Raw genomic sequence first — 55,237 nt, 5'->3', positions numbered from 1 at the left:
GGTGTCCGGTGGCTGGGCAGCGTCGCCGACTGCGCGGCTGTGGGTGGTTGTGCCCACCCGTTCCTCCCCCAGTGCCTGAACGGCCTGGGGGGACCCCCAGCGGAACGACTGCCCACAACCACCGGCCGATGGAAAGGAACCCGGAGCTGCCGCCCCCTACTTCTCGGTGACCCCCGCCGAGTCGAACGTGGCCACCTCGTGCATGGCCCTCGCTGTGCTCTGGACCAGGGGCAGGGCGAGGAGGGCGCCGGTGCCCTCGCCGAGGCGGAGGTCGAGGTCGACCAGGGGGCGCAGGCCCAGCTTGTTGAGGGCGGCGACGTGGCCGGGCTCGGCGCTGCGGTGGCCGGCGATGCAGGCCGCGAGCACCTCGGGGGCGATGGCGCGGGCGACGAGCGCCGCGGCACCGGCGCTGACGCCGTCCAGGATCACCGGGGTACGCAGCGAGGCACCGCCCAGGAGCAGGCCGACCATGGCCGCGTGTTCGAAGCCGCCGATCGCCGCGAGGACGCCGATCGGGTCGGCCGGGTCCGGCTGGTGGACTTCGAGCGCGCGGCGGACGACCTCGGTCTTGCGGGCCAGGGTCTCGTCGTTGATGCCGGTGCCACGGCCGGTGACCTCCGCCGGGTCGGCACCCGTGAAGACGGAGATGAGCGCGGCGGACGCCGTCGTGTTGGCGATGCCCATCTCTCCGGTGAGCAGCGCCTTGTTCCCCGCCGCCACCAGGTCGCGGGCGGTCTCGATGCCCACCTCGATGGCCGCCTTGGCCTCCTCCCGGGTCATCGCCGGGCCGGTGGTCATGTCGGACGTGCCGCCGCGGATCTTGCGGGGCAGGAGGCCCGGGGTGGCAGGCAGGTCGGCGACCACGCCCACGTCCACGACGCAGACCTCGGCGCCCACCTGGTTGGCGAAGGCGTTGCAGACCGCTCCCCCGCCGAGGAAGTTGGCCACCATCTGGGCGGTGACCTCCTGCGGCCAGGGGGTGACGCCCTGGGCGTGCACACCGTGGTCACCGGCGAAGATGGCGACGGCCGCGGGCTCCGGGATCGGCGGCGGGCACTGCCGGGACAGGCCCGACAGCTGCGCGGAGATGATCTCCAGCATGCCGAGCGCGCCGGCCGGCTTGGTCATGCGCTTCTGGCGCTCCCAGGCCTCGCCGAGCGCCTTGGCGTCGAGCGGGCGGATCTGTGCGACGGTCTCGGCAAGCAGGTCGTGGGGTTCCTCTCCGGGCAGGGCGCGGCGGCCGTACGTCTCCTCGTGCACCACCCAGGACAGCGGGCGGCGCTTGGACCAGCCGGCCTGCATCAGCTCGGGCTCGTCCGGGAACTCGTCGACGTACCCGACACACAGGTAGGCGACGACCTCCAGGTGTTCGGGCAGGCCGAGCGCGCGGACCATCTCCCGCTCGTCGAAGAAGCTGACCCAGCCGACGCCGAGGCCTTCGGCGCGCGCGGCGAGCCAGAGGTTCTCGACCGCGAGCGCGGAGGAGTACGGCGCCATCTGCGGCTGGGTGTGGCGGCCGAGGGTGTGGCGGCCGCCGCGGGTCGGGTCCGCGGTGACGACGATGTTGACCGGGGTGTCGAGGATGGCCTCGATCTTCAGTTCCTTGAACTGCTTGGCCCGGCCCTTGGGCAGCGACTTGGCGTACGCGTCACGCTGGCGCATGGCCAGTTCGTGCATGGTGCGCCGGGTGTCGGCGGACCGGATGACGACGAAGTCCCAGGGCTGCGAGTGGCCCACGGAGGGCGCGGTGTGGGCCGCCTCCAGGACGCGCAGCAGCACCTCGTGCGGGATCGGGTCGCTGCGGAAGCCGTTGCGGATGTCGCGCCGTTCGCGCATCACCTTCAGGACGGCCTCGCGCTCGGCGTCGTCGTAGGCCGGAGCGGCCGGTCCGGTGGACTGTCCTGCCTCTTCCACTGCGGCCGTGCTCTCTTCCTGGTCGGCGGCCCTGGTCTCCAGGTCCTCCGCGTGCTGTACGACATCGGGGGCGTGCTCGTCGTCCGGTGCGGCCGGTCCGGCGGCGGGCTCGGCCTCGCGCGGTGCGGGGACCGTGGCGACGGGCTCCTGCTGTTCCTGGGCGGGCAGGACGAGGGGGTGCGGCGGGGTCGGCGCCAGGTGCGGGGTGGTCGGCACCTGGCCCTCGACGGGCACGAACTGCCCGAGCGGCTGCTCGGGGTGCGGCTGCAGCGGGAACCCGGACGGGAGCGGGTCGGCGGCGGCAGCGGGCACCGGCTGCCCGGGAACGCCCTCCGGCGCGGCGGGCTCCGCCTCGGCGGCGGCCGGTGCGGGGGCTGGCTCGGCGGGCTGGAGCTGCGGGCCGGCGAGTACGGCGGAGCCGTCGGCCGGGGTCGGCGTCGCCGCGGCCGGGTCGACGGCGTCCTGTGCCTGAGGCTGCGGCTGCTGCGGGGCGGTCACGGCATCGCCGTCCTGCGGGACGGGACCCGCAAGCTGCGGGCCCTGGGCCTGCAGAAGGGCGGGCTCGGGCGCCTCGGTGGCCGCGAAGGTGCCGTCACCGGCGAGCGGGGGCTGTACGGCGTCCTGCGCCGGGGCGACGGGCTCGGGGGTCTGTGCCGGTTCGGGCACCTGCGCCGACTCCGGCGTCGGCACCGGCTCGGCAGCGGGCACGGACTCGGGCGTCGGCACCAGCTCGGCAGCGGGCGCCTGCGCCGGTTCGACCGGGGCCGGGACCTCGGCGGCGGGGCCGGGGACCGAGGCGGGCTGGGCCTCGACGGTGCCGGAGGCCTGCGGGTCGGGCTGGACCGGAACGGTCTCGGCGACTTCGGCGACGCCCTGAGCCACGACGACGACGGCGTCGGCCTCCTCGGCAACAGCCTCCACCGGAGCGGCCTCGGCAGCCTCGACCGTCACATCCGCACCCGAGGGAACCTCGGGCTGCACGGCTTCGGCGATCTCGGCACCCTCAACGGGCTGCACGGCCTCGGCCTGCTGTACGGCCTCGGCCTGCTGGACAGGCTCGGTCACGTGCACGGGCTCGGACACCTGAACGGCCTCCGCGACCTCCGCCCCATCCGCGACCGGCGCCTGGACCGATACGGCCTCGCCCTGCGTCACCAGAACCGGAGCACCCTGCTCCACCACGTCCACCGTGTCCGCCACGTCCGCCGCAGCAGCCACCTGGCCGGTCTCCGCGCCCGCCGTGGCCTCAGCGGCCTGGACCGGTTCACCGACCTCGGGCATCACCGGTACGACCCCGTCGCCAGCAGCATCAACCGCGGCGGCACTCACCGTGTCCACCGGAGCCTGGACCTGGACCCCCTCGGGGCCCTGCCCCAGGTCGCCCTGGGGGACGTACACCCCGTCGTGACCGTGCACAGGCTGCACCCCGTCATGGCCGTGCACGGCCTGCGCCTGGACCTCCTCGCCCGGAGCCTGCGCGGCCGCCTGGGTGGCCAGGCGGGTCATCGTGGCCTGGGCGGGGTCGGGCGTCGCCTCGGCGACGGCCTGCGGGACCGCGGCCGGACTAACCGTTTCGGCAGCCGGGGCCTCCATGCCGACCTGGGCCACGGCGACCGGTGCGGCACCCCAGGGGGCCGCGTTCTGCGGAGCCATGTCGCGCAGCGGCTGGACGTCGAGGTACTCGGGTCCGGCCGTGGCCGGGCCCGGCTGCCGTACCGGCGCTCCGGCGGGCCCGCGGTCGGCGAGGGAGCGGACCGGGCTGGCGGAGGCGTCGGGGATCGGCGGACCGAGGTGCAGCGGGCGGCGCGGCGGCTGGGGTGCCGCCGCCGGGTCGTGCTGAGCCGAGAGGATGGGCGACGGCGGCACGGAAGGCGGCGCCGGATTCGGCAGGCGGACGCCGCTGAGGTCGACGGAACCGCTGTCCCGGCCGGCCGTCTCGTGCGGGCCCGGCTGGTGGACGGCCTCGACGACCGGTTCCGGGGCGGGCGGCGGCACTTCGTTGCCCCACGCCCCCTGGGCACCCGGCAGCAGCAGGTCTTCGTCCTCGGCGGGTTCCTCGGAGAGGTAGGTGTACGCGCCGTGCGCGGGGACGCCCGGCTGCTCCACCATGCCTACGCTCTCCGGCTGCCCCTCGGCCGGGACCTGGCCGGTGTCGGTCATGCGTACCCCTCGCCCATCGGTTAGTGCTTCTACGACCAGCTCACCCGGAACGGCGCACCGACCGCCCCGTAGTGAAGAACGAGCGTGCGTGCCCAGCGGCACGAACGACCCGCCCAAAAAGGCGACAAAGCCATTCAGTGGCATTGTCCCGGCCGTTCAGCCGTCGCGACAGCATGATCCGCGACAGCCCGCTGTGGACTGCGCCACGTTGCGCGTCCTCGGGTTCTGCCGTACCACACCCACCCCAAAACGGGCGCGTTTTCCGGACATTGGCGAACGAAGTTCCGGGCCACCGGTGCGGTACAACGATCGGCCAGCCTACCGCGCGCAGTACGACAACAGGATCACGGGGCGCGATCGGGCAGGGCCCGCCCGTCGCCCGACCACCACCCCTCAACGAGGCGCTTCGCGCCGCAGCAATGTCCCTGTGAGCAGGAACGCTACGTTCCGCTCGGTCTCCGTCCAGGCCCTGGTGTCGAGTTCGACGGACTGGAGCAGGGCGCACTCGACCCGGTATCCGTGTTCGGTCAGGCCGCGGCCGACGAGTTCGGCCTCGTCGCGGGTGGCCGCGTGGGTCACGATGCGCTGCGGGCGCCGGTCGGCGACCGCGGAGACGACGGCCGCTCCCCCGCCGCCGACCCGTACGACGTCCGGTTCGGGCAGGTTTTCCAGGACATGCGGGGCGGTGCCCTGCACCACCTGGAGCTGGACGCCGAAGCGGCGGGCGGCCGCCTCGGTCCGGGCGCAGGCGTCGGGCAGCCGGTCGACGGCGATGACGGCGGCTCCGGCGCGTGCCGCCTCGGTGGCGAAGGCGCCGCTGCCGCATCCGATGTCCCAGACGAGGTCGCCGACCCGGGGGCCGAGCCGGGCGAGTTGGGCGGCCCGGAGCAGCTGGGTCTCCCCTTCGCCGAGGCCGCCGCCGTACGCACCATGCTCGTCGTGTGCGCCGTACGCGCCGTACTCGTGGTCCGGCTGCACCCAGCCGCGCGGGCCGGTGCCCGGGTCGCGCCCGGCGATCCAGCCGCCGCCCTCGGCGGCCCCGGCCGGGCCCCCGATGACGATGACGACGTTCGGGTCGCGCCAGGCGTGGTCGGGGGCGTTGTCGGAGGTGACGACGGAGACCTGCTCGCGTTCGGTGCCCAGCTCCTCGCAGATGACGAAGGTCCGGTGGATCCCGTCCATGAGCAGACCCAGCTCGGCGGGGCCGGCGCCCGGTGAGGTGAGGACGGCGACCTTGGTGTGGGCGCGGCAGACGTTCACGGCCCGGCGCAGGGTGCGCGGGTGGGCGACGACCACTTGGGCGTCGTCCCAGGGCATGCCGGCGCGGGCGAAGGCGGCGGCCACGGCGGAGACGGCGGGGACGACCTCGACCTCCAGGCCGAACTCCGGTGCGCGCAGGGTCCGTACGACGCCGAAGAAGCCGGGGTCGCCGTCGGCGAGCACGACCGCGGTGCCGCGGTGGGCGGCGATGCGGCGGGCGGCCAGCGCGAGGCTGCCGAGGCGGATGCGCTCGGCGGTGGGCGGGACCTCGGGGAGCGCCAGGTGGTGGGCCGCGCCTGCGACGAGCGTGGCGGCGCCGAGGGCGGCGCGTGCCGTGTCGGTCAGCGGCGAACCGTCCCAGCCGATCACCGTGACGCGGTCGGCCATCGTCGTCAGTCTCCAGGTTTTCGCAGCTCGTCAGGGGTACGGGGCCCGTGGGCGGGCTCCGTGAGAGTACCCGGTGAAGGTAGCGGACGCGCGGTGCGGCGGGGCCGGGCGCGGATCCGGTCGTGCCTCGCCGGGCTCAGTTCCAGTCGGAGTAGGAGGTGAAACCGCCGGTGTCGGCGAACTGCCCGTCGGCACCCTCCAGGTCCTCCGGGAGGAGGCTCCACACGATGAAGTCGGTGCGTACGTCGGTCCAGGACCCGTCCTCGGTCCGGACGTGGACTATGCAGGCGTTGCGCAGCACGCCCTCGCTGATGCAGCCGATCTTCTGGGCCACCTGCTGGGAGGCGGTGTTGTCGGCGGCGGTGCGGAGCTCGATGCGCTCGAACTTCTGGTCGCCGAGAAGCCATTGGGCGGTGGCGAGGGCGGCCTCGGAGGCGTAGCCCTCGCCGCGGGCCCAGGGGGCGATGATGTACGACAGCTCGGTGGAGCGGATGTGCCAGTTGGTCTTGGCCAGCTGGACGATGCCGACCAGGCGCTGGGTGAGGAACTCGGTGACGGCGAGGTCCAGGCCGCGGCCCGCGGTGCGCTCGGTGGGCGCGTAGTCGGTGATCCAGTGCCGGGCAGCGTCCGCGGTGAACGGCTGGGGGACGTCGGTCCAGGCGGCGACCTGCTCGTCGTTCATCATCTCGGCCAGGGCGGGCACGTCGTCCTCGTCGAGGGGACGCAGCACCAACCGCTCCGTGCTGATGGAGATGTTGGGGAAGGTGCTAGTCATGCGCCACTCCGTAACCTTCGGAAAACCTTCGGGGCCTGCTGAACTGCCCAGCATGCAGCATGAAACCACTGAACGACACGACAGGGCCCACCCCCAGTGAGGGAGTGGACCCCGTGCGTGGCGATACGCGGTATACGCCCCGTCAGAAAGAGGGGATGACCGAGCCCTGGTACTTGTCCTCGATGAACTTCTTGACCTCGGGCGAGGTGAGGAGCTTGGCGAGCTTCTTCACCCGCGGGTCCTTCTCGTTGCCCTTCTTCACGGCGAGGAAGTTGCCGTAGGGGCTGTTCTTCGCGGACTCCAGGACGAGGGCCTCCTTGGCGGGCTTGATGCCGGCGGAGATGGCGAAGTTGCCGTTGATCACGGCCGCGTCCACGTCGTCCAGGGAGCGCGCGGTCTGGGGCGCCTCGACCTCCTTGAACTTGAGGTTCTTGGGGTTCTTCGCGATGTCCTGCGGGGTCGCCTCGGTACCGGCGCCGTCCTTGAGCGTGATGAGCCCGTTGGCGGCGAGCAGCTTGAGGGCACGCGCCTCGTTCACGGCGTCGTTCGGGACGGCGATGGTCGCACCGCTCTTGAGGGCGTCGGCGCTCTTCACCTTGTGGGAGTAGAGGCCGAGCGGCTCCAGGTGCACCGTGACGACGGGCACGATGTGGGTGCCGCGCTTCTTGTTGAAGTCGTCCAGGTACGGCTGGTTCTGGAAGTAGTTGGCACCGACCGAACCGTCCTCGGTCGCCGTGTTCGGCGTGATGTAGTCGGAGAACTCCTTGACCTCGAGGTCGAGGCCCGCCTTCTTCGCCAGGTTCTTCTTGACGAAGTTCAGGATCTCGGCGTGCGGGGTCGGGCTCGCGGCGACGACCAGCGGTCCGCTGTAGTCGGAGGAGCCGGCGGAGGCCTTTTCCGAGCCGCAGGCGGTGAGCCCGAAGGTGAGGGCTCCGGCGGCGAGGACGGCGGTGGTGAACTTGGCGGTGTTACGCACGAAAAGTGCCTTTCCTTAAGGGTGGTGCGACCCCGTGATGGGTGTACGGGGGGTCTTTGGGGTGGGGTGCTCAGGCGCCGGGGTGCTCAGGCGACCTTGGCGATGTCGGCGGCCTCGGGCTCCTCGGCCTTCAGCAGGCGCAGCTTGGGAGCGGGGCCGGAGCGGGCGCCGCGGTGGTGCAGGGAGCGGGCCGCGTAGTCGCCGGCGAACTGGATGAGGGAGATGACGACGGCGAGGATCGCGACGGTGATCCACATCAGCTCGGTCTCGAAGCGCTGGTAGCCGTAGCGGACGGCGAGGTCGCCGAGGCCGCCGCCGCCGACCGTGCCGGCCATGGCGGAGTAGCCGATCAGGGCGATGATCGTGGTGGTCGTGCTGGCGATCAGCGAGGGCAGCGCCTCGGGGACCAGGACCTTGCGAACGATGGTCCAGGAGTTGCCGCCCATGGCCTGCACGGCCTCGACGAGACCGTTGTCCACTTCGCGGACGGCCGTCTCGACCAGGCGGGCGAAGAACGGGATACCGCCGATGGCGAGCGGCACGATGGCGGCGGTGGTGCCGATCGTCGTCCCGGTGAGCCAGCGGGTGAAGCTCATCAGCGCGACCATCAGGATGATGAACGGCATCGACCGGCCGACGTTCACGACCTGCCCGATCACCTTGTTGGCGACGACGTTCTGCAGCAGGCCGCCCCGGTCGGTGAGGACGAGGAGGATGCCGAGGGGAAGGCCGGCGGCGACGGCGATCAGGGTGGACCAGGCCACCATGGAGAACGTCTCGCTACACGCCTGGGACAGCAGCGGCTGCATCTCGGACCAGGTCACTTGGCACCTTCCTTCACCAGCACGGGCTCCTGGGCCGTGTGGTCGACGACGTCGATCTGCAGGCCCTGCTCGCGCAGGAAGCCGATGGGCACCACGTTCTCCTCGTAGCGGCCGGGCAGTTCGATGCGCATGCGGCCGATCTGGAGACCGCCGACGGTGTCCATGGCGGCGCCGAGGATCGAGATGTCGATGTTGTAGGTGCGCGAGAGCTGGGAGATGACCGGCTGGGTGGCGGCCTCGCCGTGGAAGGTGACGTCGAGGACGGTCCGGTCGGCGCCGGTGGCCTCGCCGCCCACCGGGAACAGGGCGGAGGCCAGCTCGGAGCCGGGGGTGGCCAGCAGCTCGCTGACCGTGCCGGACTCCACGATCCTGCCCTGCTCCATGAGGGCGGCGGAGTCGCAGACGGACTTCACGACGTCCATCTCGTGCGTGATGAGCAGGACGGTCAGGCCCAGCTGCCGGTTCAGGTCGCGCAGCAGCTGGAGGATGGAGCGGGTGGTCTCCGGGTCGAGGGCGCTGGTGGCCTCGTCGGAGAGCAGCACCTTGGGGTCGCCGGCGAGGGCGCGGGCGATGCCGACGCGCTGCTTCTGACCGCCGGAGAGCTGGGCGGGGTAGGCCTTGGCCTTGTCGGCGAGGCCGACCAGGTCGAGGAGTTCGAGCGCCTTGCGGGAGCGCTCCTTGCCCGACTTGCCGAGGATCTCCAGCGGCAGCTCGATGTTGTCCTGCACGGTCCGCGAGGAGAGCAGGTTGAAGTGCTGGAAGACCATGCCGATCCGGCTGCGCGCCCGGCGCAGTTCCTTGCCGGCGCGGGGGCCGTGTCCGGCGAGCGCGGTGAGGTCCTGCCCGTCGACACTGACCGTCCCGGAGGTCGGACGCTCGAGCAGGTTGACGCAGCGGATGAGCGAGGACTTTCCGGCGCCGGACTGGCCGATGACGCCGTAGACCTCGCCTTCGCGGACGTGGAGATCGACGCCGTCGAGGGCGGTGACCTCGCGGCCGTGGGAGCGGTGAGCCCGGTAAATTTTCGTCAGGCCCGAAGTGGTGATCACTGGGGTTTCCGTCACTGTCGAGTGCGCGGGCGTGGGTGTGCCCGGGCACGGGTGCATTCGTTGCATTCGTTCAGGGACGCGGCACAGTTCTCGCTGAGGCGGTGAACCGGGGAGAACGTCGTGTGCGCGGGGCGGCAGTCACGCGGGCCGGGGATCCGGCGCGGGACAGGCCACGGCTCTCGCTTCGGGGCGCGAGGCTCAGATGGTGCGGGGGCCCTCTAGAAGGCGCACATTCGGCACATCATGCGACACATACAACGAGCACCGGGCGTCAGGGTCGCCTCGGTCGCAAGGGTGCGGCAGCTCGTCGTGGTCATGCGATCAGTAAACCAGACCTACGGTGCTGACAGGCCGCCGCTGTCCGGATGCTGGACAGCGGCGGACAGTTCTCAGTCGCGAACGGAGATCTCCACTCCCCCGTCGGTGACCAGTGCGGACAGGGCCGACAGGTCCTTCACCACCAGGTCGGCGTCCAGCTCCTCGGCCCGGTGGGTTGTGGCCAACGCCACGGTGGTCATGCCGGCCGCGCGGCCCGCCTGGAGTCCGGCGGGGGCGTCCTCGAAGACGACACAGCGGGCCGGGTCCACGCCGAGCTGCCGGGCGGCGAGCAGGTAGGGCTCGGGGTCGGGCTTGCCGCGGGTGATGTCGTCGGAGGCGATCAGCGTCTTGGGCAGGATGCCGACGGCGTCGAGGCGGGCCTCGGCGAGCCGCCGGGTGGCGGAGGTGACGACGGCCCAGCGGTCGGCGGGGAGCGAGTCGAGGAAGTCCCGCGTCCCGGGCAGCAGGTGCACGCCCCCGTCGGGTACGTCCTCCACCTCCAGCTGTTCGACCCGGGCGACGGCCTCCGGCACGAGGTGGGCGGGCAGCAGATCGGCGACTATCTCGGCGGCCGGCCGTCCGTGCAGCTCCACCCGCCCGAACTCCTCGGCCGTGATCCCGTACTCGCGCGCCCAGCGCGTCCAGCAGCGCTCGACGGAGTCGAGGGAGGAGACGAGGGTGCCGTCGTTGTCGAACAGGAGGGCGTGCGCGTGGATCGTCATGACCCAGACCCTACGGTGGTCTAGACCCCATGGTGTACGACGGGGTCGGCGGCGGCGGGCCGTTTACGCCGTAATAAGGTCACCGCATGCTCAATGCCCTGACGCTGGTGACCGGGGTCGCCGCGCTGCTGCTCGCCGCCTGGTGCGGCTGGGCCGCGTACCGGGACCAGCCGACCAAGGACTGGCACTTCATCGGCATGGCCGTGGTGTCGCTGCTGGCCGTGGTCCAGCTGGTGGTCGGGATCGTCCAGCTGGCCCGGGGCGAGAAGCCGGACCAGGGCACGACCATCTTCGTGGCGTATCTGCTGGGCGCGTTCGCGTGCGTGCCGGCGGCGGGCTTCATGTCCCTGGCCGAGCGGACGCGCTGGGGCTCGGTGACGGTGGCGGCGGGCGGCGTGGTGCTGGCCGTGCTCGAGGTACGGCTCTACGACATCTGGGGAGGCTGAGATGACGGCGGTGGAGGAGAAGCCGACCCGGCTGATCAGCGGGCCGGGGATGCTGCTCGTCTGGTTCTACGGCGTGATGGTGGTCGGGGCGGTGTCGCGCTCGGCGTACCAGATCGCGACGGACTTTCAGCGGGCGCCGCTCGCCTATTCGTTGTCGGCGGTGGCCGGTCTTGTGTACGGGTTCATCACGTACACGTTGATCCGGGGCGGCGAAACGGCCCGCAGGGCGGCGCTGGTGTGCTGCGCCGCCGAACTCGCGGGCGTGCTGATCGTGGGTACCTGGACCCTGGTGGACCGCTCGGCCTTCCCCGACGCGACCGTGTGGTCGGACTACGGGATGGGCTACATCTTCATTCCGGTGCTGCTGCCGCTCTCGGCCATGTACTGGCTGAGGAAGGCGCGGAACACCGTCACGCCGTAGTCGCGTACGTCCCGGCCGGCTTCTCCAGGACGATCATCTCCACGCCGTCCGCGCCCTTGGACCTGCCCACCGTCTCGTAGCCGGAGCGGCGGTACAGGCGGAGGTTGCCCTCGCTGCGGTGGCCGGTGTGGAGGCGGAACCTGGTGGCGCCCCGCTCCTCCACCAGTGCCGCTTCGGCCGCGCGCAGCAGCCTCGCGCCGATGCCGTGGCCCTGGAGGCGCGGGTGGACGCAGAGCTTGCCGATGGCGGCGGCACCGTCCTCGGTGACCTTGCCGCGCACCGCGCCGACCACCTCGTCACCGAGACGGGCGACGAACACACAGTCGGCGGCGACCTCCTCGCGGACCGAGTCGAGACTCTGGACGAGCGGGTCGATGCGGTAGTTGCCGTACAGCGCCGCCTCACTCTGGAAGCACAGGTACTGGAGCTTGAAGATCTGCTCCGTGTCCTGCTCGGTCGCCACCGAGATGGTCACGCTCATGCCCATGTGCGCACGCCTCCCGCTCACCTGATCGCCTGTGGTCCCTCACTCCTATCCCCGCACTTCGCGGGCCGCAACCTCCGGCGCGAGCAAACGACGCAGACATCCCAGACATCTGGAACGTTCCGGTCCGAGACTGCCCTGTGAGATACCCAACTCCCCCGCGATCTCCCGGTATGTCAGGTCCCTCGGAGAGAGCAGCGCCTCGATCAGGCTGGGGCAGCGTCCAGGCAGACGGCGGACCGCGTCGCGCAGGGCGCGGTACCGGGCGGCCGTGAGCACCAGGTGCTCGGGGTCGGAGCGGGTGTCGTCGGCCGGCTCGGCGCTGTACGGCTGTTCGAGCCGGGTGGTGCGACGGCTGCGGCGGGCCTCGGCGCGGACGGCCTTGCGCAGCCAGCCCTGCGGGTCGTGCGGCGGCCCGGTGGTCTCCAGACGCTCCAGGAGACGGAGCCAGACGGCCTGCTCCAGATCGCCCGGCTCGCTTCCGGCGGCATATGCCTCGGCGGAGGCCTCGGCGGTGAGCAGCGGGCGCAGGGTGGTTACCAGCTCGTGCGTCATATGCGGAACGACGCGCCGCCCCGGCGGCAGGTTTCCGGGGCGGCGCGGAGTCACCCCTAAAGGGGTGCGGTACGACCTTGGTGTTGACGCGGGCGGCGCGGCTCAGCCGGCCAGGAAGTCGGCGCGGGCCAGCACACTGGTGTCGGCGTTGTCCGTGAAGACGCCGTCGATGCCGGTCGCGAAGTACGTCTTGAAGGCGCCGAAGACGTCACCGTAGGCGTCCGCCGCGCTGCCCTTGCGGTACTCCGCCGGGAGGAACGGGTTCTCGTTGCGCATGGTGTAGGGGTGCAGGATCAGACCCACCTTGTGCGCGTCGGGGACGAGCGTGGTCGGCTGGGCCAAGGTCCCGTCGGCGTTCTTCGGGATGATCAGGTCCAGCGTCGGGCCGATGCCCTGCGCGTAGCCGGCGATCTCCCTGAGGCCCTTGGGCGTGATCAGGTCGGCCACCGTGCGCGGGTCGCCCGCCTCGACGAAGTCGTAGGGGCGGCTGCTCGCCGAGGAGAGCAGGACGACGAGCGGGTTGTCCACCAGCTGGTTCAGCTTCTGGATGCTGCTGGGCTCGAAGGACTGCAGGATGACCGGCGAGTTCCGGTTGTCCTTGCCGTACTTGCGCAGCAGCTTCGCCACCCGCTCCTCCAGGCCCAGGCCCAGCTTGCGGAAGTAGGTGGGGTGCTTGGTCTCGGGGTAGATCCAGACCTGCTTGCCGCGCTTGCGGGTCTGCTCGTCCTGCCACTTCAGGACCTCTTCGAACGTGGGGATCTCCCAGCGTCCGTTGTAGAGGGTGTTGTGCGGGCGGTTGGCCGGGATGCGCTCGACCGCGCGCAGCGTCTTCAGCTCGGCGAGGGTGAAGTCCTCGGTGAACCAGCCAGTGGTGGGGACGCCGTCGAGGACCTTGGTGGTCTTGCGGTCGGCGAACTCGGGATGCGAGGCGACGTCCGTGGTACCGCCGATCTCGGGCTCGTGCCGGCAGACGAGGTGTCCGTCCTTGGTGGGCACGAGGTCGCCCGCCTCGACGACGTCGGCGCCGAGGTCGAGGGCCAGGTTGTACGAGCCGAACGTGTGCTCGGGGCGGTAGCCGCTGGCACCCCGGTGGCCGATGATCGTCGGCACCGGCAGGCTCTTCAGCCCGTGCCCGCCGTACCCGGCCGTCCGGGTGTCGGCCGCCCTGGCGGTTCCGGACAGTCCGAGGACCGCTCCGCCCGCACCGAGCACCGCTGCGCCGAGAAGCGCCCGCCGTCCCGTTCCCTGCGTCTGCCCGTTCGTCTGGTCGCTGTCCATGAGCGCCCCTCCTGCCGTCCTGCCGCTTCAGTGCGCGCCGATCGTAGGGGCGTACACGTGACCGACGGGAGACCTCGGTTCGAACACACGGGTGACGCCGTCTGTCGTGTGGGAGGCGGGACATGACGGACCGTCGGCGTCGGCCGCACGCGTACGGCGCGACCTCCGTCACACTGTCGCCGTACGTCACTGACGGACACCGGGACGTCACCGCAGGTAAACCAGTGTCAACATTGCGTAAGACCTCGGTGAACCGGCCACACCCGATGTGCGCATCCCCCGGAGCCGCGAGTAATGTCCTCACCTGCACAGACACATATCGCTTCCCTCGACATCGGAGGACCCGTTGTCCCGCTTCGCGCTCATCAAGGCAGTGCTCGGACCGATCATGCGCCTGATGTTCCGCCCACAGGTGGAGGGCGCGGAGCACATCCCCGGGGACGGGCCGGTCATCCTGGCCGGCAACCACCTGACCTTCATCGACTCGCTGGTGCTGCCGCTGGTCACCAAGCGGCAGGTGTACTTCATCGGCAAGGACGAGTACGTCACCGGCAAGAGCTTCAAGGGCCGGCTGATGGCCTGGTTCTTCACCGGCGTCGGCATGATCCCGGTGGACCGGGACGGGGCCAACGGAGGCGTTGCCGCGCTGATGACCGGACGGCGGATCCTCGAAGAGGGCAAGGTGTTCGGCATCTACCCCGAGGGCACGCGGTCGCCCGACGGGCGGCTGTACCGGGGGCGCACCGGTATCGCGCGACTGACGCTGATGACCGGTGCGCCGGTGGTTCCGTTCGCGATGATCGGCACGGACAAGTTGCAGCCGGGGGGTAACGGAATTCCGCGGCCCGGGAAGGTCACCGTTCGCTTCGGTGAGGCGATGGAGTTCTCTCGGTACGAGGGGATGGACCGGGATCGGTATGTGCTGCGGGCTGTGACCGATTCTGTGATGGCTGAGGTTATGCGGCTTTCTGGTCAGGAGTACGTGGATATGTACGCGACCAAGGCCAAGGCGGCGTAGCGCCGCTGGCGGTTCGGCAGGTTTTCGAGTGCGGGTGCGTGGGGGCTGATCGCGCAGTTCCCCGCGCCCCTGAGGTACTCGCCTTAACCGGCGCTTTCCAGTTTCTGCCCCTTCAGCAAAAACCATGCTGCCGCTGCCGTTGACAGCAGGACCGCTGCTCCTGCGCCGGAGGCCAGCTGCAGGCCGTGGACGAAGGATTCGCGGGCCGCTGTGAGCAGGGTCTCCGCCGTGTGCGGGGGCATGTTCGTCGAGGCCTGTACCGCCGCTCCCAGTGACTCGTGGGCCGCTGCCGGGGTTCCGGTCGGGCCCGTGAAGTCGCGGTAGACGCCGGTGACGATCGAGCCGAGCAGGGCGATGCCGAGGGCCGCGCCCAGTTCGTAGGCCGTCTCGGAGACCGCGGAGGCGGCGCCCGCCTGGTCCTTGGGCACGCTGGAGAGGATCACGTCGGCCGTCACCGTGAAGGAGAAGCCGGCGCCGATGCCGACGACCAGGAGCGCGGCCCCGAGGACCGGGTAGCCCGTCGACCGGCCCACCGTCGTGAGGACGGCGAGGGCGACGCCCACGGCGGCCAGACCGACCGAGACCACGGACCGTACCGAGAAGCGGCGGGCCGCGCGGCCCGCGACCAGGCCGGCCGCCACCGCGCCGACAGCGGCGGGCAGTTCGGCCAGACCCGCCTCGAAGGGGCTCCTGCCCTGGACGAGTTGCAGGTACTGGGAGAGGAAGAACACCAGGCCGGACATGCCCAGCACGGTCAGCAGGTCGGCGAGGACCGCTCCGCTGAAGCCGGGGCGCCGGAACAGGCGCATGTCCAGCAGCGGGGTCGGCATGGTGAGCTGGCGGTGCACGAAGCCGTAGAGGGCCGTCGCGCCCAGCAGGGCCGCGGCGAGCGTGGGCCAGGTGAAGCCGTGGGTGGCGGCCTCCTTGACCGCGTAGACCAGGGCGATCATGCCGACGAGCGACAGGACGACGCTGATCAGGTCCCAGGGGCCGGGGTTCGGGTTGCGGGACTCGGGCAGGGTGCGGATGCCGACGAGGACCAGGACCGCCATCACCGGCAGGTTGATGAGGAAGACCGAGCCCCACCAGAAGTGTTCGAGCAGGAACCCGCCGGCGATGGGGCCGACCGCCGTGCCGGCGGAGGCCGTGGCGCCCCAGATGCCGACGGCGAGGCTGCGCTCGCGCGCGTCGTGGAAGAGGTTGCGGATCAGGGCGAGGGTGGCGGGCATCAGGGTCGCGCCGGCGACGCCGAGCAGGGCCCGCGCCAGGATCATGAGTTCGGGGGTCGTCGCGTAGGCGTTCAGGACGGATATCGCGCCGAACGCCGTGGCGCCGACCAGCAGGATCCGCTTGCGGCCGATGCGGTCGCCGAGGCTGCCCATGGAGACCAGCAGACCGGCGATGACGAAGGAGTAGACGTCGCCGATCCACAGGAGCTGGGTGCCGGAGGGGTTGAGGTCTTCGCTGATGTAGGGGGTCGCGAGGCCGAGGACGGTGGCGTCGACGGCCACCAGCAGCACGGCCAGGACGAGGACGGAGAGCGCGAGCCAGCGGCCCGGGCGCTTCTCCACCTCCGCCGAGCGAGCCGGCTGCAGGGTGCTGGTCATGATTCCTCTCTCCGTAGTGCGCCGCCGAGCAGCAGCTCGGCGATCATGTGGGTGAAGTCCTTGGGGGCGACCCGGCCGTCGTGCATGGCCCAGGCACACGAGGCGATGAGGCCGTACAGCGCCTCGGTGAGCCAGACCGGGGTGAGATCGATGCGGAACTCGCCGCTCTGCTGACCGCGCACGAACACCGCGCCGATCCGCGTGTCGAGCCGCAGCCAGCCGGGGTCCCCGTCGGCTTCCCAGAGCTGGTTCTCTCCGTACAGGAAGGCGAGCAGCCCCGCTGCGGGCTGGATCTCGCGGACCATCCTGCGGACGGCTTCGCTCGCGGACCCCTCGTCCAGCCGGGCGCGGTCCAGCGCCGCCTCGCACTCCGCGATGCCGAGCGCCTCCAGCGCCCGTACGAGCGCGTCGCGCCCGGCGAAGTGACGGTGCAGCGTGGCCCGGCTGATCCCGGCGGCCTTGGCGACCTCGTCCATGGTCGCCGTGGACTTGCGGGTCAGCAGGGCGGCTGCGCTGCGCAGCACGTGGTCACGATCCAGGGCCATGAGACAAGAGTAGCCCATGTGAGACAATCTTGTCTCACATTAGGCATGCGTGACTCATAGGCGCTGGTCAGAGCAGGTGATCGGTCAGTGCCAGGGCAGCGATCCGCGCCGCTCCCAGTAGGTGTCCGGGTCTTCCACCAGCGTGGCGAGGCGGGTGAGCTGGTCCACGTCCAGGTCCACGACCGGGGCGTGGAGGTTGGAGGCGAGCTGGGTGACGGTCGCGGCGCCGGAGAGGACGACACCCACCCAGGGCCGGCGCAGGATCAGCGCGAGGGCGACGGCGTCGCAGCCGAGGTCGGTCTCCTCGGCCACGGCCTTCAGCACGTCCGGGGCGTGCGGTGCGGCGAGCCGGCCGTTGGCCATGCCCTCCTTGATGATCACGGTCAGTCCGGCGTCGTGCGCCTCGGCGAGCGCGGGCCCGGCCGAGGTCTCGAGGGCGTTGTACGTCGACTGGACGGTACGGAAGAGGGGCTCGCCCTCGACCCGCACGGCGAGGGCGGCGCGGATCGCGTCGGCCTGGGCGGGACCGCTGGTGGAGAAGCCGACGCTCAGGCCCTCGGCCGCGGCCTCGGCGAGTCTGGCGTGGAGTTCCTTGTCGGTGAGGGCCGGGCTGTCCGGGGTCACCGAGTGGATCTGGTAGAGGTCGAGCCGGTCGCCGAGCAGCGCGTCGGTCTCGGCGCGCTGGCGTTCGTACGTCGCCAGGCTGTGGTCCTTCACCTCGTGCTGCTCGGCGTCGGTGGACCAGCCCGCGGTGTAGGTGTAGCCCCACTTGCTGCCGACGACCACGTCGTCGATGTCCGGGCGGGCGTTCAGCCAGTCGGCGAGGAACTCCTCGGAGCGGCCGTAGGAGCGGGCGACGTCGAAGTAGCGCACGCCCTGGGCGTAGGCGGCGTCGAGCAGGTCATGGGTGCGGTCGCGCAGGGCGTCCACGGTGCGCTCGGCCGGGAGGTCGTCCTCCCGGCCGAGGTTGATGTAGCCCGGACGGCCGACGGCGGCCAGGCCGAGTCCGATGTGCGCGGTGGGTGTGGTCGCGGCGGCCAGGCGGCTGAACGGCATGCGAACTCCCTGCACGATCGGCGGAGGCTGATTCCGCACCAATCTACCCAGCCCGGTGCGGTTCAGCCCGTGCTGACGCAGCGCGGCACGAAGGCGGGGTCGGCCGGCCCCTTCCGCCCCAGGGCGTTGAGCACCCACTGCTCCACCAGTGGGGACTTGGGCGCCTGGTCGTGTTCGGTGATGTCGAGCGGGCAGCGGTCCTGGAGCAGCACGTTGGTCACCTGGGCGGCCGGGCCGTCGAGGAAAGCGCTGGTGTACGGCAGCACGACCTCGTCGTAGCGGGTGGCGATCGCCGTGTAGTCCGGGCCGACCGGGGTCTCGGGGTCCGAGTTGAGCTTCTTCAGGAAGTCCGAGCCCGCGGTCTGGTCGACGCAGGACGGGCACACGGTGGCGCCGGCCGCGAGGGCGAGCGGGTTCGAGGTGCCGTGGTTGGAGGGCACGATGCCGACGAGGTCGTCGACCTTGGTCGCGCCGCCGAGGAACTTCACGTAGTAGCGGGGCATCATGCCGCCCTGGCTGTGGCCGACGATGTCGACCTTCTTGGCGCCGGTCGCGCCGAGCACGGCGTTCACGAAGTCGCGCAGTTCGGCCGCGGAGTCCGGGATCGGGGCGGTCTCCAGATCGCCGTACTCGAAGGAGAAGACGCAGTAGCCGGCTTGCGCGAGCGCGGGCGAGAGGGTCAGCCAGTTCTCGTACGAGGTCTTGAAGGTGCCGTTGACCAGGACCACCGGCTGCGGGTGAGCGGAGTCCGGCTTGCAGGACCAGTCGTTGGCGCCGGGTGGCGGGGTGTCGGCTGCGCTCGCGGGGGCCGTGAGGCCGAGAGCGCAGAGCGCGGCCACCGCGGTGACGGCGAGGAGGCGGGCTGTCCGTCGTGTACGTCTCGCGCGCATGACGTCCCTTTCATGCTCGACTGTGATCGACCGGCGTTCGGCAATGCCGAACCGGTAACCGGAATAGTTACCTCCGGGTAGGCGAGCGTCAAGGTTTTGGACAGTGGCCGAATCCCATCTGTTATCGAGCGGTCCGGGCAGCACGAAGGGCCCGGACGGGGTGTCCGGGCCCTTCGTGCTCTGCTGCGGGTGCTCAGCCCTGCTTGGCCGTCGCCCACTCGTGCTGGGCCGCCACGTCCGCCTTGACCTCGGTGAGCTGGACGGCGACCGCGCTGGGTGCCGTACCGCCGCGGCCGTCGCGGGAGGCGAGGGCACCGGGGACGTTGAGGACCGTGCGGACCTCGGGGGTCAGGTGGGCGGAGATCTTCGCGAACTGCTCGTCGGTCAGCTCGTCCAGCTCCTTGCCGTCGGCCTCCGCGACCTTCACGCACTCCCCCGCGACCTCGTGGGCCACGCGGAACGGCACGCCCTGCTTGACCAGCCACTCGGCGATGTCGGTGGCGAGCGAGAAGCCGGCCGGGGCCAGCTCCTCCATGCGCTCGCGGTGCACCGTGAGCGTCGCCATCATGCCGGTGAAGGCCGGGAGCAGGACCTCCAGCTGGTCGATGGAGTCGAAGACCGGCTCCTTGTCCTCCTGCAGGTCGCGGTTGTACGCCAGCGGGAGGGCCTTGAGGGTGGCCATGAGGCCGGTCAGGTTGCCGATCAGGCGGCCCGACTTGCCGCGCGCCAGCTCGGCGATGTCCGGGTTCTTCTTCTGCGGCATGATCGACGAGCCCGTGGAGAAGGCGTCGTGCAGGGTCACGAAGGAGAACTCCTTCGTGTTCCAGATGATGATCTCCTCGGAGATCCGGGAGAGGTTGACGCCGATCATCGCGGTGATGAAGGCGAACTCGGCGACGAAGTCACGGGAGGCCGTGCCGTCGATGGAGTTGCCGACGCTGCCGTGCTCGAAGCCGAGGTCCTTGGCGACCGCCTCCGGGTCCAGGCCGAGGGAGGAGCCCGCGAGGGCGCCGGAGCCGTACGGCGACACGGCCGTCCGCTCGTCCCACTGGCGCAGCCGTTCGGCGTCCCGGGACAGGGACTGGACGTGCGCCAGGACATGGTGGGCGAAGAGCACCGGCTGGGCGTGCTGGAGGTGGGTGCGGCCGGGCATGGCCACGTCCGGGTGGGCCTCGGCGAGGCCGATCAGCGCGTCCTGGAGGTCGGCGATCAGGCCGCCGACGATACGGGCGTGGTCCCGCAGGTACATCCGGAAGAGGGTCGCCACCTGGTCGTTCCTCGACCGGCCGGCGCGCAGCTTGCCGCCGAGGTCCGGGCCGAGGCGCTCCAGCAGGCCCCGCTCCAGGGCGGTGTGGACGTCCTCGTCGGCGATGGTGCCGACGAAGGAGCCGTCGGCCACGTCCGCTTCCAGTTGGTCGAGTCCGGCGATCATGCGGGTCAGCTCGTCCTCGGAGAGCAGCCCCGCCTTGTGCAGCACGCGCGCGTGGGCGCGTGAACCGGCGATGTCGTAGGGCGCGAGCCGCCAGTCGAAGTGGACGGACGCGGACAGCTTCGCCAGGGCCTCGGCGGGACCGTCGGCGAAACGGCCGCCCCAGAGCCGTACGTCACCGCTGTTGCTGCTCACTTGCGCTGCTCCTAGAGAAGTGTGGGTTTACGAACCGTAGCTACGCGAGGTCTACGTCAGGCTCCGCCTGCAAGATCACGGCGCGCGGCGATCTTCGACGACAGGCTGTAGATGTCGATGAAGCCCTTGGCCGCGGCCTGGTCGAAGGTGTCGCCGGTGTCGTAGGTGGCGAGGTTGAAGTCGTACAGGGACGAGTCCGAGCGCCGGCCGGTGACGACCGCGCGGCCGCCGTGCAGGGTCATCCGGATGTCGCCGGAGACGTGCTGGTTGGCCTCGTTGATGAAGCCCTCCAGGGCGCGCTTGAGCGGGGAGAACCACTGGCCGTCGTAGACCAGCTCGCCCCAGCGCTGCTCGACCTGCCGCTTGTAGCGGGCCAGCTCGCGCTCGACGGTGACGCTCTCCAGCTCCTGGTGGGCGGTGATCAGGGCGATCGCGCCCGGAGCCTCGTAGACCTCACGGGACTTGATGCCGACCAGCCGGTCCTCGACCATGTCGATCCGGCCGATGCCCTGGGCGCCGGCGCGCTCGTTGAGCTGCTGGATGGCCTGCAGGACGGTGACGGGCTTGCCGTCGATGGCGACCGGGACGCCCTCCTTGAAGGTGATGATCACCTCGTCGGCCTCGCGCGCCACGGCCGGGTTCTGCGTGTACTCGTAGATGTCCTCGATCGGGGCGTTCCAGATGTCCTCCAGGAAGCCCGTCTCGACCGCGCGCCCGAAGACGTTCTGGTCGATGGAGTACGGGGACTTCTTGGTGGTGGCGATCGGGAGCTGCTTCTCCTCGCAGAAGGCGATGGCCTTGTCCCGGGTCATCGCGTAGTCGCGGACCGGGGCGATGCACTTCAGGTCGGGGGCGAGGGCGACGATGCCGGCCTCGAAGCGGACCTGGTCGTTGCCCTTGCCGGTGCAGCCGTGGGCGACCGTGGTGGCGCCGTGCTTCTGGGCGGCGGCGACCAGGTGCTTGACGATCGTCGGCCGGGAGAGTGCGGAGACCAGCGGGTAGCGGTCCATGTAGAGGGCGTTGGCCTTGATCGCCGGGAGGCAGTACTCGTCGGCGAACTCGTCCTTGGCGTCGGCGACCTCGGCCTCGACGGCACCGCAGGCGAGGGCGCGCTTGCGGATGACGTCCAGGTCCTCGCCGCCCTGGCCGACGTCCACCGCGACGGCGATGACCTCGGCGCCCGTTTCCTCGGCGATCCAGCCGATGGCGACGGAGGTGTCCAGACCGCCCGAATAGGCGAGTACGACGCGCTCGGTCACGGGTTTCTCCTCACACTGCACTTGCTGACATGCATGAGTATGCAGACCTATGCATGATTCGTCAATTCTCGGAACCCTTGAACAACTGAAACCGCTTTCTCGTACTTCCCACCGAACGCTGGCGCCGCGTTGATCACAACCCACTCCTGACCCAAGTGAGGCAGTCGCATGTCCAGGGCACTTCCGAAGTACAACAAGCGTCGCGTGGCGATCATCGGCGGCGCTGCCGCAGTGGTGCTCTCCGGCGCGGTGATCGCCGGTTCGGCCCTCGCCGGGACGCCCGCCAAGAGCAACGGCGCCACCGACGCCCGCACCCTCGCCAGTCCCGGCACGATCACCTGCCCCGACGTGAAGTCGAAGCTGCCCGCGATTCCGGCCTCCGCCCAGGCCGAGGTCGACCGCAACCTGGCCCTCCTCCAGACCCAGATCCAGGAGGCCAACACGCGGCTGAAGAACACCGTGGGACAGGGCGGGCCCAACTTCGTCAACAACGCGATCCTCGGCCCGCTCAAGGACAAGCGCGTCTCCACCATCGACCGCATCGCCATCTCCATCGGCCGCAAGGGGACCAAGCCGACGGGGCTGGACGCGCTGGCGCCGTGCACCCTGAACGCGGGCGGGGGCGCGAACACGGGCGGGGCCGGCGGCACGAACGCGGGCGGCGGCCAGGCGCCCGCCACCGCCACCCCGAGCACCGCGGCGAACCAGCAGTCGGGCGGTGGGGCCGCCGCGGGTGGCAGCGCGGCGGTGGGCACGATCTCCTGCCCGGACGTGGCCTCCAAGCTGCCGGCCGTCCCGGCCTCCGCGAAGGCCGAGGTCGACCGCAACCTGGCCCTCCTCCAGACCCAGATCCAGGAGGCCAACACGCGGCTGAAGAACACCGTGGGACAGGGCGGGCCCAACTTCGTCAACAACGCGATCCTCGGCCCGCTGAAGGACAAGCGCGTCTCCACCATCGACCGCATCGCCATCTCCATCGGCCGCACCTCGGCCAAGCCGACCGGCCTGGACTCGCTGGCCGCCTGCACGCTCACCAAGTGAGGTGACAGGCAGCCGTGGCCGCCCCGTGGGACAGCGCCGGCCGGGGCGGCCGCGGTGGATCCGGCCGAGCAGATCCAACAGAGCGGATCCGGTAATTCCTTAGACGGGCGAACGACTTTCCTCAATAATCGTTAGACATGGGAAAGACCTATGAGCGCATAGACGGCAGGCTCCGGACGTTCATCGAGGAGCAGCCAATCTTCTTCACCGCGACCGCGCCGCTCGCCGGCGACGGCACGGTCAACCTCTCCCCCAAGGGCCTCAAGGGCTCGTTCGTGGTGCTGGACGAACTCACCCTGGCCTACCTGGACTTCGCCGGGTCCAACGCGGAGACCATCGCGCATCTGCGGGAGAACGGCCGGATCACCCTCATGTGGTGCGCCTTCCAGGGCCCGCCGAACATCGTGCGGGTGCACGGCCGGGGCGAGGCGGTCTTCCGGGACGACCCGCGCTTCCGGGACCTGCTCGCCCGCTTCCCGGACATCGACCCGAACCTGCACGGCCTGCGCGCGGTCATCGTCGTCCACGCCGAACTGGTGCGGGACAGCTGTGGATACGCCGTCCCCCACATGGCCTACGAGGAGGACCGCGACCTGCACGCCAAGCGGTTCGCCCGCGAGAACGACGAGTCGCTGAGCGCCTACTTCACCAAGAAGGAGCACATCGCGACGAGCCTGGACGGCCTACCCGGGCTGCCGTTGCCGCTCCCGCCCTCTACCGTCTGAGCCATGCGCCCAGGTGTCGTCGTCGCCCTCGTGTCCGCGTCCCTCTGCCTGCTCGGCTTCACGCCCGGGCCGGGGCCGGTGCCGTTGCCCGCGCGGATGGCGGACACCGGGGGCGGCACCCAGCTGATCACCGCCCGGGCACCGGGCACCGGCTCGACCTCCGGCACGGTCACCTGGTGGGACCTGCGGGACGGGCAGTGGGTGCAGGCCGGGTCCGCTCCGGCGCGGTTCGGGGCGAAGGGCCTGGTGGAAGGGCAGTCACGGAAGCAGGGGACGAACACCACGCCGACCGGTCTGTACCGCCTTCCGTTCGCCTTCGGGATCAAGGGGGCGCCGAGCGGGACGCGGGTCGCGTACCGGGCGGTGAAGGCGAGTTCCTGGTGGTGCGAGGACGTCGGCTCCACCGCGTACAACCGCTGGGTGGATCCGCTGCCGGCCGACTGCCGCGCCTCGGAGTCCGAGCGGCTGAACGACTACGGGACGCAGTACGCGTACGGGCTGGTCATCGGGTTCAACTACGACCGGCCGGTGCGCGGACGCGGTGCCGGGATCTTCCTGCACGTCAACGGGAAGGCGGCCACGGCCGGCTGTGTCTCCGTCCCCGAGGACGCGATGCGGCGGATCCTGAAGTGGGCTGACCCCGGCAGGAAACCGCACATCGCGATCGGCACCGTGGACGGCGCCACGGCCATCACCCGTTACTGACCTCGCCCGACGGCAGCCGTACGGTGAACGTCGTCGCCCCCGGCCCGCTCTCCAGCCCGACGCTCCCGCCGTGCGCCTCGACGACCGCCGCCACGATGGACAGGCCGAGGCCGGCTCCGCCGCCGGAGGCGTCCTGGCGGCGGCGGTGTTCCGCGCGGGTGAAGCGCTCGAAGACGCCCGGCTGGACGTCCTCGGGGACGCCGGGGCCGTCGTCGTGGACCGAGAGGCGGGCCGAGCCGTCCTCGGTCTCCAGGGTCACCGTCACCTTCGTGCCCACGGGTGTGTGCAGACGCGCGTTGGCCAACAGGTTGGCCAGCACCTGTTGCAGACGGTGGGTGTCGCCCGTGACCGTGACCGGTTCCTCCGGGAGGTCCAGGGTCCAGCGGTGCTCGGGGCCCGCGGCCCGGGCGTCCGTCACCGCGTCCAGGACCAGGTGGGTCAGGTCGACGGGGCGGCGCTCCAGCGGGCGGCCCGCGTCGAGGCGGGCCAGCAGGAGCAGGTCGTCGACCATGTCGCCCATGCGGGAGGACTCGGCGGCGATGCGCTCCAGGGCGCGGGTCACCTCCGGTGGGACCGGACCCGGGTGCAGGAGGGCCAGCTCGGCGTGGCCGCGGACCGAGGCGACCGGGGTGCGCAGTTCATGGCTGGCGTCGGCGGCGAAGCGGCGCAGCCGCTCCTCGCTGGCGTGGCGCTTGGTCAGGGCGTCCTCGACGTGGCCCAGCATGCGGTTGAAGGCGGCCGACACCCGGCCGACCTCGCTGCGGGAGTCGGGTTCCGGGGCCCGGGGCGGCAGGGCCACCTCGCCGCTGGCGAGCGGGAGTTCGCTGACCCGGGTGGCGGTCGCCGCCACCCTGCTCAGCGGGCGCAGCGACCAGCGGACCCAGCCGGCCCCGGCCACGCCGGTCGCCACCAGGGCCAGGCCGAAGACGATGCCGGCCACCAGTTCCAGGCGGTGGACGGCGGCCTGGACCGGCTCCAGCGGCAGGCCGACGATCAGGACGTCCTTGTCCCGGCCCGGGGTGGCGACGACCCGGTAGTCGTCCAGGGCGGAGAGGTCGACGGTGTGGGGCCTGCCGTCGGCAGGGACGGCGGCCAGCCGCTTCCGGTCCCTGGCGGTCAGGTCCACGCTCAGGTCCGCGGACGGGTCGCCGGAGCGGATGAGGCCCATGTTGGTGACCTCGCCGTTCAGCAGCCGGGCGCCGAAGGTGCCGGTGGCCAGGCGGCGGGTGTCGCCGTGCTCGTCGCCGTCGTGATCGTCGGGCATGCGGCCGTGGTGCTCCAGGCTCTCCGGGAACCGGGTGCCGACCTGGGTGAGCTGTTCGTCGAGGCGCTGGGTGAGGAAGCCGTTCAGTTCGACGACCGCGGCCAGTCCCACGGCGGCGCAGCTCACCGCGAGCAGCACCACCAGCCCGACGGTGAGACGGGCGCGCAGGGTGCGCGGGCGGGGCAGGCGTCGTACGGACCTCACCGGGCCACCGGCTTCAGGACGTAGCCCGCGCCACGGACCGTGTGGATCATGGGCTCGCGGCCCGCGTCCACCTTCTTGCGCAGGTAGGAGATGTACAGCTCGACGACGTGGGCCCGGCCGCCGAAGTCGTAGGACCAGACCCGGTCGAGGATCTGCGCCTTGCTCAGCACCCGGCGCGGGTTGCGCATCAGGAAGCGGAGGAGTTCGAACTCGGTCGGCGAGAGTTCGATCAGCTCGCCGCTGCGGGTCACCTCGCGGGCCTCCTCGTCCATGACCAGGTCGCCCACGGTCAGCCGGGGCCCCTCCTCCAGCTGGCGGGCCATGCCCGCGCGGCGCAGCAGTCCGCGCAGCCGGGCGACCACCTCCTCCAGGCTGAAGGGCTTGGTGACGTAGTCGTCGCCGCCCGCCGTGATGCCGGCGATGCGGTCCTCGACCGCGTCCCGTGCGGTGAGGAAGAGCACACAGACGTCCGGCTTCACCTCGTGCAGGCGGCGCAGCACGGCGAAGCCGTCGGTGTCCGGGAGCATCACGTCCAGGACGACGGCGTCGGGCAGCAGCTCGCGCGCGGCGGTGACCGCGGCGGCGCCGTCGCCGGCCGCGCGCACCTCCCAGCCCTCGTAGCGCAGGGCGCCGGTGAGCACCTCGGCGAGGTCGGGGTCGTCGTCGACGACGAGGACGCGCAGCGGAGTGCCGTCGGGTCGGGTGAGGGCCGGGCGGCCGGAGCGGGTGGTGTTCATCGCGTCTACCAGCATCGCTCGTGCGCGGGGCGGCCGGCCGCCCGGGCGGCTCTGAGTTTCCTCTGAGTCGGCTGGGTACGGCGCCGCTCAGAGCAGTCTCAGAGGTTCGGACCGCACAGTGGCCTGGCACGACGGACGAAGGGACGACCATTCATGACCACCGTGGACGCGGGGCGGGCGGCCCCGCCCCGGCCCCTGACCGCGCGGCGCTCCCCCGCGGGGCCCGTGCTGGCCGTGCTGTGGGCGGGAGCGGCCGCCGTGGTCGCGCTCTGGTGGGCGGACACGGGAGCCGTGGTCGGTGCGGCGGGCTGGCTGACCGGGGCCGGGCGGATCGCCGGGCTGCTGTGCGGGTACGCCTGCGCGGTGCTGGTCGGTCTGATGGCGCGGGTGCCGCTGCTGGAGGTGCGGATCGGCTCCGACCGGGTGGCGCGCTGGCACGCGATGGCCGGCCGGTACACCGTCTGCCTGCTCGTCGCGCACATCGCGCTGATCCTGGGTGGGTACGCCGCCCAGGACCGGGCCTCGCTGTGGCACGAGGCCGTCACCGTCGTGCTGGACTACCCGGAGATGCTCAAGGCCACCGCCGGCACGGTGATCCTCTTCGCGGTCGGCGTCACCTCGGTACGGGCCGCGCGCCGCCGCACGAGCTACGAGTTCTGGTACTACGTCCACCTCCTCACCTACGCGGCCGTCTTCCTCGCCTTCGGGCACCAGCTGGCGCTGGGCGAGGAGTTCAACGGCAAGCCGGTGGCCACCGCCGTCTGGTACGCGCTGTACCTCGGGGTGACGGCCCTGGTGCTGTGGTTCCGGGTGCTCGCCCCGGTCCGGCTCAACCGGCGGCACCGGCTGCGGGTGGAGTCGGTGCAGAAGGAGGCACCAGGCGTGTACTCGGTCGTCGTGCGCGGGCGGCACCTGGACGAGCTGGGCGCGCGGCCGGGACAGTTCTTCCGCTGGCGGTTCCTCGGCGAGGGCATGGGCTGGACGTCGACGCCGTACTCCCTGTCGGCGCCGCCGCGCCCGGACCTGCTGCGGATCACGGTCAAGGCGCTGGGCGACCACAGCGCGGCCGTGGCGCTGCTGCGGCCGGGCACCCGGGTGTGGGCGGAGGGCCCGTACGGCTCCCTGACCGCGGAGCGGGCCACCGGGCAGCGGTCCCTGCTGATCGCGGCCGGTGTCGGCGTCACCCCGCTGCGGGCGCTGTTCGAGACGCTGCCCGGCGAGGTCACCCTGCTCTACCGGGCGCGCAGTGCCGAGGACCTGGCGCTGGGCGGCGAGCTGGAGGCGATAGCCCGCTGGCGCGGCGCGCAGGTGCTGTACGCGCTCAACGGGCCGCGCGGGGAGCGGCCGAGCATCACGGCCGAGTCGCTGCGGGCGACCTTCCCGGGGCTCACCGACCACGACGTCTACATCTGCGGTCCGCACGGCTTCGCCCAGGACGTGTACGGCGCGCTGCGGGCGGCCGGGGTCCCGGACCGTCGTATCCACCACGAGTCGTTCGAGCTGTGAGGCCTTCTGTGCACGCGTTGAAGAAGAACCGCCCGCTCCGCCGCATCGTGCTGGCGAGTGCGGCCACCGTCTCCGGGATGGTGCTGCTGCTGTCGCTGAAGCCGCACACGAGCCCCACGCTGGCGACGGCCAGCACCAAGTCACCCACGACGTCGAGCAGTTCGAGCCCGACGGCCGGTTCCAGCTCGGGGACCAAGTCCATCACCGGCGACACCGTCCAGACCCGGTGGGGCCCGGTCCAGGTGCGGGTGACCATCAAGAGCGGCACGCTCACGGACGTCACGGCCGTCAGCTACCCGCAGGACAACCCGCGCGACCAGGAGATCAACAGCTACGCCCTGCCCCAGCTGCGGCGTGAGGCCCTGGCCGCCCAGAGCGCGCAGATCGACACGGTCTCGGGGGCCACCTACACCAGTGACGGTTACCGCCAGTCACTCCAGTCCGCCCTCGACTCGGCAGGCCTCTGAACACTCAGCGCATGCGGCACGTATCTGTGGGCCAAGGGTCAAGTCCCCACGGAGGAACCGTGACCACCACGCTCGCAGGCGGACGTGCCGCCCGCCGCCAGACGATGCGCCGCATCCGCCCGCGCCGCTCCCCGGCCGTACCGCTGCTGCTCGCGGTCGGGGCGGGCGCGGTGGGCGTGCTGTGGCTCTGGTGGCACAACACCCCGTCCATCGCCGACGACAACGGCAAGATCCTCAATGCCGGCCGGATCACCGGCCTGCTGGCCGGCTACCTGATGGCGCTGGTCGTGCTCCAGATGGCGCGCGTACCGGCGCTGGAGAGGCGCGTCGGCTCCGACCGGGTGGCCCGCTGGCACGCGATGAGCGGCCGCTACACGCTCTCCCTGATCGTCGCGCACGTCTTCCTCACCATGTGGGGGTACGCGCTCCAGGCGGGCAAGTCGCTCGGCGACATCGTCCAGCAGACCATCGACTCCATCAACCAGCTGCCGGACATGGGCAAGGCCGCCATCGGCACGGGTCTGTTCGTGGTCATCGGCCTGACGTCGATCGGCCCGGTCCGCCGCCGGCTGCCGTACGACACCTGGTACCACGTCCACCTGCTCACGTACGCGGCCGTGTTCCTGACGTTCTGGCACCAGATCACCTCCGGCAACGACTTCGCGGTCGAGCCGACCGCCAAGACCTTCTGGTACGGGCTCTACGGCACCGTCACCGCGCTCGTGGTCTGGTACCGGATCCTCACCCCGCTCCGGCTGAACCTCCGTCACCGTATGCACGTGGCAGCCGTGATCGAGGAGACGCCGGGCATCGTGTCCGTGCTGATCGGCGGCCGCAAGCTGCACCGGATGGGCGCGGAGGCGGGCCAGTTCTTCCGCTGGCGGTTCCTCGCCCCCGGGATGCGGTTCAGCTCGCACCCGTACTCGCTGTCGGCTGCGCCCCGCCCCGACATGCTGCGGATCACGGTGAAGGCGATCGGCGACCACAGCGCCCGGCTGCGCGAACTCACGCCCGGCACCCGGGTGTGGGCGGAGGGCCCGTACGGCGCGCTCACCGCCCAGCGGCGCAGCAAGGGCAAGGTGCTGCTGGTCGCGGGCGGGGTCGGCATCACGCCGATGCGGGCGCTGTTCGAGACGCTGCCCGGCGCGTCCGGTGACATCACCCTGCTCTACCGGGCCAACACCACCCAGGACCTGGCCCTGTGGGGCGAGCTGGCCGCGATCGCCAAGGAGCGCGGCGCCCGGCTGATGTACGCGGTCAACAGCCCCGAGGGCGAGCGGCCGGACATCTCGGCGGAGAACCTCCAGCGGAAGATCCCGGACATCGATCACCACGATGTCTTCATGTGCGGCCCGCCCGGGTTCGCGCAGTCGGTGTACGAGGCACTGCGCGGCGCGGGAGTCCCCGCACGGCGTATCCACCACGAGTCGTTCGAGATGTGAGCGGGAGCTGCAAGCGATGAGGAAGAGCCACCCCATTCGGCGCGTCGTGCTGGCCACCGCCGCCACCGTGTCCGGTGTCGTGCTGCTGCTGTCGCTGAAACCCGCCTCGGACCCGGCGGCCGCGTCGGCCGCGGGCGCGGCACCGCAGCAGACGGCGGCGGCGCAGGAGGCGCCGCAGGGCGGTCAGCAGGGCGGAGCGCAGGATGCCGGGGCGTCCGCCGGCACGGTGACCGGAGACGCGGCGCAGACCCAGTACGGGGCCGTGCAGGTACGGCTGACCGTCGCGAACGGCAAGATCACCAAGGCGGAGGCGGTCCAGGCGCCCAAGGGCGGACTCAGCGACCAGAAGACCGCGCTCGCCGTGCCCAAGCTCAACCAGGAGGCCGTGGCGGCGCAGAGTGCGCAGATCGACGCGGTGTCCGGGGCGACGTACACGAGCACGGGGTACAAGAAGTCACTGCAGTCGGCGCTGGACAAGATGAAGGCGTCGTCCGGGTCGTCTTCAGGGTCGTCTCCCGGCTCGTCCTCCGGCTCCTCCTCCGGATCGGGCGCGGCCCAGGCCCGTACCGTCACCGGCAAGGCGGTCCAGACCCAGTACGGCACGGTCCAGGTCCGGATCACGGTCAGCGACGGGAAGATCACCAAGGCGGACGCGGTCCAGGCGCCCAAGGGCGGACTCAGCGACCAGAAGACCGCGCTCGCCGTGCCCAAGCTCAACCAGGAGGCCGTGGCGGCCGGGACCGCGAACATCGACGCCGTCTCCGGGGCCACCTACACCAGCACCGGCTACAAGCAGTCGCTGCAGTCGGCGCTGGACCAGGCCGGTGGCTGACACGGTGGCCGAGTCGGCTGAAGCTCCCGCCGCGGTGCGTCATGCGGAGGAGGTCATGGGGACCGTCTTCTCCTTCGACGTCCGCGGCGGGGAACCCCGTGCGGTACTGCAGGCCTTGGCGGAGGCGGTCGCGGGCCTGCACCGCGTCGACGCGCTCTTCTCCACCTACCGCGAGGACAGCGAGGTCTCGCAGCTGGCCCGCGGCGAGCTGACCGTGGCGCAGTGCGCTCCCGAGGTGGCCGAGGTGCTGGAGCTTGCGGCCGAGGCGGAGCGGGTGAGCGACGGGTGGTTCAGCACCCGGTACCGCGGGTCGCTGGATCCGACCGGGATCGTGAAGGGCTGGTCGGCGGAGCGGGCGGCGCGGCTGCTGGCGGCGGTGGACGGGGTGTGCGGGGTCAGCGTGAACGGGGGCGGTGACGTCCAGCTGCTGGGCGCGCCGGAGCCGCAGCGGCCATGGCGGGTCGGGGTGTCGGATCCGCTGCGCCCCGGTGGGCTGGCGGCGGTGATCTCGGCGGCCGGAGTGGACGAGCTGTCGGTGGCGACCTCCGGTACGGCGGAGCGGGGCGACCACATCGTGGATCCGCGTACCGGCAGGTCAGCGGTGACGGACCTGGTGGCGGTGACCGTGGTGGGGCCCCGGCTGACGTGGGTGGACTGCTGGGCCACGGCGGCGTTCGCGATGGGGTCGAGGGCCGGGCTCGCGTGGCTGGAGTCGCTGCCGGACGTGGAGGCGTTGCTGATCACGGCGGGTGACGAGGTGCGGTGCACCGGAGGGCTGGCGGCGCGGCTCGGCTGAACTTCGGCCCCGAGAGTAAGGAATTTTTGACGTTTCTACCAAGTTGCCCCTATTACGCCATCCAACTTCCGCGTTGGGACGTATCCCCTGTGGGGCAAGTTTCAGGAGGAACGCATATGGCCATCTTCAGCAGTCTGATGCCTGCGAAGCGCCACGACCACGGCGGTGACTCGTCGGGCCACGGTTCTTCGGGGCACGGCGACCGTCACGACCACGGCGACCATGGCGACCACGGTGGCCGTCACGGCGACCACGGTGACCACGGCGACCACGGTGACCACGGCGGTCACGGCGGTCACGGCGGCTACTGATCACACTCGGAGGCTGAGCGGACCGGATTCGGAAGGACCCGGTCCGTTTCGCCGATCTCCGAGGAACGCATGCCATGGCGCGTGTTCTGGGACGGTTGCTCTCGGTGGGCGAGACGTCCGACGCCGTGGTGCCGGCCGCGCCCCCGGTGCCCCTGCGCGAGGTGTTCCGGCGGTTCTGGCCGTACACCCGCGGTGGCCGGCGCTGGCTCGTGCCCATCCTGCTCTTCAGCCTGATCGGCCCCGTCGTCGACGCCGGGGAGATCTGGCTGTTCAAGATCGTGGTGGACGATGTGCTCGTCCCCCGCGATCTGCGACCGCTCCTGTGGATCGCGCCCACCTACCTGGGGCTCATCGTCGGTTCCGGCGTGCTGGGCTTCGCCGACGACCTGACATCCACCTGGGTCGGCGAAGGCTTCCTGCTCAGGCTTCGCTCCGATGTGTTCCGGCACGTCCAAGGGCTGTCGCTCGGATTCTTCGAACGGCGGCGGCTCGGGGACGTGCTGTCGCGTGTCACGGGCGATGTCGACGCGGTCGAGACGTTCCTGCTCTCCGGGGTGGCGGACGCCGTCTACTACGTGATCAGCCTGGGCGTGTACCTCGGCCTGCTGCTCTACCTCCAGTGGGATCTCACCCTCCTCGCCCTCGTCATCGTGCCGCTGTTCTGGGGCACGGCCCGGCACTTCTCCAAGCTGATCAAGGCGGCCTCGCGGGAGCGCAGGCGCCGTAGCGGCTCGCTCAGCGCGATCGCCGAGGAGTCGCTGGGCAACGTCGCGCTGGTGCAGGCGTACAACCGGCAGGGGTGGGAGGAGCAGCGGTTCGAGCGGGAGAACATCGGCAAGTTCCGGGCGGCGATGGCCTCGGCGCGGATCCGTGGCGTCTACGGACCGATCGTCGACGTCATCGAGGTGTCCGGCGGCCTCGCGGTCATGGGTCTGGGCACCTGGAAGCTGGCCCAGGGCCAGCTCACGCTGGGCGGGCTGCTGGTCTTCCTGGCGCTGATCGGCAAGCTCTACAGCCCGGTCCGCAGCCTGTCCCGCCTCGGCACCACCTTCTACGCTGCGTCCGCCTCGGCGGAACGGATCATCGAGCTGCTGGACCAGCGGCCGCAGGTGACCGAGGCCCCCGGTGCCCGGCGGATCGGCAGGGCACGCGGTGACGTGGAGTTCGACGGCGTCTGGTTCCGCTATCCCGATACCGCGTCCTGGGCGCTGTCGGACGTGTCCTTCCATGTGGCACCCGGCGAGACGCTGGCGCTGGTCGGGGCCAGCGGGGCCGGCAAGTCGACCGTCGCGAAGCTGCAGTTGCGCTTCTACGACCCGGACCGGGGAGCGGTCCGCCTCGACGGGACCGATCTGCGCACCCTGCGCCTGTCCGACGTACGGGAGAACGTCGCGGTGGTGCTGCAGGAGACGCTCGTCTTCCACGGCACCGTGCGGGAGAACATCGCCTACGGCCGGCCGGAGGCGACCGAGGCGGACATCGTCGCGGCGGCCCGCGCCGCGGACGCGCACGAGTTCATCGAGGCGCTGCCGGAGGGTTACGACACGCTGGTCGGCCAGCGCGGCCGGACGCTCTCCGGCGGACAGTGCCAGCGCCTGGCCATCGCCCGCGCGATGATCAGAAACGCGCCCGTGCTTCTGCTGGACGAGCCGACCACCGGGCTCGACGTCCGGTCCGGCCGGCGGATCATGGACCCGCTGCGCCGGCTCATGGCCGGGCGGACGACCGTCGTCATCTCCCACAACCTGCTGACCGTCCGCGACGCCACGCACATCGCGGTGCTGGACGGCGGCCGGGTGGTCGAGCACGGCACCCACGACGACCTGCTGCGGCGCGGCGGGACCTACGCCCGGCTGCACCGGCTGCACGCCATGACCGGGGCCGCGCCGCACGGGAGGGTCCTGTCGTGAGCGACTCCGCCCCGCCCTCCCTCGCACCGGGTGCGAGACCGGCCCCGGGCTATGAGGTCCTGGCGCATCTGACGCGCACCGGCTGGCTCGACGTCTACGACGCCTGGAGCGAGGAGCGGGCCTGCCGTTGTGTGATCAAGCTGGTGCGTCCCGACCGCCTGGACGAGGACCCGCTGCGCGAGCGGCTGCTGCGGGAGGGCCGGTGGCTGCGCGAGTTCACCCATCCCCACCTGGTGCGCGCCTACGAGACCTTCGAGTCGCCCGAGCCGCTCGTCGTCCTGGAGACCCTGACCGGTGAGACGCTGTCCCACCTGATCGGCCGGCTGCCGCGGCGGCCGACCGCGGCCGACGTGGCGCTCCTCGGGGTGCAGTTGTGTTCCGCGGTCCACTACCTGCACGGACAGGGCCTGCTGCACCTGGACCTCAAGCCGTCCAACGTGGTGGTGGACTGCGGTCATGCGAAGGTGCTGGACCTGAGCGTCGCCCGGCCGCCCGGTGACGCACCCGCGGGCTTGGGCACGTTCTGCTATCTCGCTCCGGAGCAGGCCCGCGGCGGGCCGCTCACGGCCGCGGCCGACGTGTGGGGGATCGGCATCACGCTGTACGAGGTCGCCTGCGGTGACGTGCCGTTCGACTGCGGAGGGACCGTGGACGAGCCCTACGAGTCCTGCGACTCCTACGACGGGGAGCGGGCGGATCGCTATCCGCAGCTGGAGCGGAGCGCCCCTTCGATCACGGCCCGGCGGCGTCTGCCGACCGCCCTCGCCGCCGCCGTCGACGGCTGTCTGCGCGCCGACCCGGCGTCCCGGCCCACCGTCGCCGAGCTGGCCGCCGCCCTCGACGCGACGTCACCCGGCCCACGGGCTCTCATCACCCACCCCTGAGGCCGCCTGGGCCGGGTTCAATCCACATCGGGGGTCTGGACCTGACCGACCTGCAGGTCGGCCGTGGCGAGGACGGTGCCGTCGGAGGAGGTCAGGCGGGCGCCCGAGATCGCCGAGGGGTCGACGGGGGTCGACGCGGCCCAGTTGCCGTGCCCGTTGCGCAGGGCGAAGTCGCCGACGTGGGTGGTGGTGCCGTCCGGATGCTCCAGGAGACAGGCCACCTTGCCGGTGTACGAGGCGTGGGAACCGGTGAGAGCGACGGACATGGCGACCCAGCCGGGGGGCCCGGGGTGGGCGTAGACCTCGCCGGCCGGCTGCTCGGCCCCGAGGGGCGAGGTCAGGTCGCCGACCAGCACGGGCTCGCTCTCGACCGCGGGGACCGGCGTGGCCGTGATCGCCTCGACGGCGGTGCTGATCCCCCAGCCGGCGAATCCGCAGGCGATGGCGAGGGCGGCCACGGCGGACGCCATACGCAGCCGGACCCGGCGGGCGCGGCCACGGACACCCTTGTGCTCGGGTGCCGACGGGTGCGCGTGCGGGCGGCCCTCGGGCGCGGTCGCGGCGCGGGTCAGTGCGCGCGACACCCGGGTCTCGAACCCGGTCGGCGGCTCGGCCGGCGGCAGCAGGCCGATCAGCCGGTCGCCGACGAGGGTCATGTGCTCGACGTACTCCCGGCAGTCCGCGCACTGCTCCAGATGCTCGACCGCTTCGGCCCGCTGACGCCCGGACAGCACGCCGAGTGCCAGCTCGGCGCCGTTCTCCCGGAGCCTCTCGCAGGTCACGTCACTGGCCATGGTCGCCTCGCTTCGGAGACGTGAGCGTGTTCCGCAGCTTTGCCATCGCGGTTCTGATCCGCGTCTTGGCGGTCCCCAGCGGGATCTTCTCCCAGTCGGCGATCTGCTGGGCCGTCATTCCGTAGATGCCCGCCATCACCAGGGCACGTCCCTGTTCCCGTGGCAGTTCCGCCACGGCGGCCCGCAGCCGGGCCGAGGCCTCGTCGGCCAGCGCCCACTGCTCGGGCGTCTCGCTGACGACGTCGAGGAGCACGTCGAGATCCTCCGGCGCCATCGGCTCGCTCCGCCGGGAACGAAGGGCGTCCACAGCGAGGTTGTGCGCGATCGTCGTCAGCCAGGTCGCCACCGAGCCACGGCGCGGGTCGTAGATCTGGGCATGACGCCACGCGCGCTCGAACGTCTGCTGGGCGATGTCCTCGGCGAGCTGTGGGTCCCCGGTGACGGCGATGGCGACACCGAAGACCGTGTGCTGGAACCTCCGTACAAAGGTGGCGGCGAGTTCCGGATCACCGGTGGCCAGCCCGGACAGCAGAGCCTCGTCCGGGAGCCGGCCCACCGGGAACCGAATCCCCTGCATACCTCCATATACGGTCCGCCCCCGCCAGGAGATTGCCCGTCCTTCGCGGCGGAAGATCACATTCCCATTGTCCGCCCGTCCCCCGGGCGGCGCCCGTCAGTGACCGTTCTGGGCCAGCCGCAGCAGATGGTCCGCCAGCGCCTGCCCGCCGGTGGGATCCCGGCTGATCAGCAGCAGCGTGTCGTCGCCCGCGATGGTGCCGAGGATGTCGTGCAGTTCGGCCTGGTCGATGGCCGAGGCGAGGAACTGGGCGGCCCCCGGAGGGGTGCGCAGAACCACGAGGTTGGCGGAGGCCTCGGCAGAGATCAGCAGCTCCTGGGACAGGCGCCGCATCCGCTCCTCCTTCGCCGACTCCCCCAGCGGAGCGCGCGGCGTGCGGAAGCCGCCCTCGCTCGGCACCGCGTAGATCAGGTCGCCGTCGTTGTTGCGGATCTTGACGGCGTTCAGCTCGTCGAGGTCCCGCGACAGCGTCGCCTGGGTCACGCTCAGCCCGTCGTCGGCGAGCAGCTTCGCCAGCTGGCTCTGCGACCGCACCGGCTGCCGGTTGAGGATGTCCACGATCCGGCGGTGCCGTGCGGTGCGGGTCTGCGGCACGGCCGGCCCGGCACCCGCCGCCTGCTCGTGGTCCTGCGCCTGGCTCATCGTCGTCTCATTCTCCGGATCGTCCGTCCCCATCCGCTGGGTCCGCTGTGCCGAGGATGCCGGGCAGCGCCTCGAGGAAGGCGCCTGTCTCGGCGTCGCTCAGGTTCAGCGGCGGCATCAGCCGTACGACGTCGGGAGCGGGCGCGTTCACCAGGAACCCGGCCTCCTGGGCCGCCTGCTGCACCTGCGCTGCGAACGGCCCGGTGAGCACGATACCCAGCAGGAGGCCCGCACCCCGGACATAATCGATCAACGGGTGGCCGAGCGCCTCGATTCCCTCGCGCAGGGCGCCGCTCTGCCGCTTCACGTTCTCCAGCAGCCCCTCGTCCGCGATGGTGTCGAGGACGGCGAGCCCCGCGGCGCAGGCGACCGGGTTGCCGCCGAAGGTCGTACCGTGCTGGCCGGGCTGGAGCAGTTCGGCGGCCCGCCCGAAGGCCACGGTGGCGCCGAGCGGCAGCCCGCCGCCGAGCCCCTTGGCGAGCGTGACGACGTCGGGCAGGACGCCCTCGTGGGCCTGGTACTCGAACCAGTTCCCGGTCCGGCCGATGCCGGTCTGCACCTCGTCCAGGACGAGCAGCGCCCCGGTGGCCGCGGTGATCGCCCGGGCCGCCTTCAGGTACCCGGAGGGGGGCACCACGACCCCGTTCTCGCCCTGGATCGGCTCGATGATGACGAGCGCCGTCTCCTCCGTGACCGCCGCGGCCAGCGCCTGGGCGTCGCCGTACGGCACGTGGGTGACCTCGCCGGGCAGCGGCAGGAACGGCGCCTGCTTGCCGGGCTGGCCGGTGAGCGCGAGGGCGCCCATGGTCCGGCCGTGGAAGCCGCCGGTGGTCGCCACCATGTGGGTGCGCCCGGTCAGCCGGCCGATCTTGAACGCGCCCTCGTTGGCCTCGGCACCCGAGTTGCAGAAGAAGACCTTGCCGTCCCGGCCGAAGACCTGCAGGAGGCGTTCGGCGAGGGCGACCGGCGGCTCGGCGATGAACAGGTTGGAGACATGGCCGAGGGAGGCGATCTGCTTGCTGACGGCCTCGACGACCGCGGGGTGGGCGTGGCCGAGCGCGTTGACCGCGATACCGCCGACGAAGTCCAGGTACTGCCTGCCGTCGGCGTCCCACAGCTTGGTGCCCGCACCGCGCACGAGGGGCAGTCGCGGGGTGCCGTAGTTGTTCATCAGCGCGCCCTGCCAGCGCGCGGTCAGCTCGGCGTTGGTCGCGGTGCCCGTCATGACTGTTCCCCCTCGGCTTCGTCGGGCACGACCATCGTGCCGATGCCCTCGTCGGTGAAGATCTCCAGCAGGATCGAGTGCTGGACCCGGCCGTCGATGACGCGGGCGGTGGTGACGCCGTTGCGCACGGCGTGCAGGCAGCCCTCCATCTTCGGCACCATGCCGGAGGACAGCTCCGGCAGCAGTTTCTCCAGCTGGGTCGCGGTGAGGCGGCTGATCACCTCGTCGCTGTTCGGCCAGTCCTCGTAGAGGCCCTCGACGTCGGTGAGGACCATGAGGGTCTCGGCCCCCAGTGCCGCAGCGAGTGCCGCAGCCGCCGTATCAGCATTGACGTTGTAGACATGTCCGTCGTCCTGGGATCGGGCGATCGACGACACGACCGGGATGCGGCCGTCGGCCAGCAGGGCCTCGATCGCGCCCGTGTCGATCGCGGTGATCTCGCCGACCCGCCCGATGTCGACCAGTTCGCCGTCGATCTCGGGCTGGTGCCTGGTGGCGGTGATGGTGTGGGCGTCCTCGCCGGTCAGGCCCACGGCGAGCGGGCCGTGCTGGTTGAGCAGCCCGACCAGCTCGCGCTGCACCTGTCCGGCCAGCACCATCCGTACGACGTCCATGGCGTCCTCGGTGGTGACCCTGAGGCCCGCCCTGAACTCGCTGACGATGCCGTGCCGGTCGAGGGCGGCGCTGATCTGGGGGCCGCCGCCGTGCACCACGACCGGCTTGAGGCCGGCGTGCCGCAGGAAGACGACGTCCTGGGCGAAGGCCGACTTCAGCTCCTCGTTCACCATGGCGTTGCCGCCGAACTTGATGACGACGATCTTGCCGTGGTGCCGGGTCAGCCAGGGCAGCGCCTCGATGAGGATCTGGGCTTTCGGCAGGGCCGTGTGCTTACGAGTGCTCATGACGAGTAGGCGCTGTTCTCGTGGACGTAGTCGGCGGTGAGGTCGTTGGTCCAGATGGTGGCGGTCTCGGCACCGGCCGCGAGGTCGGCGACGATGTGCACCTCGCGGTAGCGCATGTCGACCAGCTCGCGGTCCTCGCCGACCGAACCGTTCTTGCACACCCAGACGCCGTTGATGGCGACGTTGAGCTGGTCGGGTTCGAAGGCGGCGCTCGTGGTGCCGATCGCGGAGAGCACGCGGCCCCAGTTGGGGTCCTCGCCGTGGATCGCGCACTTGAGGAGGTTGTTGCGGGCGATGGAGCGGCCCACCTCGACGGCGTCGTCCTCGGTCGCGGCGTTGATCACCTCGACCTTGATGTCCTTGCTGGCGCCCTCGGCGTCACCGATGAGCTGCCGGCCGAGGTCGTCGCAGACCTGGCGTACGGCCTCGGCGAACGCGTCGTACTCCGGGGTGATGCCGGAGGCACCGGAGGCGAGCAGGAGCACCGTGTCGTTGGTGGACATGCAGCCGTCGGAGTCGACGCGGTCGAAGGTGGTGCGCGTCGCGGCGCGCAGCGCCCGGTCCAGCACCTCGTCGTCGAGGTCGGCGTCGGTGGTGAGCACGACCAGCATGGTGGCCAGGCCCGGTGCGAGCATGCCCGCGCCCTTGGCCATGCCGCCGACGGTCCAGCCGTTCCGGGTCGCCACGGACGTCTTGTGGACGGTGTCGGTGGTCTTGATGGCGATGGCGGCCTTCTCGCCGCCGTGCTCGCTCAGGGACCCGGCCGCCGTCTCCACTCCCTTGAGGACCTTGTCCATGGGCAGCAGCACGCCGATGAGTCCGGTGGAGCAGACGGCGACCTCGATGGCGCCCCGGCCGAGCACCTCGGCGACCTTCTCGGCGGTGGCGTGCGTGTCCTGGAAGCCCTTGGGGCCCGTACAGGCGTTGGCGCCGCCGGAGTTGAGGACCACGGCCGAGACCTGGCCGCCCCCCAGGACCTGCTCGGACCAGAGCACCGGCGCGGCCTTCACACGGTTGGAGGTGAAGACGCCCGCGGCGGCACGGCGCGGCCCGTCGTTGACCACGAGGGCCAGGTCGGGGTTGCCGTTCTCCTTGATCCCGGCGGCGATGCCCGCCGCCTGGAATCCCTTGGCTGCCGTGACACTCACGGTGCGACTCCGATCGTGGAAAGTCCCGTGGTCTCGTCGAGACCCAGGGCGATGTTCATGCTCTGTACGGCACCGCCCGCGGTGCCCTTGGTCAGGTTGTCGATGGCGCTGATCGCGATGATGCGGCCCACCGCCGCGTCGTACGCGACCTGCACCTGAACGGCGTTGGAACCGTAGACGGACGCCGTCGCGGGCCACTGTCCCTCGGGGAGCAGGTGGACGAACGGCTCGTCGGCGTAGGCCTTCTCGTAGGCGGCGCGCACGGACTCGCCGGTGACCCCGTCCCGGGCGGACGCGCTGCAGGTGGCGAGGATGCCGCGGGGCATCGGCGCGAGGGTCGGCGTGAAGGAGACGGAGATCCGCTCCCCGGCCACCCCGCTGAGGTTCTGGATCATCTCGGGGGTGTGCCGGTGGCCGCCGCCGACGCCGTACGGCGACATGGAGCCCATGACCTCGCTGCCGAGCAGGTGGGGCTTGGGCGCCTTACCCGCGCCGGAGGTGCCGGACGCGGCGACGATCACCGCCTCGGGCTCGGCGAGGCCGGCCGCGTAGGCCGGGAACAGGGCGAGGGAGACGGCGGTCGGGTAGCAACCGGGCACCGCGATGCGCTTGGACCCCTCCAGCGCGGCGCGGGCGCCCGGAAGTTCGGGGAGGCCGTAGGGCCAGGTGCCGGCGTGCGGGGAGCCGTAGAACGTCTCCCAGTCGGCCGGGTCCTTGAGCCGGAAGTCGGCGCCCATGTCGACCACAAGGACGTCCGGGCCGAGCTGCTCGGCGACGGCGGCGGACTGCCCGTGGGGCAGCGCCAGGAAGACGACGTCGTGCCCGGCGAGGGCCTCGGCCGTGGTCTCCGTCAGCACCCGGTCGGCCAGCGGCAGCAGATGCGGCTGGAGTGCGCCGAGCCGCTGGCCGGCGTTGGAGTTGCCGGTCAGGGCACCGATCTCGACCTCGGGGTGCGCGAGGAGCAGGCGCAGGACCTCTCCGCCCGCGTACCCGCTCGCTCCGGCCACCGCCGCACGTACCGCCATGTCCATCCTCCTCTGGATGGCATGACTATACGTATCGCTGCACTTTTATGCAATCGGCTCGGCCTCGGGGCGGCGGGACAGCATGATCCGGCGGGAGACGAGGAAGGTCACCGGGATCGCCGCCGCGGAGGCGAGGAGGGGGGCGAAGCGGCTGCCGGCGTGCAGGACGTCGACGATCACGTACACACCCGCGGTGGTGATCAGGAAATTGGTGGCGTTCGTCAGCGGGAACAGCAGGAATTTCCGCCAGGTCGGCCGCGTCCGGTAGGTGAAGCGGGCGTTCAGGAAAAAGGATCCGATCATGCTGATCAGGAATGCCAGAATATGCGCGGCCAGATAGGGCAGCCAGGTGAGGAACAACAGGTAAAGAACGTAGTAGGTGGCCGTGTTGACGACACCGACCGCGGCGAAGGTGAGGATCTGTCGCGAGATCAAGGGATGAGGTCTTTCGTCCGTTCCACGTTGGTCGCCTTCACCAGGAAGTGCGGGCGTCCCTTCACCTCGTAGTAGATGCGGCCGGTGTACTCCCCGATGACTCCCAGCATGACCATCTGTACGCCGGCGAGGGCGGTGACGGCGGTGATGATGGTCACATAGCCGGGCGTCTGGACCCCGTTGACGAGCGCGGCGCCCACGATCCAGGCGGTGTACACCCCGGCACACAGCAGCAGGCCCATGCCGAGCCAGAGGGCGGCGCGCAGCGGCCGGTTGTTGAAGGACAGCAGGCCGTCGAGGCCGTAGTTGAGCAGGCTGCGGAAGGACCAGGAGCTGGTGCCGGCCTCGCGGGTCGCGTTCTCGTACTCGAAGGTGGTGCTCGGGAAACCGACCCAGGCGAACAGGCCCTTGGAGAAGCGGTTGTACTCGGTGAGGTTCAGGACCGCGTCCACCACGCGGCGGGACAGCAGGCGGAAGTCGCCCACGCCGTCGACGAGTTCGACGTCGACCAGCCGGTTGATGAGCCGGTAGTACAGGCGGGCGGTGAGGGTGCGGGTGAGGCGGTCGCCGGTGCGGCTGCGCTTGGCGATGACCTGGTCGTAGCCCTGGCCTCGCAGCTCCACCATCCGTTTGATCAGCTCGGGAGGGTGCTGGAGGTCGGCGTCCATGACGACGACCGCGTCGCCCGAGGCGTGCCTGAGGCCCGCGAGCAGGGCCGCCTCCTTGCCGAAGTTGCGGCTGAAGGAGACGTAGCGCACCCGCGAGTCGCAGTCGGCGAGGTGCCTGAGCACGGCGAGCGTGCGGTCACGGCTGCCGTCGTCGACGTACACGAACTCCATGTCGTGGCCGAGCGGCAGCAGCTCGTCCGCGATCTTCTGGACCTCCTGGTGGAAGCGTTCGAGGACGTCTTCCTCGTTGTAGCAGGGCGCGACGATCGATATCAGCATGGCGGTCCCCCCTGGGGCGCGGTCAGCGGGCGGTGGTCACGCGCTCGCGCGCTGGTGTGGTCGTGGACGGTGCCGGGACGCGTCTGCGGCGCACGGCGGTGAGGGCGCCGAGCAGGGCGAGCGTGAGCAGCGAGGCGCCCCCGACGGCCGTGCCCAGCCGCAGGCCGGGCGGGTGGAAGGTGCAGGTCAGCGAGGTGGAGTCGCCGTCGAGGGGGACGGCGATCAGCCCGTGGTACTCCCCCGCGGGCCGTTCCCGGCCGCCGCCCGTGGCGCACCGCCAGCCCGCGATCCGGGGCGCGGCGACGACGGCGATCCCCCTGCTGCCCGGAGGCAGTTGGGCCCGCAGAGTGCCGTCGGAGACGGTCACCTCGGTGGCGGCGGTCGCCTTCAGGCGGGCGGCCGCGGTGCGCAGGCGCGCGGTGTCCAGGCAGCCGATCGCACCGCCCGGGATACGGCCGGGGCGGTCCGGGGTCAGCTCGATGCGCAGCCGCCCGGACGCCGGGGCCGGGCCGAGCGGCGCCATCGCGGCGCGGTTGCGCGGGTACTCGAAGCGGAAGCGGGCCTCGGTGCCGGCGCCGTGCTGCCGTGCCGTGCCCGAGTAGTGCGGGGCCCACAGGTACACCTGGGTCCCGGCCGGGCAGCGGGCCGTGATCGTCGGCCTCGTCACGGCGTTCCCGGACCCGACCCGGCCTCCCCGGGCCGGCTTTCCGGTGTCGCCGTGCACGGCGATGCGGGGCACGGTGTAGACGCGGCTGCCGAGCAGCAGTTCCTGGTTGCGGTACGGCGACGGCCCGAAGGGGGCCCGGTCGGGAGCGGTCCGCACGGTCACCAGCGGCGGCACGTCCTGCCGGGTCACGGTCACCGGGCCGGCGTCCTGCGCCACGTGCTTCTGGTGCGGGTCGGGCGGCGAGTGGACCCGGGCGCCGACCGAGAAGATGACGTCGGTGACGGCGTTGTCCAGGCTCTGCACGCTGCGGCCGCGCGAGGTCCAGCCGTCACCGAGCGCGGTGAGCGTACGGCTGAGGACGTCGGAGGTCAGGCTGCTGTAGTACTGGGCACCCTGGCCGCCCACCAGCAGCGGGTCGTTGCCGACGGTCTGCTCGCGTCCGGGGTCGGTACGGTACCGGGGCCAGCCGTCGGCCCCCGCGATGGCCTCCGCCTGCCGCTGCTGCCGCTGCCCCCAGGGCGCGTAGTCGTCCAGGTGCCCGAGGCGCAGCCGGGTGGCCACGGCGGAGGTGGCGGCCGTCTCGCCGAGCTGCGCACCGAGCAGGAGTACGACGGCGAGGCCGGCCAGCCGGGAGCGCTGCCCGGCGTCGGCGCGGCCGAGCAGGGCCAGTCCGCCGAGCGCGCCGGCGGTGGCGAGCAGCAGCACCGGCCAGGCGAAGGGCCGTACCAGGTCGCTGCGGCTCGCGACGAGGGTGATCAGGGCGAGCAGCCCGGCCGCCGCAGCGAGCGCGCGCCGGTCGGGCGGGCCGTACGACAGCGCGTGCCAGGCGGCGATCACCAGCAGCCCGCACAGCACGAACGCCTGGCGGTAGGGGCTGCCCTGCGGGGTGGCGAAGGCGTGCCAGACCAGGTGGGTCGGCGCCCACTGCATCGACAGGGTCACCGCCAGCACGAGGAGCGTCCAGCCGGTGCGCACCCGGGCGGGGACCGCGCGGTGGAACGGCAGGGCGAGGGCGAGCAGCAGGGCCGTGACGCCCACGTAGACGGCCGGGGAGCCGAAGCCGTACGTGGCGGGCAGCAGCCGGGCCAGCACGTCCTCGCTCGCCACCGGGGCGAACTGGCGGACGCGGCCGGGGTAGGCGTGCTGGGTGCCGAAGTAGATGACGGTCACCAGCGGGGCGGCGAGGCCCACGCCGAGGACGACGGTGAGCGCGGCGCGGCCGGCCGCCGCGAGCGCCCGCCGGCGGGGCAGGTCGGCCAGCACCAGGCGCAGCAGCAGGACCAGGCCCGCTCCCAGAGTGGCCATGTAGGCGGTGTAGAAGTTGGCGGTCCAGGCGAGGGCCACGACCAGGACGCCGAGCCGGCGGCGGCGCCCCGCAAGCGCCCATTCGCCGACCAGGCAGAGCAGGGGCAGGGCGATGAGCCCGTCGAGCCACATCGGGTTGTAGGAGGCGTCGGCGACGCTCCAGCCGCACAGTGCGTACGAGGTGCCGAGCAGGCCCGCCGCCCACCAGCGCCCCGGCCGCAGGGTGAGCAGCAGGCAGGCCATGGCGGCCGCGGCCGAGGCGGTCTTCAGGACGGTGACGACGTACACCGCGAGGTCGATCTCGTCCCGCGGGAAGACGGCCACGAGCAGGGCGAACGGGCTGCCGAGGTAGGTGCCGAGGTCGGGCAGGAAGCTGGAGCCGTAACCCGACTGCCAGTTGACGAGGAGACCGCCGTCCGCCCTGCCGTGCAGCAGGTCCCACAGGTGCGCGTGGAAGGGCACGTACTGGTTGCCCAGGTCGTTGACGCTGCGGGTGCGGGGGCCGAAGGGGTAGCTGCGGGCGAGGGCGTCGGCGGCGCAGAACGCCGTGATCGTGACGGCCGCGGCGAGCAGGGCGGCGGCACGCCTCGGTCGGAATTGCATTTTCGGCGCTCCCCCACGGAATGTATGCCTCGTCGATTCGCCGTCTTAGACGGGGCACGTTTCCCGTTGGTTGTGTGCTCACCGAAAAGTGAGGCGACTTCTTCCGAATACGGAAAACACCGCGTGAATTTCATGACGCCAAGGAAAACAAAGGATTTCCGATGGGTGTTCTGCAAGTGAATCGAGCAGCGCTTGACTTGGAGCGCACTCCAGGTTCTACCGTCCTCGTCATGACCAGCGGACACATGAACGAGAGCACCACCCGTGACGAGCGTTTCGCACACGGCCTGGAGGTGCTGAAGAAGGTCGACGGCGAGGCCGGGCAGCGGGTCGTCGACTCGCTCGCCGACATCAACCCGGAGCTGGGGCACCAGATCGTCGCGTGGGCCTTCGGGGAGGTCTACGACCGGCCCGGGCTCGCCCCGCGCGACCGGCAGCTGGTCACCCTGGGCATGCTCACCGCGCTCGGCGGCTGCGAGGCCCAGCTGGACGTGCACGTGAACGCGGCGCTCAACGTGGGCCTCACGCCCGAGCAGATCACCGAGGCGCTGCTGCACTCCGCGGTCTACTGCGGCATGCCGAAGGCGCTGAACGCCACCTTCGTGGCGAAGAAGGTGTTCGCCGAGCGCGGGCTGCTGCCGCTCGGACAGCAGCCCGCACCGGCCGCGGCTACTTCTGCTTGATCCTGAGGAAGGTGATGGAGTTCGCCGGGAAGGTGTAGGTGAACTTCCCCGCCGCTCCGGTGAACGTGGAGGTCTCGGGGGCGACCGCCGTGGACGTCTCGCTGTTCACCGCGTCGGGGGCGGCGGCGAGCGTGGTCACCTTCGCCGTGCGGGCGACCTTGGCGCCGCCCAGGTCGATCGCCGTACGGGCCGCCGAGGCCTGGGCGTTGACGACCTTGACGATCAGCTCACCGGTCTTCGCGTCCCGGGTGACGACCTGGCGGAACGGCTCGGCCGGCCTGTCGTCGGTGAAGCTGCCCCACTGCTGCCCGTCGAGGTACAGGGTGACCTGGCGGCCGCGCACCTTGACGTCGATGTCGTAGGCCCGGCCGGTCTCGACCGAGCCCGCCTTGGAGATCAGGGTGGACTTGCCGCCGTCCACGGCCTGCTCGACCGCGCTCTGGGTGTTGTTCCAGCCGCCCAGGTTCCACCAGTAGTAGTTGCCGGTGTCCTTGACGCCGAAGGCGACGAGGAAGCCCTCCTTGCCGGACTTCTTGGTGGCCTTCACGTGCAGGTCGTAGTCGTGCCAGGACGGGTCGCCCGCCTGGACCATGGTGTTCTCGGCGGTGTCGGACGTCTCGACGTACTGCCCGTCCTGGACGCTCCAGCTGCCGGCGCCGGTGTGGGTCCACTTCGAGGCGTCACCGGAGAAGTCGTCGCTGAGCAGGGTGCTCCCGTCGGCGGCGGTGACCTTCACGTCGTCATAGGCGGCGCTGGTGTTCCAGGTGGACAGGCCGACGGCGCCGGTGATGGGGCCGCTGACGTCCGGGGTGGTGGTGGCGGTGGACGGCACCACCCGGCTGCCCACGTTGGTCATGAACAGCTTCTGGACCTCGTAGTTGGCCGAGCCCCAGGAGGCGTGGTTGTTGAACCACACCAGGTCCGGCCGCCACTGGACGTAGTCCTCGTTGGCGAACAGCGGGGCGTAGGAGGCGAGCTTGACGACGTCCGCGTTGCGCTCCAGGCCGGTCATGTAGGCCGCCTCGGCGAGGCCGTTCTTGAAGGCGTTGCCCTGGGAGGCGTACTCGCCGAGGAAGACCTTCGGGCCGCTGCGGTCGTAGGAGTCGTAGCGGTCGTTGTTCTGCAGGAACCACTGCGGGCTGTTGTAGTAGTGCTCGTCGACCAGGTCGACCTTGGCGTCCTTGTTGAGCTTCCAGGCCGTGTCGAAGGTCGCGCCGGAGTCGTCCGGGCCGGAGTTGGAGATCACCCGCATGTACGGGTACTTCGCCTGGATGGCCTCGCGGAACTGCGTGAAGCGGGCGAAGAACTCGTTCGGCAGGTTCTCCTCGTTGCCGACCTCGATGTGGGTGAGGTGGAAGGGCTTCGGGTGGCCCATCTCGGCGCGCTTCCCGCCCCATTCGCTCGTCACCGGGCCGTTGGCGAACTCGATGAGGTCGAGGGTGTCCTGGATGTGCCGCTTGAGCAGCGCGTCGTCGGCCACGGCCTTGTTCTGGCCGCAGCCGGTCACCAGGGCCGGGACGACGGGCAGGGGCATCGCGCCGATGTCCTCGGCGAAGCGGAAGTACTCGTAGTAGCCGAGGCCGTACGACTGGTTGTAGCCCCAGAAGTTCGAGTTCGTCGCCCGCTGCTCGACCGGGCCGACGGTGTCCTTCCACTGGTAGGAGCGCTTGCGCTGCCAGCCGGAGGCCTCGCTGTAGTCCTGCATGGAGCCGGTGTTGACCAGGCAGCCGCCGGGGAAGCGGACGAAGCCCGGCTTCAGGGCGGCGACCTTCTCGGCGAGGTCCTTGCGCAGGCCGTTCGGCTCGTGCTTGTAGGTGTCGCGCGGGAAGAGGGAGACCATGTCGAGCGCGGCGGCGGCCGAGGAGGCGACGGTGAGGCGGCCGGTGCTGCTGGTGCGGGTCGCGGTGAAGGTGGCCCGGTACTGGGCCCAGCCGCTCTTCCTGACGGCGATCGTGTGCGCGGTGGCCAGGGTGCCGCCGGCGTCCTGGAGGTTCACGGTGAGCGTGGTGCCGGCCTCGGCGCGGGCCCACACCGAGAAGTCGTACTTCTTGCCGTCCTCCAGCGCGATGCCGGTGTTGTAGCCGGCGTTGGTGACCGACGAACCGGCGCCCAGGGAGAGGTAGTTCCGGTTGCGGTCGTTCAGCCGGCCGGCGTCGTCGACGACCTGCGCGGTGCCGGAGACCGTCCAGGCGGTCAGCGGCGTGTACGACCTGTTGTCGTCGGTGGAGTACTCGAAGGACCGGTTCTGCACGAGTTCGGCGTACAGACCGCCGTCGGCGGCGCGGTTGATGTCCTCGAAGAAGACGCCGTACATCGTCTTGTCGATCGTGGCGCCCTGGGCAGTGGGGTCGACGGTGATCGAGTAGTCGGTGACGTCGGCGGCGTGGGCGGGGGCCGGGACGGCGGTGGCGGCGAGCAGGAAAGCGCTTGCCGTGAGGCCGAGTCTCAGCCTGGTGCGGGTGGTGCGTGACATGGATACTCCGCGGCTCTTTGATTGTTCGAAATATCAGACAGTGGTCAGCACTTCGAACGGCAAGATAGGGAAGGGGTATGAGCACGTCAATGGGGCGGACAGACAGGGGTGATGATGGGCGGGTTCTGGCCCGTGGCCGATGTCCTGGCCCACCTGGCCGGACGCTGGCGGGTGGAGCGGACCGTGCGCGATCTGGCGAGCGGGGACGAGGGGCGGTTCGAGGGAGTCACCGTCTTCAGCCCGCTCGCCGGCGGCGGACTGCTGCACGAGGAGTCGGGCACCTTCACCTGGCAGGGCGTGGCCCGGCCCGCGACACGCACCCTGCGCTTCCTGCCCGGGGCCTCACCGGGCACGGCGGACGTCCGTTTCGCGGACGGCCGGCCCTTCCACGACCTGGACCTGACCTCGGGACGGCACGTGGCCGACCACCCTTGCGCGGCCGACCTCTACCGGGGCGAGTTCACGGTGACGGACGCCGACCACTGGCGCTCGGTGTGGCGGGTCGGCGGACCGGCGAAGGAGCTGCTGCTGACCACCGACTACGTGCGCGAGGGCTGAGCCGACACACCGTCCAGACGGAGGTTCCAACGGCCCGAGCGGCCCGTCACCGTGGTCGTGGAGAGCGGGCGCACGTCGATGTTCCAGTAGGTCGCGGGCGGCGCCTTCAGGGCGTACACCAGGGCGGCGCGGATCACCGAGGGCTCGGCGACGGCGACGATCCGGCCGCCGTCGCCCACCGGGCGCGTGTCGAGCCAGCCGCCGACCCGGGAGATGAAGGCCAGCAGCGACTCGCCGCCGTGCGGGACGGAGCGCGGATCGGCGAGCCAGGCGTCCACGGCGTCCGGTTCGCGGGCCATCGCCTCGCCCAGCGTCAGCCCGCGCCAGCGGCCCATGTCGCAGTCGCGCAGCGCGAGCTGGACCAGCGGGGCGTACCCCAGGGCGTCGCCGGTGGCACGGCTGCGCGGGGTCGGGGAGCAGTAACGCAGGTCGGCGGCCCGCAGCGGCAGCAGGTCCCAGGCCATGCGCTGCACCTCGTCCCAGCCGGCCTGGTCCAGCGGCCGGTCGTCCTCGAAGCGCTCCGCGAGCAGCGGGGAACTGCGCGCGGCGGCGACGAACGTGACCCGAAGTGGCATGCGGTGATGGTGAGCCTCGGGTGTGCGCAGGTCAAGGGCCGTTGTCTGTGAGTTACCCAGGGTGTGCGCCCGCTTACTGGGGGAGGTGGATCATCCACTGGTCGGGACGATCCAGCGGCCGGAAGCCCAGCTTCTCGTACACCCCGTGCGCGTCCTCCGTGGCCAGCAGGATGCGCCGCAGACCGAAGGGCCGCAGGTGGTCCCGGATACGGCCGACGAAGGCCGTGCCGACGCCCGTGCCGCGCACCGAGGGATCGACGTACACATCGGCCAGCCAGGCGAACAGCGCCCGGTCGGTCACCACGCGCGCGTACGCCACCTGCTCGCCCGAGGCCGTCGCGTACACCCCGAAGTTGATCGAGGACGCCATCGCGTGCTCGTGCTTCTCCCGGGGGCGGCCGATCGCCCAGTACGCGTCGGTCGACAGCCAGCCGTGGACACGGTCGACGTCCACGCGGGAGGTGTCGGCGGAGAACTCGTAGCCGTCGGGGAGGTCGGGTGCGTCGCTCATGCGGGGATCCTCACAGGGCGGACGGCAGGCGTCGACTCGTTTTACCCGGTGGTACGACCGCCTTCCCGCCCGGGAACACCCTGCCTCAGAGCACCTCGTCGCACGCCACCCGCAGCCTCCGTATCCCCTCCGCGATCTCCCCCGTCCCCGCCACCGCCGCGAAGCTCAGGCGGAGATGGCCCGCGGGGGGTTCGGCGCTGAAGTAGGGGCGGCCGGGGGTGAGGGCGACCCCCGCGCGGAGGGCGGCCGCGGTCAGGGCGGCCTCGTCGGCTCCGTCGGGGAGGCGGAGCCAGAGCTGGTAGCCGCCGGAGGGGATGTGGGGCAGGGCCAGTTCGGGCAGGTGCAGGGCGAGTTCGGTCGTCATGGTGTCGCGGCGGGTCTTCAGCTCGGCGGAGAGGGCCCGCAGATGGCGGGGCCAGGCCGGGGAACCGACGAGTTCCAGGGCCGCCTCCTGGAGCGGCCGGGGGACGAAGAAGCTGTCCACGACCTGGATCGCGCGCAGGCGCTCCAGCACGGGACCGCGCGCGGCCAGCGCGGCCACCCGGAAGCTGGGCGAGGTCGCCTTGGTCAGCGAGCCGACGTGGACGACCACGCCGTCGGGGTCGTCGGCGGCCAGCGGGCGGGGCAGCGGGCCCGCGTCCGCGTGCACGAGGCGCCGTACGTAGTCGTCCTCGACGACGAACGCGCCCGCGGCGCGGGCGATGCGCAGCACCTCGGCGCGGCGGTCGGGGGCCAGGACCGCGCCGGTCGGGTTCTGGAACAGGGGCTGGCAGACGAAGACCCGGGCGCCGGTGGCCCGGAAGGCGTCGGCGAGCAGGTCGGGGCGTACGCCGTCGGGGTCGACCGGCACCGGGATCGGGCGCAGTCCGGCCGCGCGGGCGAGGGCCAGCATGCCCGGGTAGGTGGGCGACTCCACGAGGACCGGGGCACCGGGCGGGGCCAGCGCCCGCAGGGCCGTGGCCAGCGCGGCCTGGCCACCCGCGGCGATCAGCACCTCGGCCGCGGTGACCGCGCCGCCGATGCCGCGCGCGAACCACTCGCGCAGCTCGGGCAGCCCCTCCAGCGGCGGCCTCCCCCAGGCGCCGGGCCGCCGCCCGGCCCGGGCGAGGGCCGCGGCCATGGCCCGCTCGGGCTGCAGGGAGGGGTGCGGATAGCCGCCGCTGAACTCCAGCACGCCCGGGGGCGGGGTGGTGAGCGAGACCGTGACCCCGGAAGCGTCCACCGTGCGCGGTACGAGGTCGGAGGCGCCGTCGGCGCTCAGCGCGAGTTCCTGCCAGGAGGTGTCCCCGGCGGGCGCGGCCACGGCATGCGGCCGGGCGCGGAAGGCGCCGGCGCCGGGCCGGGTGACCACCAGTCCCTCGGCGGCCAGCTGGGCCAGGGCCCGGGAGACGGTCACCGGGCTCACCCGGAACCGCTCGACCAGGGCCCTGCTCGACGGGAGCTTTCCACCTGGAGAGTAGCGGTCCAGTTCCCGCCGCAGCTGTTCTGCCAGTTCGCCCACACTGCTACGCTCATGCATGAGAGCACAGAGTAGCGCTACTACCGCGACGGCGATAGCGGTCCCCGCTCCCCGGGAGCACCGGTCCTTCGGCACCGGGATGGCGGCCCTGGGGGTGACCGCCTTCTCCCTCACCTTCCCGTCCACCGCCTGGGGCCTGGAGAGCTTCGGCCCCTGGTCCCTGGTGGCGGTGCGCAGCGTCCTTGCCGCGCTCATCGCGGGTGGGTGTCTGCTGGTGCTGCGGGTGCCGCTGCCCGACCGCCGGCATCTGCCGGGCCTCGCGGTCGTCGCCGCCGGAGTGGTGTTCGGCTTCCCGATGCTGACCACGCTCGCGCTGCAGACCTCGACCACCTCGCACGCGGCCGTCGTGGTGGGCCTGCTGCCGCTGACCACCGCCGTCTGCTCGGCCCTGCGCATGGGCCACCGGCCCTCGCGGCGGTTCTGGCTGGCGGCGCTGACGGGCGCCGCGGCCGTGCTCGCCTTCACCCTCGGCCAGAGCGGCGGCGCGCTCACCGCCGCCGACGGCTATCTGTTCGCCGCGCTGCTGGTGTGCGCGGCCGGCTACACCGAGGGCGGGCGGCTGGCCCGGGTCATGCCCGGCTGGCAGGTCATCGGCTGGGCGCTGGTGCTGTGCCTGCCGCTGAGCCTGCCGGCCGCCGCGCTGGCGCTGTCGTACGAGCCGGTGCACTTCACCGTGCACGGGGTGACGGGTCTGGTGTGGGTCTCGGTGGTCTCGCAGTTCCTCGGTCTTGTCGTCTGGTACCGCGGGATGGCGGCCATCGGCATCCCGAAGGCGAGCCAGTTGCAGTTGGCCCAGCCGCTGCTCACACTGGTGTGGTCGGCGCTGCTCCTGGGCGAGCACCTTACGGCGGCCGCTCCGCTGACCGCTGTCGCCGTGCTCGTCTGCATCGCCGTCACGCAACGGTCGTGACCGTGAGGAGGGCCTGATGCGCGCAACCGTCGGCGACCAGCTTGTCCAGCACGGCAGGGTGGTCGGCGAACACGACAAGATCGGCGAGATTGTCGAAGTGATGGGCCAGAAGGGCGAGCCGCCGTACCGCGTCCGCTTCCAGGACGGGCACACGGGCATCTGCTCCCCCGGCCCCGACACCGAGATCCGGCACAAGGAAACCCGGCCGTCATAGCTCAGCGCGGTGGCTTCGCCGGCTGCCCGTAGTGGTCGGCGACCACCCGCGCCATCGCCCCGACCGGATCCGCCGCCACGTCCTTGGCGGCGAAGAACACATGGCCGCGCACCTGCGGATACCCCCCGGCGAGCGTGAGGTGCCGGGACAGTTCGACCGGGTCCTGCCACTCCGAGGGCTGCCCCGCGGCCCCCGCCTTGTACAGCGCCTCCCCGATGTACAGCTGCGTCTTGGTGCCCTCGGCGACCTTCGCCCACCAGTCGACCAGGGTCGCGTAGTCGGCGGCGGCGAAGCCGATGTGCCAGTAGAGCTGCGGGACGATGTAGTCGATCCAGTGGTTGCGCACCCACATACGGGTGTCCGCGTGCAGGTCGTCGTACGTCTGCACGCCCGCCCGGGTGTCCGAGCCGCGGGAGTCGGTCGCGGCGTTGCGCCACACCCCGAAGGGGCTGATCCCGAACCGGGTGCCGGGCCGGACCTGCTTGATCGCCGCGGCCGTCTCCCGCACCAGCCTGTCGATGTTGTCGCGGCGCCAGGCGGCCCGGGTGGAGAAGTCGCCGCCGTACCGGTCGTACGCGGCGTCGTCGTCGAAGGTCTGCCCGGCGACCGGGTACGGGTAGAAGTAGTCGTCGAAGTGGACGGCGTCCACCGGGTACCTGACGACCGCGTCGAGCATGGCCTGCTCCACGAAGGCACGGACCTCGGGCAGGCCCGGGTTGTAGTAGAGCTTCCCGCCGTAGGGCACCACCCAGTCCGGGTGCCGGCGGGCCGGGTGCGAGGCGGCCAGCCGGGTCGGGTCGGTGTGGTTGGCGACGCGGTACGGGTTGAACCAGGCGTGCAGTTCCAGGCCGCGGGCGTGCGCCTCCCGCACGGCGGTGCCCAGCGGGTCCCAGCCCGGGTCCCTGCCCTGGGTGCCGGTGAGGTACTCGGACCAGGGCTCGTACGGCGAGGGCCACAGGGCGTCGGCCGTGGGCCGCACCTGGAGGATCACGGTGTTGAGCCGGTCGCGGACCGCCCGGTCCAGGTGGGCGATCAGCTCCGTGCGCTGTGCCTCGGCCGTGAGGCCGGCCTTGGAGGGCCAGTCGCGGTTGGACACGGTCGCCAGCCACACACCCCGCATCTCGGCGGCCGCGCGCGGCCACGGCCAGTGCCGGTGCCGCGGCCCCGGCACCGCAGCCGCGCCCTGGGCCGTCGCCAGCGTCGACAGCGCCGCCCTCGCGAACGCACGCCGTGACAGTCGCCCCATCTGCACACCCCCATACGCTCCGGATCCGCGCCGTCACGGATCGTTCCGCGCCCCAGGATGCCCCACCCGGGCGATCGATCATCGATACTTGGCGGTAACGTGCACGATCGGAGCAGGCGCCGAACCCGGAGGTCCTGCCGGAGCCGGAGAACACCAGCGAAGGGAACGATGTGACCGACATCGAGCGCGTCGGAGTCGTGGGCTGCGGCCAGATGGGCGCGGGCATCGCCGAGGTGTGCGCCCGCGCGGGACTGGACGTCAAGGTCGCCGAGACCACCGGCGAGGCCCTGGAGATCGGCCGTACCCGGCTGTACAACTCCCTGGCCAAGGCCGCCGAGCGCGGCAAGATCAGCGAGGAGGAGCGGGACGCCACGCTGGCGCGCCTCAGCTTCACCACCGACCTCGGCGAGTTCGCCGACCGTGACCTGGTGATCGAGGCGGTCGTCGAGAACGAGCAGGTGAAGACGGAGATCTTCCAGGTGCTCGACCAGGTGCTGACCCGCCCGGACGCGATCCTGGCCTCCAACACCTCCTCCATTCCGCTGGTGAAGCTGGCGGTCGCCACCTCCCGCCCCGACCACGTGGTGGGCATCCACTTCTTCAACCCGGCCCCGGTGCAGCAGCTGGTCGAGCTGATCCCGGCGCTCACCACCTCTGAGGGCACGCTCGGCCGCGCCCAGCTGTTCGCCGAGAAGGTGCTCGGCAAGCACGCCATCCGCGCCCAGGACCGCTCCGGGTTCGTGGTCAACGCGCTGCTGGTGCCCTATCTGCTGTCCGCGATCCGGATGTTCGAGTCCGGCATCGCGAGCCGCGAGGACATCGACAACGGCATGGAGATGGGCTGCGCCCACCCGATGGGCCCGCTGCGGCTGTCCGACCTCATCGGTCTGGACACCATCGTCTCCATCGCCAACTCGATGTACGCCGAGTACAAGGAGCCGCTGTACGCCGCTCCCCCGCTGCTCCAGCGCATGGTCGAGGCGGGCCGGCTCGGCCGGAAGTCCGGCTCGGGCTTCTACACCTACGGCTGATTACAAGGAGCGACGCTCCAGGGCCCGGCACCGATTTCGGTGCCGGGCCCATCTGTTTCACACACCGTGTGCGCGCCGGGCACGCATATGCCCTTCGCACACGCTCCCCACGCGCCCACCAGGCGAGTTGACTCCTCATGCGCATGCAAGGGATGCGGAACAACCAGATTCGACTACGGAAAGGAGTGGACCCGTGACCGCCGATCCGGAGCATCCCGTGGTCCATGGAGAACTCGCAGAGTTACGGCGCCGCCTCGACGTGGCGTACGCCAGAGTCGAGGGAGGACTCGCCCTGCTCAGTCATCGCACCGAGGAGGCCGCCAAGGAACTGGACGCACTGCACACGCGCATGAGGTCGCTGGAACACGCACGCTGGCCGCTGCCCTCGGTCGCCGCGCTCACGGCTCTGGGAGCGCTGGTCGTGACGGTCTGGCAGGCGCTGGCCCACTAACCATCCGCGAGCCTCATGTGATGCAGCAGGAGTAACGCGGCCGCCATGTTGGCGGCCGGGACCTCCCCTCGGGCGATCAGGTCGGGGACGACTTTGAGGGGGACCCATGCGCGACGGTCCGACTCGAAGTCGTCCACGGGATGTCCGACGTACTCGCCCCGGTCGGACCAGTAGATGTGGTGCCGGGCGTCGGTGAGGCCGTTGGACGGCTCCACGCTCATCAGGTGGTGCAGGGGCCCCGGCCGCCAGCCGGTCTCCTCCTCCAGTTCCCTGGCGGCCGCGCTCGCGATGTCCTCGCCGTCCTCCACCACACCCGCGGCCAGTTCCCAGCCCCAACTGTCGGTGATGAACCGGTGGCGCCACAGGAGCAGGACTTCGTTGGCCTCGTTGACCACCGTGGCGAC

Annotated in this window: 54 protein-coding genes (1 of these 54 only partly in view); 19 read left to right on the top strand and 35 right to left on the bottom strand. The window is 71.4% G+C overall.

Features of this window, described 5'->3' with window-relative positions:
• Positions 1-156 precede the first annotated feature (156 nt).
• The 7 genes from cobT to BEK98_RS14550 form a co-directional block, all read right to left on the bottom strand.
• Positions 157-4,074, bottom strand: a complete 3,918-nt coding sequence (gene cobT / locus BEK98_RS14580) for a nicotinate-nucleotide--dimethylbenzimidazole phosphoribosyltransferase (RefSeq protein WP_094216922.1) — start codon at positions 4,072-4,074, stop codon at positions 157-159.
• 393 nt (positions 4,075-4,467) lie between these two features.
• On the bottom strand, positions 4,468-5,721 hold the full coding sequence (cbiE, locus tag BEK98_RS14575) for a precorrin-6y C5,15-methyltransferase (decarboxylating) subunit CbiE (protein WP_094216921.1): 1,254 nt from the start codon (positions 5,719-5,721) through the stop codon (positions 4,468-4,470).
• A gap of 136 nt (positions 5,722-5,857) precedes the next feature.
• Positions 5,858-6,496: a GNAT family N-acetyltransferase gene (locus tag BEK98_RS14570; RefSeq protein ID WP_094216920.1), complete on the bottom strand. Its 639-nt coding sequence runs from the start codon at positions 6,494-6,496 to the stop codon at positions 5,858-5,860.
• 142 nt (positions 6,497-6,638) lie between these two features.
• Positions 6,639-7,472 carry a MetQ/NlpA family ABC transporter substrate-binding protein gene (locus BEK98_RS14565; protein WP_094216919.1) on the bottom strand — a complete coding sequence of 278 codons (834 nt, stop codon included), beginning with the start codon at positions 7,470-7,472 and terminating at the stop codon, positions 6,639-6,641.
• An 86-nt stretch (positions 7,473-7,558) separates the two neighbouring features.
• Positions 7,559-8,296 carry a methionine ABC transporter permease gene (locus BEK98_RS14560; protein WP_167444161.1) on the bottom strand — a complete coding sequence of 246 codons (738 nt, stop codon included), beginning with the start codon at positions 8,294-8,296 and terminating at the stop codon, positions 7,559-7,561.
• Complete coding sequence (locus BEK98_RS14555) at positions 8,293-9,345, bottom strand: methionine ABC transporter ATP-binding protein (protein WP_167444160.1); 1,053 nt, start codon at positions 9,343-9,345, stop codon at positions 8,293-8,295. The genes BEK98_RS14560 and BEK98_RS14555 overlap by 4 nt, the downstream gene beginning before the upstream one ends.
• A gap of 389 nt (positions 9,346-9,734) precedes the next feature.
• Positions 9,735-10,385 carry an HAD family hydrolase gene (locus BEK98_RS14550; RefSeq protein ID WP_094216917.1) on the bottom strand — a complete coding sequence of 217 codons (651 nt, stop codon included), beginning with the start codon at positions 10,383-10,385 and terminating at the stop codon, positions 9,735-9,737.
• A gap of 86 nt (positions 10,386-10,471) precedes the next feature.
• On the opposite strand from BEK98_RS14550, the gene BEK98_RS14545 reads away from it, so the two are divergent.
• Together BEK98_RS14545 and BEK98_RS14540 are read left to right on the top strand one after the other, a co-directional pair.
• Positions 10,472-10,831 carry a hypothetical protein gene (locus tag BEK98_RS14545; protein ID WP_094216916.1) on the top strand — a complete coding sequence of 120 codons (360 nt, stop codon included), beginning with the start codon at positions 10,472-10,474 and terminating at the stop codon, positions 10,829-10,831.
• Between the two features lies 1 nt (position 10,832).
• Positions 10,833-11,252 carry a hypothetical protein gene (locus tag BEK98_RS14540; RefSeq protein ID WP_094216915.1) on the top strand — a complete coding sequence of 140 codons (420 nt, stop codon included), beginning with the start codon at positions 10,833-10,835 and terminating at the stop codon, positions 11,250-11,252.
• Here the strand turns inward: BEK98_RS14540 and BEK98_RS14535 are convergent.
• The 3 genes from BEK98_RS14535 to BEK98_RS14525 form a co-directional block, all read right to left on the bottom strand.
• Complete coding sequence (locus tag BEK98_RS14535; RefSeq protein ID WP_094216914.1) at positions 11,242-11,739, bottom strand: GNAT family N-acetyltransferase; 498 nt, start codon at positions 11,737-11,739, stop codon at positions 11,242-11,244. The genes BEK98_RS14540 and BEK98_RS14535 overlap by 11 nt on opposite strands.
• 45 nt (positions 11,740-11,784) lie before the next feature.
• Positions 11,785-12,291 carry an RNA polymerase sigma factor gene (locus BEK98_RS14530; RefSeq protein WP_094216913.1) on the bottom strand — a complete coding sequence of 169 codons (507 nt, stop codon included), beginning with the start codon at positions 12,289-12,291 and terminating at the stop codon, positions 11,785-11,787.
• A gap of 102 nt (positions 12,292-12,393) precedes the next feature.
• Positions 12,394-13,569: a glycerophosphodiester phosphodiesterase gene (locus BEK98_RS14525; protein ID WP_094216912.1), complete on the bottom strand. Its 1,176-nt coding sequence runs from the start codon at positions 13,567-13,569 to the stop codon at positions 12,394-12,396.
• Positions 13,570-13,915: 346 nt separating this feature from the next.
• Between BEK98_RS14525 and BEK98_RS14520 the strand changes: the two genes are divergently transcribed.
• A complete protein-coding gene (locus BEK98_RS14520; RefSeq protein WP_094216911.1) occupies positions 13,916-14,587 on the top strand; it encodes a lysophospholipid acyltransferase family protein in 672 nt (223 codons plus the stop codon).
• 83 nt (positions 14,588-14,670) lie between these two features.
• Here BEK98_RS14520 and BEK98_RS14515 read toward each other — a convergent pair whose 3' ends face one another.
• The 6 genes from BEK98_RS14515 to BEK98_RS14490 form a co-directional block, all read right to left on the bottom strand.
• Positions 14,671-16,194, bottom strand: a complete 1,524-nt coding sequence (locus tag BEK98_RS14515) for an MFS transporter (RefSeq protein WP_094216910.1) — start codon at positions 16,192-16,194, stop codon at positions 14,671-14,673.
• Positions 16,191-16,739: a TetR/AcrR family transcriptional regulator gene (locus BEK98_RS14510; RefSeq protein WP_094216909.1), complete on the bottom strand. Its 549-nt coding sequence runs from the start codon at positions 16,737-16,739 to the stop codon at positions 16,191-16,193. Before BEK98_RS14510 ends, BEK98_RS14515 begins: the two co-directional genes overlap by 4 nt.
• 84 nt (positions 16,740-16,823) lie before the next feature.
• Positions 16,824-17,795, bottom strand: coding sequence for an aldo/keto reductase (locus tag BEK98_RS14505; protein WP_094216908.1), 972 nt, complete (start codon positions 17,793-17,795; stop codon positions 16,824-16,826).
• 62 nt (positions 17,796-17,857) lie between these two features.
• Positions 17,858-18,685, bottom strand: coding sequence for an alpha/beta fold hydrolase (locus BEK98_RS14500; RefSeq protein ID WP_094216907.1), 828 nt, complete (start codon positions 18,683-18,685; stop codon positions 17,858-17,860).
• 193 nt (positions 18,686-18,878) lie between these two features.
• Positions 18,879-20,309, bottom strand: coding sequence for an argininosuccinate lyase (gene argH, locus BEK98_RS14495; RefSeq protein ID WP_094216906.1), 1,431 nt, complete (start codon positions 20,307-20,309; stop codon positions 18,879-18,881).
• A gap of 56 nt (positions 20,310-20,365) precedes the next feature.
• Positions 20,366-21,568 carry an argininosuccinate synthase gene (locus BEK98_RS14490; protein WP_094216905.1) on the bottom strand — a complete coding sequence of 401 codons (1,203 nt, stop codon included), beginning with the start codon at positions 21,566-21,568 and terminating at the stop codon, positions 20,366-20,368.
• A 168-nt stretch (positions 21,569-21,736) separates the two neighbouring features.
• Here BEK98_RS14490 and BEK98_RS14485 point away from each other — a divergent pair, with 168 nt between their 5' ends.
• The 3 genes from BEK98_RS14485 to BEK98_RS14475 all read left to right on the top strand — a co-directional run bounded on the left by BEK98_RS14485 (position 21,737) and on the right by BEK98_RS14475 (position 24,039).
• A complete protein-coding gene (locus BEK98_RS14485) occupies positions 21,737-22,609 on the top strand; it encodes a hypothetical protein (protein WP_208643105.1) in 873 nt (290 codons plus the stop codon).
• A 137-nt stretch (positions 22,610-22,746) separates the two neighbouring features.
• Positions 22,747-23,334: a pyridoxamine 5'-phosphate oxidase family protein gene (locus BEK98_RS14480; RefSeq protein ID WP_094216904.1), complete on the top strand. Its 588-nt coding sequence runs from the start codon at positions 22,747-22,749 to the stop codon at positions 23,332-23,334.
• A 3-nt stretch (positions 23,335-23,337) separates the two neighbouring features.
• Positions 23,338-24,039 (top strand): L,D-transpeptidase family protein, encoded by a 702-nt coding sequence (locus BEK98_RS14475; RefSeq protein ID WP_094216903.1) that lies wholly within the window; start codon positions 23,338-23,340, stop codon positions 24,037-24,039.
• Here BEK98_RS14475 and BEK98_RS14470 read toward each other — a convergent pair.
• A complete protein-coding gene (locus BEK98_RS14470; RefSeq protein WP_094216902.1) occupies positions 24,026-25,507 on the bottom strand; it encodes a sensor histidine kinase in 1,482 nt (493 codons plus the stop codon). The two genes, BEK98_RS14475 and BEK98_RS14470, sit on opposite strands and share 14 nt — an antisense overlap.
• Positions 25,504-26,244, bottom strand: coding sequence for a response regulator transcription factor (locus BEK98_RS14465; RefSeq protein ID WP_094216954.1), 741 nt, complete (start codon positions 26,242-26,244; stop codon positions 25,504-25,506). The genes BEK98_RS14470 and BEK98_RS14465 overlap by 4 nt, the downstream gene beginning before the upstream one ends.
• Positions 26,245-26,397: 153 nt before the next feature.
• Here BEK98_RS14465 and BEK98_RS14460 point away from each other — a divergent pair, with 153 nt between their 5' ends.
• From BEK98_RS14460 to BEK98_RS14440, 5 genes are read left to right on the top strand one after another with little or no spacing between them, the layout of a single operon-like run.
• A complete protein-coding gene (locus BEK98_RS14460) occupies positions 26,398-27,750 on the top strand; it encodes a ferredoxin reductase family protein (RefSeq protein WP_094216901.1) in 1,353 nt (450 codons plus the stop codon).
• Between the two features lie 8 nt (positions 27,751-27,758).
• Positions 27,759-28,217 (top strand): FMN-binding protein, encoded by a 459-nt coding sequence (locus BEK98_RS14455; RefSeq protein WP_094216900.1) that lies wholly within the window; start codon positions 27,759-27,761, stop codon positions 28,215-28,217.
• A gap of 59 nt (positions 28,218-28,276) precedes the next feature.
• Positions 28,277-29,659, top strand: a complete 1,383-nt coding sequence (locus BEK98_RS14450; protein WP_167444159.1) for a ferredoxin reductase family protein — start codon at positions 28,277-28,279, stop codon at positions 29,657-29,659.
• A gap of 16 nt (positions 29,660-29,675) precedes the next feature.
• Entirely contained in the window at positions 29,676-30,491 is an 816-nt protein-coding gene (locus tag BEK98_RS14445; protein ID WP_208643104.1) for an FMN-binding protein, read from the top strand.
• A complete protein-coding gene (locus BEK98_RS14440; RefSeq protein ID WP_244201857.1) occupies positions 30,484-31,287 on the top strand; it encodes an FAD:protein FMN transferase in 804 nt (267 codons plus the stop codon). The genes BEK98_RS14445 and BEK98_RS14440 overlap by 8 nt, the downstream gene beginning before the upstream one ends.
• 101 nt (positions 31,288-31,388) lie before the next feature.
• Here BEK98_RS14440 and BEK98_RS48965 read toward each other — a convergent pair whose 3' ends face one another.
• On the bottom strand, positions 31,389-31,586 hold the full coding sequence (locus BEK98_RS48965) for a hypothetical protein (RefSeq protein WP_167444158.1): 198 nt from the start codon (positions 31,584-31,586) through the stop codon (positions 31,389-31,391).
• 86 nt (positions 31,587-31,672) lie between these two features.
• On the opposite strand from BEK98_RS48965, the gene BEK98_RS14430 reads away from it, so the two are divergent.
• Both BEK98_RS14430 and BEK98_RS14425 read left to right on the top strand, forming a co-directional pair.
• Positions 31,673-33,508: an ABC transporter ATP-binding protein gene (locus tag BEK98_RS14430; protein WP_094216898.1), complete on the top strand. Its 1,836-nt coding sequence runs from the start codon at positions 31,673-31,675 to the stop codon at positions 33,506-33,508.
• Positions 33,505-34,392: a serine/threonine-protein kinase gene (locus BEK98_RS14425; RefSeq protein WP_094216897.1), complete on the top strand. Its 888-nt coding sequence runs from the start codon at positions 33,505-33,507 to the stop codon at positions 34,390-34,392. Before BEK98_RS14430 ends, BEK98_RS14425 begins: the two co-directional genes overlap by 4 nt.
• A 17-nt stretch (positions 34,393-34,409) precedes the next feature.
• On the opposite strand, the gene BEK98_RS14420 is transcribed toward BEK98_RS14425, so the two are convergent.
• From BEK98_RS14420 to BEK98_RS14375, 10 genes are all read right to left on the bottom strand, one after another.
• Complete coding sequence (locus BEK98_RS14420) at positions 34,410-35,186, bottom strand: zf-HC2 domain-containing protein (protein ID WP_094216896.1); 777 nt, start codon at positions 35,184-35,186, stop codon at positions 34,410-34,412.
• Positions 35,176-35,763 carry an RNA polymerase sigma factor gene (locus BEK98_RS14415; protein WP_094216895.1) on the bottom strand — a complete coding sequence of 196 codons (588 nt, stop codon included), beginning with the start codon at positions 35,761-35,763 and terminating at the stop codon, positions 35,176-35,178. Before BEK98_RS14415 ends, BEK98_RS14420 begins: the two co-directional genes overlap by 11 nt.
• Before the next feature lie 96 nt (positions 35,764-35,859).
• The gene (locus tag BEK98_RS14410) at positions 35,860-36,405 is read right to left on the bottom strand and encodes an arginine repressor (protein WP_094216894.1); all 546 of its coding nucleotides are present in this window, start codon (positions 36,403-36,405) and stop codon (positions 35,860-35,862) included.
• Between the two features lie 7 nt (positions 36,406-36,412).
• Positions 36,413-37,630: an acetylornithine transaminase gene (locus tag BEK98_RS14405; RefSeq protein WP_094216893.1), complete on the bottom strand. Its 1,218-nt coding sequence runs from the start codon at positions 37,628-37,630 to the stop codon at positions 36,413-36,415.
• A complete protein-coding gene (argB, locus tag BEK98_RS14400) occupies positions 37,627-38,532 on the bottom strand; it encodes an acetylglutamate kinase (protein WP_094216892.1) in 906 nt (301 codons plus the stop codon). Before argB ends, BEK98_RS14405 begins: the two co-directional genes overlap by 4 nt.
• Complete coding sequence (gene argJ / locus BEK98_RS14395) at positions 38,529-39,680, bottom strand: bifunctional glutamate N-acetyltransferase/amino-acid acetyltransferase ArgJ (protein ID WP_094216891.1); 1,152 nt, start codon at positions 39,678-39,680, stop codon at positions 38,529-38,531. The genes argB and argJ overlap by 4 nt, the downstream gene beginning before the upstream one ends.
• Entirely contained in the window at positions 39,677-40,705 is a 1,029-nt protein-coding gene (argC, locus tag BEK98_RS14390; protein WP_094216890.1) for an N-acetyl-gamma-glutamyl-phosphate reductase, read from the bottom strand. Before argC ends, argJ begins: the two co-directional genes overlap by 4 nt.
• Before the next feature lie 45 nt (positions 40,706-40,750).
• A complete protein-coding gene (locus BEK98_RS14385) occupies positions 40,751-41,140 on the bottom strand; it encodes a GtrA family protein (protein ID WP_094216889.1) in 390 nt (129 codons plus the stop codon).
• On the bottom strand, positions 41,137-42,087 hold the full coding sequence (locus BEK98_RS14380) for a glycosyltransferase family 2 protein (protein ID WP_094216888.1): 951 nt from the start codon (positions 42,085-42,087) through the stop codon (positions 41,137-41,139). Before BEK98_RS14380 ends, BEK98_RS14385 begins: the two co-directional genes overlap by 4 nt.
• Positions 42,088-42,109: 22 nt before the next feature.
• Positions 42,110-44,662, bottom strand: a complete 2,553-nt coding sequence (locus tag BEK98_RS14375; protein ID WP_094216887.1) for a YfhO family protein — start codon at positions 44,660-44,662, stop codon at positions 42,110-42,112.
• Positions 44,663-44,907: 245 nt separating this feature from the next.
• Between BEK98_RS14375 and BEK98_RS14370 the strand changes: the two genes are divergently transcribed.
• Complete coding sequence (locus BEK98_RS14370) at positions 44,908-45,345, top strand: carboxymuconolactone decarboxylase family protein (protein ID WP_094216886.1); 438 nt, start codon at positions 44,908-44,910, stop codon at positions 45,343-45,345.
• On the opposite strand, the gene BEK98_RS14365 is transcribed toward BEK98_RS14370, so the two are convergent.
• Entirely contained in the window at positions 45,332-47,818 is a 2,487-nt protein-coding gene (locus tag BEK98_RS14365) for an alpha-L-arabinofuranosidase C-terminal domain-containing protein (protein WP_094216885.1), read from the bottom strand. The genes BEK98_RS14370 and BEK98_RS14365 overlap by 14 nt on opposite strands.
• A gap of 114 nt (positions 47,819-47,932) precedes the next feature.
• On the opposite strand from BEK98_RS14365, the gene BEK98_RS14360 reads away from it, so the two are divergent.
• On the top strand, positions 47,933-48,376 hold the full coding sequence (locus tag BEK98_RS14360; RefSeq protein ID WP_094216884.1) for a DUF6314 family protein: 444 nt from the start codon (positions 47,933-47,935) through the stop codon (positions 48,374-48,376).
• Here the strand turns inward: BEK98_RS14360 and BEK98_RS14355 are convergent.
• The 3 genes from BEK98_RS14355 to BEK98_RS14345 all read right to left on the bottom strand — a co-directional run bounded on the left by BEK98_RS14355 (position 48,358) and on the right by BEK98_RS14345 (position 50,981).
• Positions 48,358-48,951 (bottom strand): histidine phosphatase family protein, encoded by a 594-nt coding sequence (locus tag BEK98_RS14355; RefSeq protein WP_094216883.1) that lies wholly within the window; start codon positions 48,949-48,951, stop codon positions 48,358-48,360. The two genes, BEK98_RS14360 and BEK98_RS14355, sit on opposite strands and share 19 nt — an antisense overlap.
• A 73-nt stretch (positions 48,952-49,024) precedes the next feature.
• Positions 49,025-49,462, bottom strand: coding sequence for a GNAT family N-acetyltransferase (locus BEK98_RS14350; RefSeq protein ID WP_094216882.1), 438 nt, complete (start codon positions 49,460-49,462; stop codon positions 49,025-49,027).
• Between the two features lie 85 nt (positions 49,463-49,547).
• Complete coding sequence (locus BEK98_RS14345; RefSeq protein ID WP_208643103.1) at positions 49,548-50,981, bottom strand: aminotransferase-like domain-containing protein; 1,434 nt, start codon at positions 50,979-50,981, stop codon at positions 49,548-49,550.
• Here BEK98_RS14345 and BEK98_RS14340 point away from each other — a divergent pair.
• Positions 50,980-51,891 (top strand): DMT family transporter, encoded by a 912-nt coding sequence (locus tag BEK98_RS14340; RefSeq protein ID WP_094216880.1) that lies wholly within the window; start codon positions 50,980-50,982, stop codon positions 51,889-51,891. The genes BEK98_RS14345 and BEK98_RS14340 overlap by 2 nt on opposite strands.
• A 16-nt stretch (positions 51,892-51,907) precedes the next feature.
• A complete protein-coding gene (locus BEK98_RS14335; RefSeq protein ID WP_094216879.1) occupies positions 51,908-52,105 on the top strand; it encodes a DUF1918 domain-containing protein in 198 nt (65 codons plus the stop codon).
• A gap of 1 nt (position 52,106) precedes the next feature.
• On the opposite strand, the gene BEK98_RS14330 is transcribed toward BEK98_RS14335, so the two are convergent.
• Entirely contained in the window at positions 52,107-53,351 is a 1,245-nt protein-coding gene (locus BEK98_RS14330; protein WP_208643102.1) for a glycoside hydrolase family 10-like protein, read from the bottom strand.
• A gap of 170 nt (positions 53,352-53,521) precedes the next feature.
• Between BEK98_RS14330 and BEK98_RS14325 the strand changes: the two genes are divergently transcribed.
• A complete protein-coding gene (locus tag BEK98_RS14325; RefSeq protein WP_094216877.1) occupies positions 53,522-54,382 on the top strand; it encodes a 3-hydroxybutyryl-CoA dehydrogenase in 861 nt (286 codons plus the stop codon).
• Between the two features lie 193 nt (positions 54,383-54,575).
• Positions 54,576-54,833, top strand: coding sequence for a hypothetical protein (locus tag BEK98_RS14320; RefSeq protein ID WP_094216876.1), 258 nt, complete (start codon positions 54,576-54,578; stop codon positions 54,831-54,833).
• Here BEK98_RS14320 and BEK98_RS14315 read toward each other — a convergent pair.
• A protein-coding gene (locus tag BEK98_RS14315; protein ID WP_208643101.1) for an NUDIX hydrolase crosses the window boundary here: on the bottom strand, positions 54,830-55,237 show its 3' portion. Its footprint extends 129 nt past the window's final position; the window shows 408 of its 537 coding nt (coding positions 130-537); its start codon lies off the right edge, out of view — the gene reads right to left on this strand; it ends in the stop codon at positions 54,830-54,832. The two genes, BEK98_RS14320 and BEK98_RS14315, sit on opposite strands and share 4 nt — an antisense overlap.

Origin of the sequence: Streptomyces diastatochromogenes, assembly GCF_002242805.1 — a bacterium.
GTDB classification, from domain to species: domain Bacteria; phylum Actinomycetota; class Actinomycetes; order Streptomycetales; family Streptomycetaceae; genus Streptomyces; species Streptomyces diastatochromogenes.
The sequence above is the reverse complement of the archived record's forward strand: the minus strand, read 5'-3'. Positions and strand labels throughout refer to the sequence as shown.

What these genes read in the sequence shown, in the direction of transcription:
- BEK98_RS14335 (WP_094216879.1), top strand. Translation starts at nt 51,908, where the DNA reads ATGCGCGCAACCGTCGGCGACCAGCTTGTCCAGCACGGCAGGGTGGTC.
- BEK98_RS14465 (WP_094216954.1), bottom strand. Translation starts at nt 26,244, where the DNA reads ATGAACACCACCCGCTCCGGCCGCCCGGCCCTCACCCGACCCGACGGC.
- BEK98_RS14530 (WP_094216913.1), bottom strand. Translation starts at nt 12,291, where the DNA reads ATGACGCACGAGCTGGTAACCACCCTGCGCCCGCTGCTCACCGCCGAG.
- BEK98_RS14460 (WP_094216901.1), top strand. Translation starts at nt 26,398, where the DNA reads ATGACCACCGTGGACGCGGGGCGGGCGGCCCCGCCCCGGCCCCTGACC.
- BEK98_RS14340 (WP_094216880.1), top strand. Translation starts at nt 50,980, where the DNA reads ATGAGAGCACAGAGTAGCGCTACTACCGCGACGGCGATAGCGGTCCCC.
- BEK98_RS14430 (WP_094216898.1), top strand. Translation starts at nt 31,673, where the DNA reads ATGGCGCGTGTTCTGGGACGGTTGCTCTCGGTGGGCGAGACGTCCGAC.
- BEK98_RS14525 (WP_094216912.1), bottom strand. Translation starts at nt 13,569, where the DNA reads ATGGACAGCGACCAGACGAACGGGCAGACGCAGGGAACGGGACGGCGG.
- BEK98_RS14405 (WP_094216893.1), bottom strand. Translation starts at nt 37,630, where the DNA reads ATGACGGGCACCGCGACCAACGCCGAGCTGACCGCGCGCTGGCAGGGC.
- BEK98_RS14415 (WP_094216895.1), bottom strand. Translation starts at nt 35,763, where the DNA reads ATGCAGGGGATTCGGTTCCCGGTGGGCCGGCTCCCGGACGAGGCTCTG.
- BEK98_RS14420 (WP_094216896.1), bottom strand. Translation starts at nt 35,186, where the DNA reads ATGGCCAGTGACGTGACCTGCGAGAGGCTCCGGGAGAACGGCGCCGAG.
- BEK98_RS14365 (WP_094216885.1), bottom strand. Translation starts at nt 47,818, where the DNA reads ATGTCACGCACCACCCGCACCAGGCTGAGACTCGGCCTCACGGCAAGC.
- BEK98_RS14570 (WP_094216920.1), bottom strand. Translation starts at nt 6,496, where the DNA reads ATGACTAGCACCTTCCCCAACATCTCCATCAGCACGGAGCGGTTGGTG.
- BEK98_RS14330 (WP_208643102.1), bottom strand. Translation starts at nt 53,351, where the DNA reads ATGGGGCGACTGTCACGGCGTGCGTTCGCGAGGGCGGCGCTGTCGACG.
- BEK98_RS14550 (WP_094216917.1), bottom strand. Translation starts at nt 10,385, where the DNA reads ATGACGATCCACGCGCACGCCCTCCTGTTCGACAACGACGGCACCCTC.
- BEK98_RS14510 (WP_094216909.1), bottom strand. Translation starts at nt 16,739, where the DNA reads ATGGCCCTGGATCGTGACCACGTGCTGCGCAGCGCAGCCGCCCTGCTG.
- BEK98_RS14445 (WP_208643104.1), top strand. Translation starts at nt 29,676, where the DNA reads ATGAGGAAGAGCCACCCCATTCGGCGCGTCGTGCTGGCCACCGCCGCC.
- BEK98_RS14500 (WP_094216907.1), bottom strand. Translation starts at nt 18,685, where the DNA reads ATGCGCGCGAGACGTACACGACGGACAGCCCGCCTCCTCGCCGTCACC.
- argC (WP_094216890.1), bottom strand. Translation starts at nt 40,705, where the DNA reads ATGGCGGTACGTGCGGCGGTGGCCGGAGCGAGCGGGTACGCGGGCGGA.
- BEK98_RS14545 (WP_094216916.1), top strand. Translation starts at nt 10,472, where the DNA reads ATGCTCAATGCCCTGACGCTGGTGACCGGGGTCGCCGCGCTGCTGCTC.
- argB (WP_094216892.1), bottom strand. Translation starts at nt 38,532, where the DNA reads ATGAGCACTCGTAAGCACACGGCCCTGCCGAAAGCCCAGATCCTCATC.
- BEK98_RS14475 (WP_094216903.1), top strand. Translation starts at nt 23,338, where the DNA reads ATGCGCCCAGGTGTCGTCGTCGCCCTCGTGTCCGCGTCCCTCTGCCTG.
- BEK98_RS14360 (WP_094216884.1), top strand. Translation starts at nt 47,933, where the DNA reads ATGGGCGGGTTCTGGCCCGTGGCCGATGTCCTGGCCCACCTGGCCGGA.
- BEK98_RS14350 (WP_094216882.1), bottom strand. Translation starts at nt 49,462, where the DNA reads ATGAGCGACGCACCCGACCTCCCCGACGGCTACGAGTTCTCCGCCGAC.
- BEK98_RS14540 (WP_094216915.1), top strand. Translation starts at nt 10,833, where the DNA reads ATGACGGCGGTGGAGGAGAAGCCGACCCGGCTGATCAGCGGGCCGGGG.
- BEK98_RS14370 (WP_094216886.1), top strand. Translation starts at nt 44,908, where the DNA reads ATGAACGAGAGCACCACCCGTGACGAGCGTTTCGCACACGGCCTGGAG.
- BEK98_RS14380 (WP_094216888.1), bottom strand. Translation starts at nt 42,087, where the DNA reads ATGCTGATATCGATCGTCGCGCCCTGCTACAACGAGGAAGACGTCCTC.
- cbiE (WP_094216921.1), bottom strand. Translation starts at nt 5,721, where the DNA reads ATGGCCGACCGCGTCACGGTGATCGGCTGGGACGGTTCGCCGCTGACC.
- BEK98_RS14345 (WP_208643103.1), bottom strand. Translation starts at nt 50,981, where the DNA reads ATGCATGAGCGTAGCAGTGTGGGCGAACTGGCAGAACAGCTGCGGCGG.
- BEK98_RS14505 (WP_094216908.1), bottom strand. Translation starts at nt 17,795, where the DNA reads ATGCCGTTCAGCCGCCTGGCCGCCGCGACCACACCCACCGCGCACATC.
- BEK98_RS14480 (WP_094216904.1), top strand. Translation starts at nt 22,747, where the DNA reads ATGGGAAAGACCTATGAGCGCATAGACGGCAGGCTCCGGACGTTCATC.
- BEK98_RS14375 (WP_094216887.1), bottom strand. Translation starts at nt 44,662, where the DNA reads ATGCAATTCCGACCGAGGCGTGCCGCCGCCCTGCTCGCCGCGGCCGTC.
- BEK98_RS14410 (WP_094216894.1), bottom strand. Translation starts at nt 36,405, where the DNA reads ATGAGCCAGGCGCAGGACCACGAGCAGGCGGCGGGTGCCGGGCCGGCC.
- cobT (WP_094216922.1), bottom strand. Translation starts at nt 4,074, where the DNA reads ATGACCGACACCGGCCAGGTCCCGGCCGAGGGGCAGCCGGAGAGCGTA.
- BEK98_RS14535 (WP_094216914.1), bottom strand. Translation starts at nt 11,739, where the DNA reads ATGGGCATGAGCGTGACCATCTCGGTGGCGACCGAGCAGGACACGGAG.
- BEK98_RS14485 (WP_208643105.1), top strand. Translation starts at nt 21,737, where the DNA reads ATGTCCAGGGCACTTCCGAAGTACAACAAGCGTCGCGTGGCGATCATC.
- BEK98_RS14355 (WP_094216883.1), bottom strand. Translation starts at nt 48,951, where the DNA reads ATGCCACTTCGGGTCACGTTCGTCGCCGCCGCGCGCAGTTCCCCGCTG.
- BEK98_RS14515 (WP_094216910.1), bottom strand. Translation starts at nt 16,194, where the DNA reads ATGACCAGCACCCTGCAGCCGGCTCGCTCGGCGGAGGTGGAGAAGCGC.